Origin of the sequence: Shewanella sp. SP1S1-7 (genome assembly GCF_031932105.1) — a bacterium.
In the GTDB taxonomy this organism is placed as follows: domain Bacteria; phylum Pseudomonadota; class Gammaproteobacteria; order Enterobacterales; family Shewanellaceae; genus Shewanella; species Shewanella baltica.
On record NZ_JAUOEU010000009.1, the window covers coordinates 1 to 55530 of the forward strand.

Below are 55530 nucleotides of genomic sequence, written 5' to 3' on the forward strand. Positions count from 1 at the left end.
TTTTATTAGTGCGCATGCGCGTTTACCTCATTAGACCAGTAAAAACGCGCACTGTTAATTACTTGTAATAAAAGGAACTTATCAGCTTTTTTTCAAATACACCATCTGGAAAAACGCGCATGCGCGTTTCCCAAACCTATTATCTCAAACCATCAAAAACTAACTTATTGATAATTAATACAATATATAATTTAACATAAGTGTAAACGCGCAAAAAAATTTACACTCTTCCTTGATTTCAGCGACTTCTAAATAATACTGTACATATAAACAGTGTCACAAGGATTGCTATCATGAGTATAAAAAGCCCTTTTTTAAGCGGTGTTCAAGAAGAAATGCGCATGCGTGGTTACAGTATTAGAACAGAAAAATCCTACCTGTATTGGATCAAGGCGTTCATTAACTTTCACCACAAGCGTCACCCTGAAACGATGGGAACAGAGGAGGTCGCACAATTCTTAACCTTCCTTGCCAATCAACGGAATGTGGCTATCAACACTCAAAAAATTGCACTGAACGCGTTAGCCTATTTGTACCAGAAACATTTGCATCATGAGCTTGGAAATTTAGGTTTTTGCTATGCCACTAAACAACGTTATTTACCTACAGTGTTATCCCCTTCAGAAATCTCACTAATACTAAATGAGCTTGATGGCCGCGATAGGCTAATAATAGAACTACTCTATGGTAGTGGACTGAGAGTTTCAGAATGCCTCAGGTTACGTATCCAAGATATTGATATTGAACAAGCTTCGTTGACTGTGAGGGATGGTAAAGGTCATAAAGATAGACAAACAATCCTCAGCCATAAATGTGCCATTAAACTCGCAGCATATATTAATAAGGCAATGGAGATTCAACACAGTGACAACCAACAAGGGATCGGCCCTTCCCTACCCAATGCGTTAGAGCGTAAGTATCCTAATGCCTTTAAGCAACACGGATGGATGTTCATTTTCCCTTCAACCACAACCTGTATTAATCCTTATACAGGAACGCTTTGCAGGCATCATCTTCATCAGAGTGTTATTCGTAAAGCGCTCGGCAATGCGGTGCGTAACATCAAAATAACTAAGCGTGTTACCTGTCATACATTTAGACATAGCTTTGCAACCCATCTACTTCAATCGGGCAGTGATATCAGAAGTGTTCAGGAGCTACTTGGCCATAATGACGTTAGTACTACACAAATCTACACCCATGTGCTTGGCCAACATTACGCAGGGACAACGAGTCCATTAGATAAGTTATAAATTCTAAGTAATAAAGCACTTGGGGGTAACTGGCGTTTTGCCCAAACAAATGCATAAAGGCGTATTGTGGCAAGAGCACCAAAACGATAAATCCACAAAACAATCATTTGTAAAAGCCTAGTTTCATTGTGATCAATATAGAGCTCACACCTAAGCTCAGTGCATCATTTAATCGCGAATTACTTTGCATAGGTATCTGTGCGAACCTTTGATAAAATCCTGTCAACGGGTTAGCAGTCTTGGTGGACAACCGGCTAACCCGCCAGCCCTCGCAAGAGGGCGTTCCTTCTAATTCATCCTATCTAGCAGTGCCATTTCGGCTTTTCTTAGCCAGAAGATGTAAGACTTTTTGCTGTCAAATCCCATTAAGGCCCATTGATCTTTGCACAGGTAATGGGCGCGAATGGCGCGTTTGCAGTTAATGGATAACTGCTCAACGAGGTGGTCAAAATGGGCGACGTGGGCAGGCACGTTGAGTTCGTGCTTTAAGTTACCGCCGCCCAAGGCTTCGCCTAAACGGTCGCAGGCGCTGCGGTTCGAAAACCCCTTGCCCAATTCTTGGTGCACCCAATAACGGCCCCAGCGATAAAGCCCTAACCGCAACGCCTTTATGTTCATCCTCTGTTCGGGTTCATCGCTAAAGCCCATTGGCCACCTCATTTATCTTCTCGATGGAAAGCTTAAACACATCAAGGCATATCGATGTCACATCGTCATAGGGCGCAGTAGTACGGCCATTTTCCCAACGTTGGTAAGTGTTGCGGCTAATGCCGTAAATCTCAGCCACTTCGTCTTGGGTCATGCCCCGTAAACGGCGCCCTATTTTCAATACATCCGCGGCGCGATTAGCCATAAATCCTCCTGCGTGAAGTCCATAACCTAGCTGTTCTAATTGTCATCGTCATAACCACCCCACTAACATTGGCTCGTCCGGCTCACTCGTTTCAGTGGTCGATTGGCGCATTATCTCGGGCGCCACATCATCAAACCCCAACGTGATTAAGTGTGCGTGGTAGGCATCTAACGCCATCAACATGCCCTTATCTAAGGTGCTGTTGACGTAAGTGCGTAGCAGTAACGGCAAGGTGTGATTCAAAATCCGCTCACCCACCATGGTATCTACGCCCATGTCGGCAATAATGGTGCGGCACAGTTTTCTTAGTGCGTGGGAGGTAAATGCCTTAAACCGAATCGTTTCACTCCAATACTGCGCAGTGCGAATGCTCACCGGCCCCACTTCGCCTGGGAACAAAAACGCCCGCTTGCCCACATGCGTGTATTGCCACTGGGCGTAATGGGTTATCAGCTTCTTGGCTGTGGGCGTCATGGGTAAGCGGTGCTCTTGGCGGTTCTTGGCATTCTCGGCCGGAATAAACCAGTAATCACCGGCAAAGTGGTCCCAACGTGCTAAACGGGTTTCGCCTATGCGGGTACCGAACATCAGCATCAACACAAACAACATCGCCACCGGTCTTGCTGCATTTCGCAATGCGCTGAATAACGGCCCCACGTCCGACTCGCTTAACTGCGTGCCCACCAAAGGCGGCATCTTCAAACTCATTTGCACCCGATACCCCGCCAAGCTATTGCTGTCTAACACCCGTAAATCGGCCGCAACCGATAACGCCCGTTTCAACACTTTCACCGCCGCTTTGATGTAATTGGCCGAATAGCCTTGCGCCAACATGGGTTTGATTAAATAACTGTCCACTGCGATGAAGTTCAGCTCATTGAGTGGTAACTCAGCAAAGCAACCGCTGAGATGTTTACTCACTAACGATTTACAGTTACTGCGCCAGCTGTTGCTTAAGGTGCGGTTGCATTCCACATGGGTGACAAACCACGCCAGTAATTGCGCGACCGTGGCAAACTCGTTGCTGATTACCGCTTGGCCCATGCTGCGTTTGGCGAGCAAACTGGGTAACTCTGCTAGAAAGGTCTTCAAGCACATCACGGGCCACACGCCCTGCTTTTGCCACACGGTTTTGCCCGCTTCGTTCATCACTAAATACACCGAGGCTTGGCGTCTATCGGTCGAGGCCCGTAACCGCACCGCCGGAAACTGCGTGTCCCGAAAGTCCCGCGTTATCCCTGCCCGCAACCAACGGCGTAATACCGCATCGTTTAACTTGCCCTGCTCCACGCCTGTTGCTGTCATCACCTGCGCCATCTATCCCTCCAACCGATATTCAAAGGTGTGATGGGTACCCGAGCGTATGCGCTTCACTCGCTGGTTCATCGGCATATCCCGAAACCGCGCACTTAACGCTGTCTCGCTGTCGTGAACCCCAAAGCGGTTAAAGCTTTCTTGCTGGATTTCAAACAGGGTCCAAAACCGTTTACCTGTGATGATGCGCATCAAGCGTTCGCGCTGGGTCAGTGGTTTAGTTGCCATCGTTTGCCCCCTTAAGCCCAAAGTTTGCACGTAAATTGGCAATAATTGATTTTGCCTTTGCCGCCTCAGTCGGCCGCGTCACCGTTTCAGGCAGTGCCTTTGGCAATTCCACATCGGTCAACTCGCCACGGCTAAAGCGTCTGCATAACACTGTGTAATTACGCTCAAAGGTCATTAACACGTCCTTTTCAAGCCCGGTCGCAAACATCCAACTGCCTGTTTCACGCACCGCTAAGCGCACCACATCATGGCTCCACGTATGCTTATCAGGGTGATGGTAATGGCTGGTTGCCTCCTTAAACGCGGCCTCTAACTTGGGCAGCCCCAAATCACAGGCCGTCGGTTGGCACCAAAGCGCAAACTGGCGCGGTGTCGGCCAAAACTGCCTATCGCCCTGCTCGCGTCTAGCGCGATTCAGCCCCGCTTGCACTTGCTCGCGGCTGGCAATCCCCTGCGCCGCCAAGGTTTTAAGCCACTCGGCTTTGTGGGTCGCTTCGTCCTCAGGCCGCGGCGCACTCACAGGGAACAACACCCGCAACTTGCTAAACACGCTGTCCACAATCGCCATGTCCATCGCCGTCGGCTCAGGTTTCGTCACCCGTGAGCCCTGCCCAACCAGCGGCTGACGCATCAAGGTCTGCAGTGATTTCATGCTCGCATTTTGATTGGCCGTCATATCAAGGGGTCCTCTGGGTCATACACCGCGTAGCTCCAATCCACTTGCCCAACCGCGGTACCCATCGGTCTTGGTAGCGGCGTTAACCAGTGGCGTTCGCGGATAAACTTGGTAATGCCCAGCACAAACTGGCCGTTAGCACTAAAGCCCCAACTCGCATCGAGCGCCGCAGCTTCCTTCAACCAGCTCACCGCCAACACGCAATCGGCGTCGGTCAGCTTTTCGGCCTTCCACGCTTTCCACGCAGCCGAATCCGAACCGCCTTTGCGATGGGCGGGATAGGCTTTGAAAAACGCATTGAAAACCGACTTAGCACTCGTTGCTGGACAAGAGTCTTTTAAAGATTCATTGATAGATTCAAGATTGATAGATTCTGGGTGAACCAGATTCACTAGGGGTGGTGAACCACGTTCACTAGCTGGTGAACCATATTCACTAGGGGGTGAATTTGCTTCACTAGGGGATAGTGAACCACATTCACTAGGGTGCCAATCTGCGCCATTGGGGGATAGTGAATTTGCTTCACCCCCTAATACAGCAGCGTCTCCCTTGCATTTTGGCGCCATCGCCTCAAAACGAATGTGGAAAATATTGGTTGAGTTACCCTTCTCGCCCTTGCGATATTCCCGCCGTAAAAAGCCGTCGTCCTCCAACGTTTTTACGTGGTTCATCACACTGCGACGAGTGATCTCACACTGCTCTGCAATGTTCTGGTAACTCGGCCAGCATTCGCCTTGGTCATTGGCGTTATCAGCAAGCTTGATCAACACCAGCTTGCGCAGTGGATTGCCCACCTTGGCCTTCATCGCTTTTACCATCAATTCCATACTCATAAGTCACCCCCAAACGGAGCAACCCACAAACTCGAATTGACGCAAACCCCATGCTTCAGTAACATGATATTGCCTCACTTAGGTATTAAGCCCGCGTTCGTCGCCAAACTTCAGCGGGCTTTCTTATGTCTACAGCAACGGGTCAACTGCAATGCGCCCCGTTGCCCTCCGCTCGCTCGCCTTCACTGCCAAGCAAGTAAACCTCGTGCGCCAAGTTACTGCGCAACTGGCTAAAAAAATCACGCCGTTTAATGTGCACGTTGCGGCTTTTCGCTATTGCACTCATATCAACCGCACTCGCATCAGCCGCGCCTACATCCGCCGCCAATAGCGCAATGGAACGTTCCGCGCGTTGTTCTTCCATCAGCAGATAATTCATGATCCAATCGATGCTCACCGTCGGCAGCAACAACTGCTTTTCACTGCCCAGCAACGCCTTATCCACTATGTCGGTCGCGATAACCGCCCAACGCTCGGGGCGACTATGCTGCAATTCATCGCAGCGCCTTAACACCTCAACCATTCGGCCCACCTGCGTTCGCCTAAACAACTCCGCCGTGGTATGCCCATGAAAACAGGCAATGTCTTTGCCCATGTTCACGCCACTTAACGCTGCCCGTTCAGAGGTTGCCGCGCTAAGCTCAAAGACATTAAGTTCCTTGGCATTAAGTTCCTTGGCGTTACGCTCAGCCACATTAGGCTCAGTGCTATTAGGCATGTTCGACTTAGATTTAAGCGCCATCGCCTTAAGCATTAACTGCCTTGCTTGCATCATGAGTAACGTCACTTGCGCGGTTTCCATCTCGGTAAGCGCGGCCACGGCGGGCCTATCATCACGGCTAACTTGCCCATGCACCGAACACGCGGCGCCGCCTTCCAAACAACAAATTAAACATTCAGGATCAAACATCGTTTATCCTCCTCACTGCCACTTAGGTATCAAGCCCGCGTTCGTCGCCAAACTGTTGCGGGCATCGGGATAACGGCGTTTTTTACGCGCCCAGTTATCACTTAACTGATTTGTGAACATGTCATTCACTCCTTCTCTCGTTTCAACAAGTCATTTCAACAACTGCCACTTATGCCCATTGGCACACACGGCGCGTTTCGAGCCCGACTTGGTTTGCTTTAAAGCCAAACCGCACTGGCCACACGGCACATCAGCCACCCGCTTAAGCATCACCGCATTAATCTGTGCGCTGTGATTCGCCCGTTTGGGCCGATAACCTAACGCCCGCGCCACTTTCACATACTCTTTCGCAATCCATTTGCCATCGGGTTCTAAATGCAAACCGTCGCCGATCATGTCGCCCAAGCGGATCAACTGCTGGTGCAGCTCGGTTTTAGCTCTAGCGATAACATTGATGTTAAGGTTCGATTGCGGCATCGCGGTCACTTCTCGGCCGCGAATTGCGCCGCCTTGCCGCCGTGACTCGCTAAATACGGATACGCTAGCTCTAACGCCGCCATGCTCGCTTGCGTGGTCGCCGCCGATTCTTTTAACTCGCGGTGCGCCGCCACTAACTGCTCGCGCTTGGGCTCACAGCCCAAATGGATCACCGCCACTTGCGCCTCGGCGTTCTCTTTGGTGAGCGATGCCGCCATATCGGCCACATGCAACACATGGCCATCACTCATGCGATCAGCAATGACCGTCACCCCAGTGCAACCAAATACATCGTTGAGATACTGCACCCGCAAATGCTCAGGCAATGCCGCCACCAGTGCTTGCTCAACATGAAACAAGCGATCCGCCTGCGGATGCTGGCCCTCGTACTGGCCGAGCCAACGGAACAGCTTTTGCGCATTAATCCGCGCATCGTTGTGCACGTCTTGACTGCTCGCAAAGCTAATGCCCTCCGCCGCCAGCACCTCACTCAGCCCAAGTCGCTCAACTGCAGCAACAAAATCTATCGCCAGTGCAAAGCGCGTCATCTTGGGTAACTCCAACACCCGATGAATCGTTTTCATCAACAAATTCAAACGGCTATCTTTTTTACGTGAATTGGTTTTCATGCTAATAAGCCTCTCTCTGTTAACGTGTTAGAACGGTTCAGTATTAAGCGGCGTGCTCAGGGCTCATTAACGGCAACTCAGTCGCCTTGAGTTCACCACCAGTTAACCGTTCGATTTGATAAGCGCGGAGTTCGGGAACGTCTTCCCCCCACTGGCTAATTGCCGATTTAGTAACACTCAAAGCCTCAGCCAGTTTTAGCTTGTTTCCAAAATGCGAGATCGCATCTTTCGTTTTCATAGACAAACTCCGACAAGTAATTTTAACCGAGGTTAAGAAAACTCAACTCAAATGTCAACAAAAGAAAAGGTAACTTGACTTACGTTAAGTTAAGATAGCTTTACTATGATGAATGAACGCATTAAACAAAGACGCAAAGAGCTAGGTTTTACACAGCCAGCCATTGCAAAAAAAATAGGCTTAACTAAAGCCACAGTATCGCTTTGGGAATCAGGCTCTACCTCTCCCAAAGGCGAGAACCTGCATGCCTTAGCGAAAGCCTTAAGCTGCTCACCCGAATATCTTCTCTTTGGAAATAAAGAAACTAAACCGGAATCCAACGCTGAATGGGCTGGCGGTTTTGAGATATGGGACAGTGATACCCCATTAGGGGAAGATGAAGTTGAAATACCGTTTTACATGGAAGTGGAGCTAGCCGCAGGGGATGGCATTCTCGATTGCCGCGAATTTAAAGGGCCTAAACTGCGCTTCACTAAAAGCACCCTTAAGCGTCAAGGTGTGAATAGCGATTATGCAGCCTGTGTCAAAGTGAACGGCAACAGCATGGAGCCTATATTACCCCACGGCTCAACAGTGGGCGTCGATACCTCGGCCACCGATGTGATCGACGGCAAAATGTATGCCGTTAATCACGATGGCATGCTACGTATCAAAGTGCTGTATAATTTACCCGGTGGTGGGCTACGCCTGCGCAGTTACAATACGGACGAATATCCAGACGAACGCCTCGATGCCGAACAAGTCAAACAGGTCAAAGTGATCGGCAAAATATTTTGGTATTCAGTACTGTTATAAAAACGATTTAATCCAAAATAGCTCTTCTAATGTATTTTGGGTGTAACCTTGTTAGACATTAGCTTATTCGGATTAACCATTCTATTAGCAACTAACGCCGAAAGCACCTGCGCGTAGGTTGGCGTTTTTTTGCTGTTTTTTTGTTTTAGCAGAAACCGCGACAACAGTAATACGTCCAGTGCTTTACTTTGTCAGGCATTGCATAAATACTTGCAAGAACCGATCGCTCTGGAAAGTATACCGTAACCTTTTGCTTCGTAGATTTCAAAAACAGCACGAATAACATACTTAGGTAATCCGACACTATCTTTAAGTTGGTTACCGTCAAGCCATAAACCAACCTCACAGCGATCAACTATATCAATTATTTCACACATTTTTTTAGGGTCTTCTGCTAAATTACAAATGTACATAATAAATGATGCATCAATTAAGTTTATTCCTAGAGGTATCCTTGAAGCTAAAACACTATTTTTTGAAATTAAGCCAACAGATTCTAAAGCCGCTAATGGACGGCTGTATTTAATATAAAAATCTTCGGGGAAATCTAAAGTTGTGGAATCATTAACTTTCAGATTTTCATAGATTAATTTAGAAAGTTCAGGAATGTCATCATGAAGATAAGATATAGGGTCTTCAAATTTATTTAGTCGATTAATCATTGCAACAGAGTCAATCTCAGCTTGAATTTGAACAAGGGAAGCTGCACCAGGGAAATTAACACCTGCGATTCTTACTATTTTAAAAAACCAATCCATACGTATACCCCTTGATGACTAGCGCCTAATTATGATGTAAATAATAGCTGGTTATAATGTTTGAGGCTCGAAAAAACCAGCTGTTATTTGTCCTGCTCGAATGACTTGTTATACTTTTTTTTGCGAAAAATGTTCAATCACTTTCATACCGACAACGCTATTCCGATGTCCAAAAAAATCTAAATATTTTTTAATATCTGATGTTCCACTTTGACTAAGGATAAGCTTGTTAACCATAGAACGAATACCAAATTGATTAGAAAGTGTATTAATTGGTTGCCCCTTAAGTGCAATTTTAAGCACACCAATACCAGCAGTAAAAGTAGGAGCATTGGTATCCACAGTTCCCATTATTGAATCTACATATTGAGAAATAGAATGGAGAATTTTAGAAAACTTAGCTTTATCCTTATAACTACCATCGCTTAATGATATTTGATAACAATTTAGCCAATCTCTTAATTCTTGGTATTCTCCTCTCAACTCTAGAGCAACTTTAATCAAATCTTTTGCTGAATTTGACTCTTGTATAACTCGAATTGGTAACGGTAGCATATTCACATTTAGCGCGTATAGCTCAGAACTTGAGCTATGAAGCGAAGAAATAGAGGCTCTTTTCTCAGATACAAAATCATTTAATTTTAAAACAGAGTCTTCATTTGAAAGTAAAATCCCAGCTTCTGTAAAAAAACGCTTTCTAACAGGATGAGGTGTGTAACCTTTTTCATATACAAACCCTCTTGCTAACATACCTGCACCACCCCAGAGTGTTTGGGATAAATAGCTATGAGGAGTTGTTTTATTTTTGAGAAAACCTACTCGATTTTCTTCATGATCTTTCTTTAAATCTGATGTCAGGCTCAAACGTTCAATAAACTCATCTCGCGGTCCTTGGAGCTTTTTATAATCTACTAAAAACGGATAAGGACGTATAACACCCTGAGAACAAGCCTCTTTAAAAGGGTTACCTTCTCGATTCCATGCATTAATGAAGTTTTCTTCTACTAAGATTTGATCACGAAGGATAATGTCAGTAATCAAATCGAATAATGCTTCGGTATTGATAATTGCACTGATACTGGCTTCGTAAGAATAACTGTCTTTCTCTTTATCAATCTTGATGTAGTGAGATTTACTTTCATCAATACCTGAGTTAATTAACTCACCAATGTTTTGTAATGACCAATTATCTGCAATGACACTTTGACTCATTTAAAATCCTTTTAATTATCTTATGCACCAGACTGCTTGAAACGTATAACGCCCGCCTAAGAGACTGACAACGCATAACAACCAAACTCAAACAACAACCACTTCGGCGGAAACGCCACGTGTTGACAGTCCCTCTTGAGGCATTTTCTATGCCTTTTCTAATTTTTTCAATGACTTTTCTGACATATTGAATCGAACATTCGGACTATCTGGATTAATTTTATATTTGAAACCAGAATGAATTGCAGCAGCAATGAATACTCCATTTGTAATGTATCCAATATCTTTTTCGGCTAAATGCTTTAAACCATAGCTACTGCGGTGTGTGCTGAAGCTTTTAATTTTTTCAATTTGCTTTAACCAAGTCACGGTTTTTTCAAATGACTCTGAACTATCTAGCAGCGAAGATTGATATTTATCGAAATCAGCTTTTTTCTGTACTTTGTCCAACCCACGCCCACCATCATAAATACCTATCCCGAAATCAGTTAACTCAGGCACAAGGTCAATAACAGCTTGAATAAAATCTCTACTCATACGATATTCCTTATTTCGTTTTGAGGCATAACGCCCGATTTTGCGGCGTACCGGAGCGCAGCGTAAAGACTCCGACAACAGCCGTTTGTTATGTGCTTTTCTCTGATCACGGATTTGCCTGTATGTGCGCTCGCATATCCTCAATAGATTGATTTAGCTGGGCGTCTGTGAATCTAGAGTTGCAGGTATTTTCAGGATGGTGTATTTGATGCCGCACATACTCGGTTAAGAGTATTTGTTGTGGAGTAGTGGTTCCATCACGGTTTAACCGATTATAAGCAACTGTTGGTTTTCCCGCTTTATATGCTGCAAGTGCTCCCTGTGACTCTATATAGCCATAAAGTTCATTGTGATACTCAAAGGATGGCTCATCGAAAGCTACATAGTTGACTTCGTTCAAGCTAGGGTAAGGTAGCTCATGCTCTTGCACTTGTCGTATTGACGCTGAGTCTTGGCCCGTTATTAATAGAATATTTTCGAACTTTAACCGTTTTACGATTTCGGGACTGTGTGAAGTAAGAATGATTTGTGTGCGCGGCACCCCAGATAAAGCAACTAAAGCGTCTATCAATGCACGTTGGTGATCAGGGTGCTGAGACGTCTCAGGCTCTTCGATTGCATAGACAACACTTGGCAAACCAGCCTCACGTTGCCGCCTTTCCGCCTCAGCACGAAAGAAGCTTATTAATACTAGCCGCTTAACACCGCTTCCTCGTTTGTTAATAGGGATATCGTTATCGCCAGAAATGGAAACGCTTTTGAAAACATCACCCCACTTCAGTGCCCCTGAATCTGGTATTTGGGGGTTCAACGAAGATGCAATATCTGGATTCATTTCGCTGAGTTTAACAAGTGTTTGTCTAGCTACTTCATCAAGCCGTGTTTTGACGGTATCCGCAATCTTAGCCAAATCCGCTTGTATTCCAGGATCTCCCAAAATCTCCTTGACAGCTAAGCGCATTGGATCTTGTACCTCACTATCCCCATCGCTATTCTTCCTATCAGCTTGGAATAGCGTATAAAGAGGCATATAAGCTTTCAATTGATCCCAAATAGTTTTTGAATCAAATTTGGCTACCTCTATCTCCATTTCCTCTAACTGCAAATCAGCTTGGCCAAGCCAAATAGCTTTTCTCAACTCAGAGTTTTTGGTTTTGTCTGTGCATTCTAAAGATTGTTCGTTTAATGTCTTTTTTAGTTCAGCATTTTTCTTAAGCAAAAGGTCTCTGCATCCATCAGCATTTGGATGGTTTGCTTTGATATAAACTTTTGCTGTTCCTGCATTTGGATAGCGCTTTATTACCTGAAGCGTATTTGATGGAGTTAGTAAATACTCTTCTGATAAAGTAGTTTCATTTGTCGAATCAATAATGATCCTAGAAGGTAAGTCATCAAACTCAACAGAGATTTCTATAGTGTTATCGCCAGCCAAAAGATTAGTTTTATTGATATCCTCTTTATCTAGTTTCGCGCACCCCTTCCCATCGTTAAAAAATATATCAAGCGCTTCAAGAATAGTTGATTTTCCGATGTCATTTTTTCCAACCAATACTCGCAAATTAGGAAATTCGACATCAATTCGACTTGAATAACCACGAAATCCTTGTAGTCCAACAGACTTTATTTTCATATCTATGCTTCCTTGTTGTCTCAACTCTTTTGAACATAACGCCCAGTTAAGGGATGAAAACAGTTTGCTATAATATGCAGCGAACCGAAACAGAGCAAACTGTTTTAGGCCTTGCTTGAATCTCTTGCTACGTAACCATTTGACTTTGAATAATATTTATACGCCATGCGGAAAAATGCGCATGCGAGTTTCCCAAACTTTATTATTTAAACTAAGTTTCACATAAGCGATTAATTTTAAGAGATTTTATACATTTACAAATGAGATAGATCGCACATAAATTGACTATAAATGTTTAAAGTTGATTGCGTTTCAATACAACTTATACATATCCAGTTTTAGTCACTTGTTATGAAAGTTTGAAGAACAACTAGTTCATATGATTACGATTCACTAGCCGAGTACTGACAAGTTTTGGGGCATAACAAAGCAATTTGCTTCCACTGCAAACAAATGACGTTACCTAACATCACCATAAATCCTCTTTAGCTCAATACCTTACTTTACATAAACACTCGTACAAAAAGCCATCAAATCAAAACCAACTAAACTTTAGTCAAGTTTTTTAAACCAATTAACTTGACTCATTGGTCAAGTTATCTTAACTTTGCACTTGTGCTCAATAAACCCACTACCGAGGACAAGGAAATGATTCTAGCGAAAGTTCACACCACACCTAAGCAACGCGATGAGTTTCGTCTACTGGTTGCGATACGTTTTGCCTGCTTGATGGCGCTGGCCAAGGGCCACACCGACCCGATGGATTGCCCACGAGTGCAAGCCCGTTGCGCCGAGCTGGTCAAGCATTTTGCTTATCACCACCCTAGCCCAGCATTTTACCGCCAGTTTATTCGCCACACGGGCGAACTCGGGCTCAATTTCAGCCTGCGCTTTACTGAGCCCCAACAAGGTTTGTACGGCAAGGTGATGGTGTGGCGCAACGACCCGCAAGCCGTCACTAATGTGCATCCGCTGCACATTATGATGCCAACCGCGCCCGTCGGACGCTAACGCAGTAGAGCCGCAGAGCCGCCGCGAACATTCACGATTTAGGCTATCTAGGAATGCAGCTAAGGCAAAGCAACCAAGGGGTGATGGTCCATATCCCGATAACGATTACGGCGACAGTTTCACCTTGTTGGAGGCAATTATGTTTTTTGTTTACGGCGTGTCCATGACCTTAGCGAAAAATCAAGCGGCCAAAAAGTGCAGCACCTCAGTAGGCGCGCACCCTAACCGCCGTCAACTGAGCCCCGACGAGTACCAAGCTAAGTTGGATGATATGGCGCAGCACTTGTTTGAAACCATGAAGCCACAACGCCTGTCGCATTCGTTGTCGACGCCCGCGCTGTGCCAGCAATACATTGTTTTAGCCATGACCCAAGAAGCCCACCGCGATGTGCATATTCGCTATCACAAGCTCTCGGACAAGGTGAACCCCAAAACCAAGAAACCCATCATCAATCTGGTGGTGTTTAACGGCGAAGCCGCAGCTTAGCCCGGCTGATTCAAAAGAAGGAATAGCGCATGAACCACTTACTCCCGGGCTTTGAATCACAAGAGCGCGTTGCGTTATTGCTGTCGCTTACCCGCATTAGTTCGCCCGAGGTGATTGCCGCATTAACGCTGCATTACACCAGCGCCCTACCCGCCGAACGCGCGGCGGCTCGCCACGGTATTGAACTGTCGAACTTTATGCGCGGGCAAAAGAAGTTAGAGCAAATCGCCGCCACGGTCGAGGCCATTAAAGCCATCGACTGGGCCAAGCTGCAATTAACTCATTTGCAATCAAGCCCTTTGCAACCGAAGCAGGTGGCCTAAATGACTCAATCAGCGGCGTTTCGCCATCTGTTAAATCATTACCGCAGCCATAAGTTGAGCCTGTTACTCAAGGCCAAAACGGGCGACAGCATCAAAATCGCGCTGGCACTCGGCGCATTAGATTGCCTGTACTGGCAAGCATTGGGCAACGGCTTAACCAACCTCGCCAAGGGCATTAGCCGCACCATAGTGTATTCGTACCGATATCACCCAATGCGCCTGCCCTGCCACGCGCCTGTCAGCCAAGCAAGCGACAACCAAAACAAGGAGGCGGCATGAATGCGTTTAGCACCAAAGATGGCGTGGTCACGTTATCTAAGCCCTACTCCACCTTGATGTGCGATCAGCAACAAATCGAAGTGAAGTACACCCCAAACAACTATCACGGTTGGGGCATTTGTAAGTCTTTTAACGCCATCGAGTGCAGCGACTTCGGCCAAGCCGACGCCGAAGTATTCGCACTCAACGCAGAATCAAAACTCAGGATAAAAGGAGAAGCAGCATGAACCCGATACAAGCAGCAACTGTAGAACGTGAAGAAGGTTATTGGACCCATCCCGATTTGCCCGAGTGGGATGAAGGTGTGACCCGTGTGGAGTGTGAAGCTTGGGCAGCACGCCAAGGCGGCGAGTTTGTGGCGATTTGGTTTGAACTCGATGCGCCTGAAAACTTAATCGAGCGCTACTTTGATGAAGGCGACACCGATATCAGTGACTGGCACCCCGTTTGCGACAAGGCCGGCTCATTCTTGCTGAGTATTCACGACACCGAAGATGGCCCCGTCGCACTGTTCTTCGCACCGAAAGATAAGGTTGCGGCATGAAGCAATCTGCAGTAATCAAAGACGCTTTGCGCCAGTGGTACACCCTGCCCCGCAAACAAGCCGGCAGCTGCCAACAATTTTTAAAACGACTCGCCGAGGAATTGGCAAAGGAAGGTAAATGATGATTTCGACCCAATCGACCGTGGTTCAACAAATGCAAGAGCCGCTCTTTCTTACCACTAAGGAAGTCATGACGCGCTACCGGATTAGCTCATCAGCTACGCTTTGGAAGTGGCGGAGAAACGACGGTTTCCCTGCTCCTATCCATAATGGCCGCCATTACTTAAAAGCGTCGCTCGATAAGTGGGATGAAAAACAGCAAGTCGCGGCATGAATTGAGTTATTAAGCCTTAAGATAAAGCCCCATTTTTGGGGCTTTATTTTTGGATATTTATTAATGGACTGTTAGGCCATTAACTGATCGCCTTCGACATTACAGCCTTTACTACCGCAGTTAGTGCCTACTGCTACAGCATCAGCGATGATAGCGGCGAGTCCTGTGCCGACCAGTACTATTTGGGCAATTAACAAGACACCATCGGTTGATATCCATGCGACCACTGTCGCGATGAATGATACCGCAGCGACTATGGCTCCAAACCAGCTTAGGCCATTGACGATTCTAACAAAGCTATACATCGTCATTGATGACATAGCGTTTTAATGAGCTGAAAAACTGCTTCTAGCAGCCCGCGAATAGAAGGCTGTAGCGATCAGTTCATCGTTTTTAAGGTTAGTTCAAATGTGACTTTTAACAATGGCTGATTTGGCTGGGCGAGCAAGATCAATCGCGTGAGTGGCAAAGCGAACGGGTTAGATCACTCTGCCGATATTTTGATGTTTTACCGCCCCACTTTATCGGGCGGCAGCCGAGACGTTATGTATTCTAAACCTGCTTGATAGCCTGCGGTTTCTGTTGTGTCACCATTTTTGGCGACTAAATAAGTGGCTTTAAACATCATCAACCTACAGACGGTTAGATAATAAAAATCATCGTCTTGCTTGAATGCAAAAACCTTTTTCCACGGTGTGGTGATGGATGTACCGCTAGGGAGCGTAAACGTTAGCGTCGAGGTTGTGGCGGTTACTGTGTGGCGCCCTTCTAGGCTCGCAAGCTTCTGTAAAGTTGTGTTTTCAATCGTTGGATTCAGAGTGGTTATCTTACCTGCAAATTTGCTAGCTTGATTTTCGGCGATGTTTTTTAATACCAATTTCCACGCAATTAGGTAAGCAATTGCACATATTGCGATTGCGATATATGTCTCTGGGGTGTGAATTTCTACGAAAAAATAAAACAGTAGCAACGGGGATAATAACGGGCCCCATAGGAGTAATGCACGCACGATAAGGGCATGCATCCGCTTAGCTAGTCGCGCATGGTTTGTAATGCGTACTGAATCTATTCTTTCCGCGATTGTGATTAATTGTTCCCGCGTGATTAAAAATTGTAGTTCCATGACGTCCTTGTTTAACACCAATCTGAGCTCTAATGCACCTCCTTATAAAGGAGCGTTACTGCGGCTGGCACCACTACTGACTTACTGAATAAGTAAGTCATTTCCAATTGTCAGCGGCAAGCCTGACTATGCCCTTCTTTCTAACACGACTATTTTGCTATCACCTAGAGCGGCCAATTTCAGCTTATTTGTCCATTGTTCATAGGCGGCTGCTTGATCATCTAGCCAATCATGTTTGTTGTACACAGCCATCACCCCGCCGAGTAGATGACCTAGCATCTTCTCTGTGACATGGGGTAACACCCCTGCTTCTGACATTCTGGTCGATAATGTGCGTCTGAAATCGTGAATACGCCAGTCAGGGATTTCGAGTCTTGGTTTGATCTCGCGGACCAGCTTATTTACTGAAGCGATGTTGCCCGGGCGTTTAAGATCATTTGCTGCGGGAAAACTCCATGGCGAGTGGTAGAGGTTCCACTGTTCTTGCAATATGTCGAGTAAGGCGGGACTGATTGGCCTTCGGATTGGCAAATTAGTTTTGCTATTGTTTATTGGGACGGTCCAGATCATCGATTCAAGATCAAAATCAGCCCGTTTGGATTTTAATATTTCTGATATCCGCGCCCCCGTTAGTAAACATGCCTTGATGGCATTGGTTACGGCTTTGGTCGCGCGGCATTTATCAAGCTCACGGATGATTTTGCCACACTCTAGAATCGTGAGTACTCGCGAACCGACTTTGGGCGCGGAGCCCACATCACTGACTCGTAGTTGAAGGACATCAACAAGCGATATCATTTGCCGGCGAACGGACCAGCTAAGTACCGTCTTTAATTGTTTGAGTATCGCGCCTGCGGTGACTCGACTCTGAATTGCCTTTTTATCGAAAAAATCTATCCACTCGCCGAGTGTGATACTTTCGACTTTGCGGTCAGCAAAGGCATCATAGAGATGTGCTCTAAAGCAGGATTGGTACGTAGCAACAGTGCCCGGCTTAAGTGCTGCACTTCGCGCCGATAAAAACTGTTCACAGCAATCCCTCAGTGTTGTCTGGCCCGCAAATGTGTTGCGCTGTTTCCAAAACACACGTGGATCTATATTATTTGCCACTGAGTTACGTAGCTCAGGGATCAGTTTCCGTGCGTCAGCTAGTTTCAAATCAGGATAGCGACCAAGGGTTAAGCGCCCAGGTTGATTATCAATCCTAAATCGATACTGCCATGTTATAGTCCCTGCGGGGGTAATGCGAACGCTTAAGCCGTCGCGGTCTGCAAGCTCTGGTTTCCCTAAATATGGTTTGCCGTTTATTGCACGTAACTGCGTGTCAGATAAAGACATTTTGATTACCTTGTGTACATGTGATTTTGCCATTATGACACAGAAAGAAATATGTACACAGATATGTACTCACATCGAAGAGTAGCAAACTAAACTGATGTGAATGACAACGAATCCAATCAAAGCAGTTTAACTACTAATAACATGAAGTTAGATGCTTTAGAGAAAGAAAATAAATGAAGATGAAAGACGATAAAGCAGGGTCGATTTTTTGGCACGACTACGAAACCTTCGGGGCTAACCCGGCGAAAGACAGACCCTCGCAATTTGCCGGTATTCGCACGGATTTAGATCTCAATATCATCGGCGAGCCTGAGACATTTTATTGCAAGCAAGCCCCTGATTATTTGCCGTCACCAGAAGCGATATTGATCACAGGGATCACTCCGCAGTTAGCCAATTTAAAAGGCATCCCTGAAACTGAGTTTATGGGGCGTATTCAAGCACTGTTTAGCCAGCCAAACACCTGTGTCGCGGGCTACAACTCACTGCGTTTTGATGATGAAGTGACCCGTTATGGCTTTTATCGGAACTTTATCGATCCCTATGCCCGTGAATGGCAAAATGGTAACTCTCGTTGGGATATCATTGATTTAGTGCGCGCGTGTTACGCATTTAGACCCGAAGGGATCAATTGGCCAACCAAGGAAGATGGATCTCCTAGTTTTAAGCTAGAACATTTGACCCAAGCGAATGGTTTAAGCCATGAGAAAGCCCATGATGCCATGTCTGATGTGTATGCAACCATAGCCATGGCAAAACTCATTCGCGAGAAACAACCTAAGTTATATCAGTACTATTTTGACCTGCGCCGTAAGCAAGCGGTGAGCGATCAAATCGATGTGCTCAATATGCAGCCGTTAGTACACGTGAGCTCTAAAATTAGTGCGCGCAATGGTTGTACGACGTTAATTTCCCCCGTGGCGCACCATCCAACCAATAAAAATGCGGTTATTTGCGTTAATTTAGCCATGGATTTAACGCCACTCTTTGAGCTAGATATTGAGCAAATTAAGACGCGTATGTATACGCCAAGAGCCGATCTTGCCGAAGATGAATTGCCGATTGCGGTAAAACAAATTCATTTAAATAAGTGCCCTTTTATCACTTCGGCTAAAATCCTTAGCGATGAACATGCCACTCGTTTAGGCATAGATAAAGAATTTGCCAGAGAGCAATATAAGCGTCTAAAACGTCACCCAGAATTACGCGAAAAACTGGCGCTATTATTTGAGCACGATGACAGCAGAGCGACCACAGATCCCGATTTGATGCTCTATTCAGGTGGTTTCTTTAGCCAAGCAGATAAAGCGAAAATGGAAATCATCCGTCATACCCTACCGCAAAATTTAGCGGCGCTAGACTTGCAGTTTGATGATGCACGTATCCCTGAAATGCTGTTTCGTTACCGCGCCCGTAATTACCCTGAACTACTCGATTACGAAGAGTCACAGCGCTGGCGTGAATTCTGTCAAAATCGCTTAGCCGATCAAGACTACGTACTTAAATTAGAAAATCTGCTGCAAGATACGCAAGCGGATGAGACTAAGCAGAAGTTACTGGCTGCCCTTTGCCATTATTTGCGTGAACTTTAAGTTTAATCAATTCAAGCTTAAGTCTTTTATTTAATAGTCTTAAGCTTGTTTATATTCGTGAATAGACTCACTCTATTAGGCGCATAACTTAAATTGTTTACTATCGAACACACACATTTGCAGCGTATAAACGCGAGCTAACTCGCATTTATGCTGTAACAAAATTACTAGAATGTTCTTCCATGAACTTAACAAATAAGGAATCGGGAAATGCAAGATAGATTCATTCGTAGCATAACCCAACTGCCAACGCCGTTAGCCGATGCTCTCATTCCGATGTTGCACCAGAATTTTGCTGGGCACTTAGATGCGCAGCAACTTGCCACGCTCACAAGTGCCAGCAAGATGACCGAAGCAGAAGTGTTACTGGCACTGCTGCCGATAGCCGCTGCACTGGCGAAACCGCCTATCAGTGAGTTTTATGTCGGTGCGATTGCCAAAGGAAAAAGTGGCGATATCTACATGGGTGCCAACTTAGAATTACCCGGTGAAGCGCTGTTTCATTCTGTCCATGCAGAACAAAGCGCTATCAGCCATGCATGGCTCAGCGGTGAAAGCCAAATTGTTGATATCATAGTCAATGCCAGCCCTTGCGGCCATTGCCGTCAATTTATGAATGAGCTGGTTGAAGGAAGTAAGATCAGCATTCATCTACCCGCACAGGAAAGCCATCCACTGGCGTATTATTTACCCTATGCCTTTGGTCCAAAAGACTTAAATGTCACTTCGCCTTTAATGGCTAAGCAACAAACTGAATTTGCACTGGATAGTGCCGACCCTATGATCATCGAAGGTTTAGATCATGCTGGTTTAAGTTACGCGCCTTACACTCAGAGTTTTGCTGCCGTGGTTTTAGAAACACGCGATGGCGCAACCTATTGTGGTCGCTATGCAGAGAACGCGGCATTCAATCCTTCTATGCTGCCGATGCAGATGGCCTTGTCAAATCTTGTTCGTCATAATCGCGAATTTAGCGATATCAGCCGCGCGGTGTTAATTGAATCATCTCAAGGAAAAATCAGTTTAGTCGGCGCGACTATGGATGCACTCCATACCGTTGCCGCCATCGAACTTGAGCATATAGTCATCGATCCCGTGTAACGCCTGCTTCAAGATGCCAAGGGGCTTCAAAATGCCAACGGCGAAATACGTTAATGCGTATTTCGCCGTTGGAACACTCGATTAATGCGTCAAATTTAAGTTATCTATTTTAGGCCATTTCTTCTGGTCTAAGACTCAGCTTTGCGCTGTGCCATTCTGACAAAACAAGCTTGTCGCTCCATATCTGACATAGCGCGCCACGCTAAAATCTCATCAAGATGCCTAAAACAACCTAAGCAAATATCTTGCTGATCTAAACAACAATTGCGGATACAAGGATTGGCATTAGGATCATTCAGACCAGACGGCATATTCATTGCCACAGGGTTCAGTGAAGTGGAATCGGCGACCACCGGGAAAACTAAAGATGTCTGCCGTAATTGCGCCGCCAGCGGCCACAACAGCAGCAAGAGTCAATTCTAAGTTCTGGCTGTAGATCACAATCAGCGGGCAACCTTTTGCGAGTGTAAAATCCACCTCAGCTTGATAGAAGCCACCTGTGATCCCGACATCCATAAAACAACTGTATTCTGGGCCATAATCGACATAAGTCCAGCCAAACACCTGGCTAAAAAAGGCCTTAGAACTGGCAATATCGCGACTCGGAATTTCTAAATAATTGATGCTGTGGTGACGGTTCATAGACTTCCTTGCTATTTAATCAGGACATAAAATGCGTAAGTAAAAATGGGAGCCAAAGCTCCCATTCCATCCGCGGCTTTAACTCAGGTTAACCTTGGATTAAGGCTGCGACAAGTCCAATCAGACCGCCAAACACGCCGCCCCAAATCACTAACCAACCTAAATGCGTTTGGATCATATCTTGAACGATTTGTTTCACCATTTGCGGTGTGAGCTCGTTTAACCTTTGTTCCACTATATTGGCAATTTTAGTTTGCAGATCCGCCATCACATTTGGCTGTTCGATTTCTTGTTTCAGCAACTCGTGGAATGCATCGCTTTGCGCCATTTCGACTAGAGAAGTTTTCATCTTCACAATAAACGGTTCTTTTAGCGGTAATAACGCATCTGTGCCGCCGAACATAGATAACATACCACCAAAGGAAGATTGCGCGACTGTGCTAATTAATGCATCAAAAGAAGGCGCTAAATCAATCTTTTCAATCACGGGCGCCAAGTCTATTTTGCTCAGCCCTTCTTTTTCAGACAGGAATCGGTCGATATTTTCTGTGGTAAAAAACTGCTTCATCATCAAATGAGCAATGCCCGCCTTAAACTCTTCGAAACGAGAAGGCACGACTCCCGAGCCATAGAGTCCGGGGACTTTCTCAAACAACATATAAACTGCAACCCAGTTGGTAATCGCACCCGATAAGGCAAACAATCCGACATTCAAGACAATTGCCGACTGCATCAGGTAGCCCGCAACCACCAAAGCAGCCGCCAATAAATTTGTTACTAAACTCTTATTCAATCTCGTATCCCCTAAGGTGGCATCGATAAGATGCAAAACTGGCCTATATTAACAAGTTAACGGGAGTCAGGTCTAACACTCAAACCACAGTAAACGAACCCATTTCCAAATCTGTTTTCAGTGCTAAGTCTTGGCGCGACAAGCTGCATCCAGCTCATAGCTAAAGCCGCAACGTCACAGAGCCGCTAACGGCCGATAGTCCTATGCAAAATAAGTGAATCCCCTTGTAGAACATTAAGTTAATTTAATGCTCACCAAGCTCAAAAATGCAGAAATTTTAATTTACTGCCTGTGAATTATCAACTGGCCTCAACTACACTCAATTTGGGTTAGAAACCCGAAATAGGGTTTCTAACATACAAACTCAGAATTCAGGGCTTAAACACAAGTCTTGAATAAAGGCCTTCAACACAAGCCTTAAATACGGGCCTTAAACACAGCCACTGAACATCGGCTCAAATACAAAAGTTAACCACAATAAATTAGGGATGCGCTTATGGAATCGGCTTTTAACACTGCAGGGGCGTTAAGTTGGCATGAACTCACAACCAATAATACCGAAGAGGCCATGCGCTTCTATGCTGAAATTTTTGGCTGGCATTTTAAAACCGTTAAATTGCCCCACGGTCACTATCACATTATTGAAAACCAAGGCATCAGCATTGGCGGAATTACCGACAGTTTAATCCCCACCCTTCCCTCACATTGGACAGGCTATATTACCGTTAACGATGTGGATCAAGTGGCTATCAGTGCCAAAAAACTCGGCGGTGACATTCTGTTTGGCCCTGAAGACATTCCAGAGGTGGGCCGTTTTTGTTGGATAAAAGACCCACAGGGCGCCATTATTGCGGCCATTAGCTATTTAAAACGCTGATGTAAAAACTGACCTGAACATGATGATGAATTTCGACTCAAGGGATACGCCACAGGTTGATACAGATGTAGCTATCAATGTAGGAGATTGGTTGTCATTCAGCAACGACTGGGTTCAGAATAGGTTGTCGTCGGGTAATGCCAAGATTTCATTGATAAAATATAAATAATCTCTGGAAACATTAGCGTTAATCGCTAGAATGTTCGCACTTATGGCAGTTTTTCCCTGTCTTATGCATTGGAGCCTTGATATTAATGCTGATCCAGCTATCGCAATTCAAACACACTTTTTTTGCTCTCCCAAGGTACCTGCGTGTGCTTGTTTACCTCACCGCCGTCTACCTTAGCTATGTCTGCACATTAGGCTTAATCCTGCCCTATGCAATAACCACGCTGGCACCCGAAAAACTCTCTGCTTTACTCGGCCGTCCCGTCACCCTCGGGGATATCCGCATCAATCCCTTTAATTTCAAAGTCGAAATCGACCAACTGGCCATTAAAGAAAAAGACAAAAAACCGTTTGCAGGCTTAGCGCAAGTCCAATTCGAAGTGAACTTTTGGCAATCTGTTTTTAATCGCGCCGCCGTTATCGAAAATATACACATACAAGCGCCCTACGCACACATCATCCGCGTGGAGAAAAAAGGCAAAGCTGGATTCAACTTCGACGATATTCTGCAGACCTTGAACGAGCATTCATCCGCGAGCACAGAAACAACACCCGCAGAAGCCAGCGCCCCCGTTCGTGTCCTGCTCAGCCAATTTGTATTAGATGCAGGGCAATTTAACTTCGATGACAAAATTACCCATGCTCAAGTTAATTATCCCAATATCAATTTAAAACTCAGTCAGCTCGATACTGAATATTTGATGTCGGCATTGTCGGCCTCAGTAGCACCAGCCACAAAAGCAAATAAGACTGTAGCCAACCCGACACCAAACGCCCAATCAACCTCTGATACTGGCTCTGGCTCCCAAGTTATGCCAATTCAGCACAATCACTATGTGATACAACTCAGTGATGATCATGCTGGTGAAATCAGTTCGCAGGGGCAATTCCAACTGTTCCCATTAAAAATCGCAGGTGACGTCCACATCGCCAAACTGAAACTGACACCACTGTGGCGATTTATCGACGATCAATTTAAACCAGCACTTACCGATGGCGAGATCACTGCTAAGACTCAGTATCAAGTGGATCTTGCCGAGAATGGCGAGTTACAAGTCACCAGCAACAATGGCCAGTTTATTGTTGAAAAACTGAACTTTAACGACCAAGAGCGCTCAGTGGTCAAACTGCCAATCTTTGCCCTCGACGGTATTTCGATGGATCTAAAGCAGCAGCAAGTGCACATCAATAAGCTTCACAGTGATGGCCTCACTGTAAACGCCATTTTGAATCAAGACGGACTCGATCTCGCCAGCTTGTTCATGCCTAAATCCGCCAGTGCTTCTACAAGTCCAGCGCCGATAGATGCTAAGTCGATAGAAACTAAGCCAGCAGATGCTAAGTCACTAGAAGACAAAAATGTTGAGAGCGTACAAGTCGCGCAAGTGGAAGAAAAGCCTCAACAGCCAATCAAGCAAGCGCCAGTAACGGCGTCAACAGACACTTGGTTCGTGCAACTCGATGCGCTCAATATTGAAAACTACGATCTTAATCTGTCGGAGCAAAAGTTAACTGAGACACCGCAGCAATGGCGTGTGTATCCACTTAATTTTTCAACAAAAACTATCACCAGCACCTTGGCCGAGCCGATTGATTATGCGCTGCAACTCAGCATTAATGACAAAGGTACTTTAAGCTCCCAGGGCCAGGTCGATGTGCCAGGCGAAGCCATAGATGCCGATATTCAACTCGATAAGCTCGCGTTAATCCAATTCCAACCGTATATCGCGCCCTACGTGAATATCCAATTCAAGAGTGGTTTATTAAGCTCTGCAGGCAAGCTCACGGCTGATGCTAAGGGCAAAGCCATTTACGGCGGCAGTGTTGAGCTCGATGATTTAGCCATTCATGACAAATTGCGTAATGCCCCGCTGGTCAAATGGCAAAAGATGAATATCAATCAGCTAGATTTTGACCAACAAAAAAATCAAATCAAAATCGATCACTTAGCCTTTAGCCAACCCTACGCCAAAGTGGTGATCGCTAAAGATAGAAGCACTAATATCAGCGACCTTATCGTCGAAGCGCCTATTGCAGCAACTGCGACAAATAGTACGACAACGAACAACACGCCCCCTGCTAAGCAAACCGCAACCGAGCCGCAAATGGCGAGCAAGTCAGCAACGCCTGAGCTGAGCCTCGATATTCAAAAAATTAGCTTTAGCCAAGGCTCGGCTTACTTTGCCGATAACTCACTGACTCCGAATTTTGCTTCGGGAATTGAGCTACTTGAAGGCAATATCACTCACCTGTCGTCCACGCCAGGCACTAAGGCCTCGGTCGATATCAAAGGTAAGATAGACAAGTACGCGCCTGTAACCCTAAAAGGCGATATTAACCCTTTGTTAGACATGCCATATTTGGATCTCGATTTGGTCTTCAAGAGTGTTGAACTCACCTCAGTCAATCCTTACTCAGGCACCTATGCGGGTTACTACATAGATAAGGGACAGTTATCACTGTCACTGAACTACAAACTCGATCAGAACAAGCTCAAGGGCAATAACCATCTAGTCATAGATCAACTGAAACTCGGTAAACCCAGTAATAGTGACCTTGCCACTAGCTTACCTATCACGCTCGCCATTGCGCTGCTACAGGACCGTAACGGCGTGATTGATTTAGGCATGGAAGTCTCAGGCGATTTAGACTCACCCAGCTTTAGTGTCGGCAGCATCATAATGACGGCGATTACCAATGTGATCACTAAAGCCGTCACTGCGCCCTTCACTTTCTTAGCGGGGCTGATAGGTTCAGACGAAAGTTTAGACAAAATCAGCTTTGCCGCTGGTCAATTCAGCCTAAGTGAAGATGAGCAGAAAAGTTTAGACAAACTCGCCAGCGCCTTACTCGACAGACCTATGCTCAAGCTCAGCGTTGAAGGGGAAGTCGATGCCATCAATGACAGCCAAGCCATTGCTGAGCGCATCATGAAGCGTAAATTGGTTAAGTTAGCCAATATCGAGTTCAGTGCGTTACCTGATGATTTAAGTCCAAGCCAATTTCCGACCCAAGGGCCGCTCGCTGATGCGCTAGTGAAGCTCTATGAGCAGGAAGTTAAAGCCGATCCGGCACTAATAAAAGACACAGTTATCGCAGAGGCCAAAGACGCGCAGCTTTCCGATGACGAAATCACCACCCGCTGGCATATCGCTTTATATAATCTGTCGGTAAAAGCGCAGAATGTTAACGATGGCATGTTGGGTAATTTGGCCCAAGAAAGAGCAAAAGCCGTCAAAGCTTACCTTGTAGACGTGAAAGAGATTGCCCCAGAGCGGATCTTCTTGCTCGAAAGCCGAGTGAGTTTGACCCAGAATGTGGCCCAAGTGAGCCTTACCATAGATGCGCAATAGACGCGCAATAACTCAAGCAATGGGTTAATGTTGCTGTGTTTACGATAAAAGAAGCCCGCTAAAGCTCAGCTTTAACGGGCTTCTTTCTTATGCTAAAGAGCATGCCTAAATGTATAGCTAAGCGCATATCTAATTGTTACCGCTAAGCGAAAACGCTGTCCTTGTCGCCAAAGAATCTTCTACCTGTTAATCCACACTAAAATGTTGGCCGCGCTTTGTACCATAGGTTACACTCTGCGGCCTTTATGTAACTGGGATCGCAAGCTCGAATCGCTAAATCTCAGTTTCGTCGCACATTTGCGACGGCGCCATTGACACACGAATCACTTTTCAACACACATTATTATTGAGGTCACTGACATGTTTATCATTCGCTGGATTTTAGGCAGGATCATTCTGTTTTTAAACTTCGTATTTAGCCCTAAAAAGCGCCAACGTCCACTGGCAGAGCAACAACAGATTGATACTCAAACTCAAGCATTGGCCCTGTATCAGTATCCAGCTTGCCCATTTTGCGTAAAAGTCCGCCGTGCAATGCGCCGTCAGGGACTCAATATAGTGACTCTCGACGCTAAAAAAGCGCCACACAAAGATGAGCTCGTCGCCCAAGGTGGCAAACAGCAAGTGCCTTGTCTGCGCATTGAAGAAAACGGCCAAGTACAGTGGTTGTATGAATCTAAAGAAATCATTAACTACTTAGACCAACGCTTCGCCTAAATCGCGGTGCAACAGTCTGTGTAAATCTCCAAATAAGTGCGCCCAGTACCTTTTTAATGAACTGTTTAATCGACTTTTCAATGGACTTCCCAATGAACTTTACAATGGGTTTTCCGTTGAAATATCGAGGTTTCGGGCGCAGTTCTTTTATTAGATTGTTTTATCGCATTCTTTTATCACATCTACTTACGCCACAAATATTCTCGGTCGGAATAATCAAATAACCACTGGGGTTGATACACCACCAATAGCGTTACCGCCATACCATTAAGCAATGCCTCGGGGAACGCCAGCAAAGGGATTAGCATCAAGTAGTCATCCACTAACACATTCCAATCGTAATCCGCTGCAGACCACAACCACATCGCCCAACTCAATTGATGAAACACAGTTGAAAGACCCGCATTGATAAAACCGCCGACGAAGATAAACACGAAAATGTGTTTAGGAAATAAATGGTAACTGCGACTGTATAAAACAAAACACAGGAACAGCGGCACAGCCATAGCGAACAGACTAAAAGCCCCAAAATCAGCGGGCTGTTTTAGTACAAAAAGACTAAAAAAAGCGCTGGGCAACAGTAATGCCACAGTCGCAAGACGCCAACCGAACATCAGCATACAGGTCACTATCCCTAGAAAATGCAGATGCAACCCAGTTTGAATACTGGCATTTAACGACCACAGCGCATTGACGCCCACCAGCGTCAGTAACAAGCGTAACTGCAGGTTTTTATCCCGTCGGATCTGTGCCAACTCGTCTTTTGGCCATATTGCATAAAGCCATAACGCCAAGAGCATAAGGCATATGCCTTGAGTCAGGCTCATATCCCACTCGATTTGCGCCCATTTATTCGACCAAAACGCCAACATTAATCGCCCATCCTTAATCCATTGCGCCAATAGAGTCATACTCAGTCCATGAAGATGCCATAAATCCATGAACTTTAGGGTCATATTAAGGTATTCTGCTGTCAGTTAATAACCTAAGAGTTAAATTTGATTATGCCGCTTCGATACCTCAGCCTTGCCATCTTAAGTTGTTTCTCGCTCATCGCCTGTAGCAGTGCCCCCATCGATCCTAGTGAACTTGCCGGAAAATTACGGGATAAGTTAACCACAGATATTAAAGCCGATGGCCTTAAACTCTTCAGCTACACAGCGCGGCTGGTCGATGATAAATCTAACATGGGTGATGCAGACCGCCCTTTCCCGCACGATGCCCGCGTACGTAGCATGCAAGATCCCCGTGAACAACGTCGCGCGATGCAAGATCTACAGGACTCATTAGAAGTTTGGGGACGACAAGTCGAATTAGGTTTAACGAAAACCCTTGAAATGACAGGTTATTGCCGCGAAGGTTATATCGAATTGAGTCGGATTATCGAACCCGGGCGAGGCGAAATTCGTGGTGAATGCCAAGAAGGCGCGACCAATGCCGATAAACAGAAATTTGTGAACTATTAGCGAAGGTTTGAGTAACTCAAATTTGCGTGGCTAAGGTCTGAGCATTGAAAAAACGCAAGATTGGATAAGCACTGTTAATCGGCTAAAAATAGCGAAAACAATAATAAGAGAAGCTCCAAAAGGTAAGTATGCGCGTATTGGACAATACGCGCATTCACATCACACTAGACTGATTCAGTCAGTGGCACAGCACGATTTTCTAATAACACAGGGATACCTTCAGTGATCGGATAGGCCAGCTTATCTGCCTTACAAATCAACTGCTGCGTCGTTTTATCATACTCAAGTTTTCCCTTACACACAGGGCAAGCCACTATATCTAACAATTTTTTATCGAATGCCATGGAAGTTTCCTTGTTTAGCTGCAGCCACCTCGCGAAGACGCGCGAGCAGCTGCTCATCAAATTGTGGGGATAGCTTGGCATTGACCGCCAAATACCACCAGTTCTCTTGTGCAAAATCGCGACATTTAACCGCATCTTTTTCTGTCATCAACAGCGGCAAGTCTTGGGCTAAATCACGTAATTGGGTTTTATCGTAGGCTTGATGGTCATCAAAACCCTGGCATAGCGCCAGTTGATAACCTTGGGCGCGCAGCGATTCAAAAAAACGCGCAGGGTTACCAATACCCGCCATTGCAACCAACGGCTGAGATTTATCGAAACTGTATTGACCTGAGGTCACATCGCATTTAACGGGCTTCACTTCCGTAGGGGCCAGTTGCATTTCGAACTGCCCTTTTGCTGCTGGGCCGCCATTACTGACGATAAAATCCACGGCATCGAGACGCCACGCGCCTTCACGCAGCGGACCTGCCGGTAACAACAAGCCATTACCTAAACCGCGTTGACCATCAATCACCACCAGCTCGATATCGCGCCCCAACGCATAGTGCTGCAGCCCATCGTCGCAGATGATAACATCGACACCAAACTCAGCAATAAGCGCATTGGCCGCATCGACGCGTTTAGCGCCAACTACCATAGGCACTTGAGTGCGCGCCACTATCATAGCTGGTTCATCACCCACCTCTGCTGCACTCGCACCTAAATTAACCGTTTTAACGCCTTGAATATCAACGCCGTAACCACGACTGATCACACCGGGTGTAAACCCATGCTGGCGCAATAATTCAATCAGATAAATCACGGTTGGCGTCTTACCGCTGCCACCGACGGTAATATTACCGACAACGATGACAGGCACAGGCATTACCGTTTGTGATTTGATCCCGAGGCGAAACAAGGCGCGGCGCACATAAGTGATAACCGCGAATAGCCAAGATAAAGGTAACAAGATCCATCGCAGTGGATGGCTCTGATACCAGATTTTATTCACTAAGGCCTGCATCTAACTACCAAATTGCATTTGGTACAATTTGGCGTACATGCCATCTAATTCCAATAGCGACTGGTGCGTCCCACGCTCGACGATACGTCCCTGATCAACCACTAGAATTTGATCGGCACTCTCGATAGTCGACAACCTGTGGGCGATCACTACTGAGGTGCGGTTTTGTCTGAGGTTATCTAAGCCTTTTTGAATCGCTTTTTCCGACTCAGTATCTAATGCCGAGGTCGCTTCATCGAGGATCAACACAGGCGCATCACGCAACATAGCGCGCGCAATCGCAATCCGCTGTCTTTGGCCGCCGGACAATAACACGCCATTTTCACCCACTTGGGTATCAAGGCCTTGGTGCAGCTGATCAATAAACTCCATCGCATAGGCCAAGGTCGCCGCTTCGATAATCTGCTCACGCGTCGCTTCACCCGGATAGGCGTAGGCGATGTTGTTAGCAATCGTATCGTTGAATAAGGTCACCTGCTGCGATACCAGAGCCACTTGATTACGCAGCGATTTTAGCGAGTAATCGTAGATGCTGACATCATCGAGCAAAATGTCGCCGGATTCGAGCCCCGTATAAAAACGGGTTACTAGACTGGCAATAGTCGACTTACCAGAGCCAGAACGACCGACTAGCGCTAGGGTTTGACCCGGTTTAACTTCAAAATCGACATCTTCCAGCGCTCGACGATCTTGGCTGTCATAGCTAAAACAGACCTTATCGAAACGTAGATGACCCTTAGCGCGCTCGACGGTATAAGTGCCTGTGTCAGACTCAGGCAGCGTATCCAGTAATTCAAATACTGTGGTACAAGCTGCAATACCCCGTTGGAATTCGGCGTTCACTCGGGTTAAGTTTTTGATGGGTTGCAACATGGCCATCATAGCGCCAAGAATTGTCGCGAAGGTACCGGCGGTGAGATCGGCTTTCATGCTGTCTAAGCTTGCCGCATAAAGCACAAAGGCTAAGGCGAATGAGCCGATAATCATGATCAACGGCTGGCTAATAGCTTGAGCCACAGCTAACTTCATATTTTGATGGCGGTTTTGATCGTTCACTTTAGCAAAACGGGTAGCTTCGGTTTCTTGTCCACCAAAAGCCAATACGTTTTTATGGCCCTTAATCATTTGCTCAGTCGTAGCACTTACACCACCCATAGCGGTTTGAATTTGCTTAGAAACTTTACGGAAACGACGACTGACCACAGTAATGACCATGCCCATAATCGGCCCGATCACTAAGATACACAGGGATAACTTCCAAGAGTTATAGAACATCAGTGCCAGCATACCCAATACAGTTACACTGTCGCGGACGATAGAAATCAAAGCGCTACCCGATGCTCTGGCAATTTGCTCAGTATCGAAGGTGACTTTTGAAATCAAGTTACCGGTATTTTCCTTGTCCATGTAACTGACTGGCAGGCTCAGATAATGCTCAAACACTTGCTGACGCATGTCCATGATCAAACGTGCACTCATATATGAAATGCCGTAGGTCGAGACAAAGTTGGCAAAACCGCGCAGTGTAAACATGACGATAACCACAAGCGGCGCCATCATCAGCACATCGTTGTTCGCGTGGAAACCTTCACTGGTTGGCAATGCTATGCCGTTGGTGACCGCAGCGGGTGCGCCGCCGGAAAAACCCTTATCAATAAAGGGGCCGATGAAAGCGATAAAGGCGGCATCGACGAGACCATAAATAATTAATCCCGCAACTGAAAGCATAAACATGCCTTTCATCTGTTTTATATAGCCCAGTAATCGTTTGAAAACTGTCCACATTTCGTCTTTAGGAGATGTTGTCATTGATAACACTAAATTATGGCAAAGTAGCCATTCTACTCTGGATTAATCAAGTCACCAAATCTAAACAGAGAGTTGTACCAAAATGGCGCTAAATCACCACGATAGGTCTTTACCTCTAACTCAGGCTGCTGAAAAATCACACTAATCTGCCCTTCTGTCCCTGTGGTCAAACTCCTTATCTCTCGTCGCTGATACCGTTCAACCACAGTAGATTTAGGAAAACCATAACGATTAGCAAAACCCGCAGGGAAAAGCACTAACTTAGGGGCTACGGCATCGATAAAGGCCTCTGTCGACGAGGTTTTGCTGCCATGGTGCGGCGCCACCAGCACGTCGCTTTGTAACTCGTTTCGGTCACTTAGATCACCGTTCACACTTAGATCACCGCTCACACTCAGCTCACGGCTTATACTTAATTCACGACTTAATAGTGCCGCTTCGGTTTGTTTTTCAATGTCCCCGGTGAGTAGCAGACTTTGCAAGCCATCATCGATGCGTACCACACAGGAGCCATTATTTCCCGCCAACACTTGAGGCGGTGAGAGTAAGTTAAAGCTCAACCCTTGCCATTGAATTTGCCTTGGGCGGCAATCTTGGCCGCTAAAGCCTGCCACATCTGTGATCACCCAAGCCTTAGGATAAGCCTCAATCAAGACAGGCGCGCCGCCTGCATGATCGTTATCGCTATGGCTGATAACAATATAGTCAATCTCTTGAATACCTTTGGCTTTTAGGAAAGGTAATATCACTCGCTCCGCATAACTGAAATCATCACCAAAGGCGGCGCCCGTGTCATAGATGACTCCCCTGCCATTTTTTTCAATCACCACGGCTAAACCTTGGCCCACATCGAGTAAATGCATGGCCCATCGATGGGTTTGCACGGGAGACCACAGCGTCATACAAAAAAGTAATACGGGCATAAACAACAAACTCAATAGGCTTAGCCAAGCAATATTGTTTTTATGCTTAGGCACATAGCGCCATAACACACCACCAACGAACGTGCAGACTCCTAAGGCTAATAGGCTGTCAGAGAGTGCTAACCAATGAGCGGGTAAGTGCTGACTGATATCGAGTAACTGCGCATAGGGCGATAAACTCCAATCACTGAGGCGAAGCAGTCCCAACCAAGAGAACCCAAACGTAGTTCCAAGCCACCAGCAGACAAATCCCGCCATTGCTAAGGGGATCACTACAAAGCTAAACCAAGGAACTGCCAAGATGTTCATCCACAAACTGTGTACACTCACGCCGCCAAAGAGTGCCGCTTGCAGTAATCCAAGCCCGAGACTCAAGCGCCATTGGATTGCCCAAAACTGTATCATCCCTGTGCGTAAACGCGCCCCTCGACTCGACGCTGGGGTAAATGCCCTTGGTTGGACTTCTAAAGTGTATAAGATGATGCCTAAGGCACAAAACGACAGCCAAAATCCCGCACTTAAACAAGCGAGCGGATCAAGCAGCAATACAATGAACAGGGCAAATAACAAGCGCTCCCACGCGGTAGAAAATCGCTTTAATAAACTCAACAGCATTAACAGCAGAATCATCACCAATGCCCGCTGAGTCGAAATACCAAAGCCAGCAAGATAGGCATAAAATGCGGCGCCTATGCCCGCAGCGACTAAAGCAAGGGTGATATTACGTCGACTTTGATGTGGCACTAAGTGACTCAATCCAAACAAAAAGCATGTGTAAATCCATGCTGCGACGACTGAGAGATGCAAGCCGGAGATCGCCACTAAATGACCCGTACCCGTCTGCCGTAGTGCTTGCCAACGTGCTTTTGTGATCAACTGCTTATCACCCATAAGCAAGGCGAGTAAAATATCACCTTGCGGCAAAGAGGCTAATTCAGGCGTCAATGCGCTTATCAGCTCGTTACGCAGTGAAGGTGAAACCTCCAGTAAATGTGCCTCAATCACTCGCCCTTTACCGACAACATGTTGGCTGATTAATTGTTTCTGCTCATTGTAGCCACCTTGATTTAACACGCTAGCAATGCGCTTAGGCATCAAGGTAAACTGCCAAACCTGACCGACATCGACTTCTGGCGGATCTTTCCACGTGAGTCGCAATTTTGCATTTAGCCCTAAGATTAAATTTGGTTTAATGACCGATATATCCAAACTTAGCCAGTCGCTGTTTTGACTAACTAGTGATATGATTTCGCCCCTAACCTGTATAGGTTGTTGTAACACTGGAAGATCCTGCCTAGATAATCCTAAGCAAAAACCAGTTAGCCATGCCATTGCAAAAAGTGCACCTGCACAAACAGGGACTTTTCGGTATAAAATTAGCGCCCCAACAACAAGGTAGGGTATGTAACTGACTGGCGGCAGCGAAGGCCACAACATCGCTGATAACAAGATGGCACTAAAGCCAAACATGAATCGATTCATAGTGAATTAAGTTAAGACAGCAATTTCAGCCTATGCCAAAAAAATTAATCAAAAGATTTATGCCTAAGCCTGAAACCTTGCGTGAGCATAAACACTTACGCATGTTTGGACGCTTATTACATAATCCCAATTTGTGGGCGCTAAATCGCAAATCCGCTCCTGGCGCATTCGCAGTGGGATTATTTGTCGCCTGGATCCCTATGCCATTTCAGATGGTAGTGGCTGCGGCTTTTGCCATTCTATTTAACGTTAATATTCCCGTTTCTGTCGCATTAGTCTGGATAACCAATCCCTTAACTATGCCAGTGATGTTTTATGGCGCGTATTTACTCGGCGCTAAGATACTCGGCCATGCGCCGCAAGATTTTGCCTTCGAAGCCAGTTGGCAATGGATTGAAGCCTCCCTTGCCACCATAGGTCCGGCGTTTTTACTGGGATGCCTTGTGCTCGGGGTAATTTTTTCCGCAGTGGGTTATTTATTGATTACTAATCTGTGGAAATATTCGATTATGTTTAAGTGGCAAAAACGTAAGAATAAATAACCTCGCCTTTCCCACCGCTTATGCTGATGCAGTTTTAGCCAAAAGCTAATTAACCTTAGTAACAGTATAAGCGGTTCAATATCTTAGCTTATTCTTCATGACCTAATGTGCCCCCAAATCGCTCTTCTTCCACTCGCTTTACATCCTGTCGTTTTAACGTCTGTCGCGCGCTCACTCCTTTCACGCTAGAGATTGTCGTTTCTCATGTTGAGCGCCATCTGTGCAGACTAGATTGCGTCTTAAACAGACGCCGCACCAGGAATACTCATATTGGGATATATACATTCATTTTAATTGCAGCTTAAAATATCCGACAGATTTAGTCAGATACTCAAGAGCCAATTATGTTGAATATTGATGAGCCCGCACATTTACAACCACAAATCGCCTTATTCAGATTAGGCTTTCGGCCTTTTTTCCTGTTTGCGAGTTTATTCAGCGTATTGGCATTAGGGATCTGGGGAGGATTTCTTTCAGGGATCAATCTGTTGCCGCAATCCGTTAATCCACTTTGGTGGCACGGTCACGAAATGATTTTCGGATTTGTCTGCGCCGTCGTCGCTGGCTTTTTATTAACGGCGGTGCAAAACTGGACGGGCCAAGCTGGGATTAAAGGAGTTGGGTTGTTGGGGTTATTCAGTCTGTGGTTATTGCCACGGCTATTATTACTCATGCCGGTAGCGATTCCCTTTACGCTCATCATGTTTATCGACTTACTATTTTTGCCGCTAACGGCGTTAATACTTGCCAAAGCCGTGATCCGCGTTCGTCAATGGCGCAATTTTGTATTCATCCCCATTCTCACCTTGCTCACCCTGATGAATGCACTGAGTTACTACGGCGTACTAACAAATCAATTTGAATGGATAAACATAGGCTTATATGGTGCAGTTGCGTTAATCAGCATCATAGTCGCACTCTTAGGTGGCCGAGTGATCCCTTTTTTCACCGAGCGCGCAACACAATGGCAGCGTCAAACTGCGATTCCAGTGCTCGAATGGCTGAGCTTTATCAGTCTCTTTGGATTAGTCATTAGCTTGATCCTACAAGAGCAAATATTGCTCCGTAGTATGGCAGGGATTGCGAGTATCGTTTTACTGCTGCGCTGGCATCGCTGGGGTTGGCATGCCTGCTGGCGCGTACCTTTGCTCTGGTCGCTGCATCTTAGCTATGTGTGTATCCCAATTGGTTTAGCACTGATTAGCTTGGGTTTCCCCTTATCCGTTGGTATGCACGCGATAACGGTTGGTGGGTTAGCTGGGATGATTTTAGCTATGATGGCGCGGGTTTCGTTAGGCCATACGGGCCGAACACTGCAACCGCCAAGCATAATGAAGTATGCCTTTGGCTTAATCCTGCTTGCGGCAGTGTTTCGAGTATTAGCAGGGATAATCCCGCTATGGTCGGCATCATTACTGCTGGCCGCCATAACATCTTGGGTCATCGCCTTCGGCTGTTTCTGTATCTGCTATGGGCCTATGTTGTGCCAAGCCAGAATTGATGGTCGACCTGGTTAGGACATGTTAATACTGAATTTGGCACTTAAATGTAGATTGAACATATCTGTGAATTAAGTCACACAGCATAACTGCGCTTTTCCCTACAAGCTGATTTTTACTGTTACTATTTAAAAAAACATCAAGTAGGGAATGCCCATGCCATTTTATCACCAATATGGTTCTAAGAGCCTCAAAGCTGTAGAACACTTAGTTCTGTTTATTATTGCCATTGCCACTATCGTCGCGATAGGCCAAGAAATTGTGCATATTGTCTCTGTCCGTATGGTTGCACTAGCGGATTTACTCCTGTTATTTATTTTCCTAGAAGTCTTAGCCATGGTGGCGAACTACTATGAATCAGGTAAGTTACCCGTGCGTATGCCACTGTATATCGCAATTGTGGCCTTAGCTCGTTACCTCATTTTAGATATGAAGAGTATGGAAGATTGGCGTATTGCCGCGATATCACTGTCGACGTTAATTTTAGCGGCAACTGTGATCGTCATTCGTTGGGGTCAATTAAAAATGCCCTATCCGAAAAACCAAGAATACGACAATTAATCAAGCACCTGAGTTGGTGCTATTGAAGACGAATTCAATAGCACCTGCTGTCCTCCTTTTAAAACTATTATCAAAGACCTAGCTTTCACATTGGTATTCTGCCAAAAAGCAATTATGCTAGTTTTACTGAGATCAATAATTTACGGGGCAATTGAGTTATGGGTGACCATACTACTGGTTTTGAAGAAAAACGCACATCACTGCGAGTGGACATGGAAGCGGAGCGTGTCGTCTTACATTGGATTGATGCACAAGGCATAAAGCAAACCGATGAAGGCGTGTGTATCGACTTAGCCAGACGCGGTATTTTATTCGATTATAAACGTCCCTTTGCACTGGGCGAACTCATCGAAGTGACCTTTAATCCCGATTCCACCCAGCAAAATACCGTCAAAGGACAAGTCTGCCGCTGCGCAAAATGCCACGACCAAAGCTATCACATTGCCATGCAACTGCTTTAATTTAACTTAAATTTCGCAGGTTTAATGGGTCTGTTCTACACTCAATGAATTGAACGATTCATGAAGGGGCGTCACTATGATCTTGCTGGTAGGTGGTGAAAAAGGTGGTAGCGGAAAAAGTTGCCTCGCTCAAAATCTTGCCGTTTATATCAAGCAAAAATTTCAAGCAAACGTCCTTATGGTCGATTGTGATCCCCAGCGCACCACTTCAGATTGGATCCAAGCGAGAAATAATGATCCTAGTCTGCCCAGCATTAATTGCATTCAGCTTTATGGCAAAATTCGCAATGATTTACTCAGCCTCAATGAGCGTTTTGATTACGTGATTGTAGACTGTGGTGGTCAGGATAACTTGGCTATGCGCGCAGCCATGTCGGTAGCCACTTATGTTGTGATCCCCCTCAGACCCAAAAGACGCGATCTTAAAACATTACCCCACATGGAAGACATGCTCAGCACTTGTAAGATGGTGAATCCTAAAATGATCGCCACCATAGTGCTAACCCAATGCCCTGCGCTTCCTACACAATTTAAGCGTATTTTAGAGGCTAAAGATGTGGTGCAATCCTTTGGATTAAGAGTGTTGAACTCCGTCACCTTTTGTCGAAATATTTATGATGACAGTGAAGAAAAAGGCTCCTCTGTGGTCGAAATCGAACCCGATGGAAAAGCCGCCGATGAGATCCGCGCTATAGCGGATGAATTATTTGCTATGCCACCAGAAAATAGCTATGAGCTTAACTGATCTTAAACGTAAGAAACCTAAGCAAATCATCAAGCCGGTTTCTGTCGATGATTTCATTGAAGATGCCAATAACTACGCCTTAGGTAAGGCGAGTTTATTAGCCGCGGCTCAGACTCAAGCGACAGTTAAGGGCTTAGATAAAAAGTCGACTAAGATGTATCGCCACGCGACTTTTACCCTGACAGAAAAGAGTATTGCCCAGCTCGATGACTTATCGAAATCCACCAGCATTGCAAAATCTCGCTTGCTGCGTATTTTAATCCATGAGTTTAGCCAACTCACACCCGCGCAGCAGAACCAAATTGCCAATAAACGCCACGACGAAACCTAAACTTCTAAGCCGATAAAGCCAAACGGTAATATTCGGTCACGCTCAATGTCTTTCTATGAGCAAACGTCTCCACACTCTAATGATTTTGTATTACGCATCTGTTCTCTTAAACAGTTACGCGATTGCCAAAATATGTATAGCCACAATCTATTAATGCTCACACTTTCTCCCCGCGGCCAGTTCAATGCCTTGGGGCGTTTCATGGAACTTACCTTTCGCTACGAGTAACTGAATTAATGCTTCAGCGCTAAGATCGGCGGCACTACAGGTGTGGTATCGAGCCGCAAAGCCAAACTTTTGTCCCATTAGGGATAATAATTCAGGCTTTATAATAGCGGTACCTTGCGCTACCATCAGCGCCATAACATCATGACCGTGAACAGAATTGGACATATGTCCTCCTAAAGATGCAATATTATTGTTCTTTATATCCTAACGGTTAAATTTGAACCCTGATCTCGCGCACAGACTTTCTAATTGATACCACTGCGCTGACATCTGTGACGATAATGTGAGCCATTATGTCCTTGATCCTATTATTGACCCAACAGATGTCGCTGTACTTAGTGATCGTTTACTTAGTCAGTAAAACGCCGCTGTTTAAACTGTTTGCCGAAACCTCCCCTCGTCTGCCGCATAAGATTTTTATGTATCTGATTTTTTCGAGTTTCTGCATCATGGCCACCTATTTTGGTGAGCAAACATCAGGCGCTATTGCCAACACCCGTGCTATGGGCGCTGTATTAGGTGGATTATTAGGCGGCCCAGTTACTGGTTTTCTGGTAGGACTAACCGGTGGCCTTCACCGCTACAGTATGGGCGGCTTTACGGAAATAGCCTGCGCCATTTCCACCACCTTAGAAGGCTTATCCGCAGGGATGATAAGCTTCTACTTAAGACGTGCGGGTAAAAGTGAGCTTATCTACAATCCATTACTCGTTTGCCTAGTGACTTTTTATGCCGAAATGATGCAAATGAGCATCATCTTACTGGTCGCCCGCCCCTTCGATGATGCGTGGGAATTAGTGCGTCAAATCGCGCCGCCCATGTTGTTAGTCAATTCCGTAGGAGCGGCACTCTTTATGAGCATGATCCGCGACCAAAAAACCATGTTCGATAAACTTTCCTCCAGTTTTTCAACTAAAGCATTAAAGATAGCCGAACGCAGTGTCGGACTCCTATCCAAAGGATTTAACGAAGAAAGCAGCAGCCGTGTCGCCAAAATCGTCATAGAAGAAACCAATGTGGGCGCAGTGGCCATAACTGATAGAGAAAAACTGTTAGCTTTTATTGGTATAGGTGCCGATCATCATCTGCCTGGCACGCCAATTTCTTCCAAGATCACCTTAGAGGCGATTAATCAAAATAAAGTCATGTTCGCCGATGGCGTTGAAATGCCCTACTCATGTTCTATTTCAAGCAACTGCCGCTTAGGGTCGAGTCTGGTGATCCCACTGCGCAGTGATACCGAAGTCATTGGCACCATCAAACTCTATGAGCCAAAGAATAAGCTTTTTTTGAATATTAACCGCACCTTAGGTGAAGGTATTGCCCGTCTGTTATCGAACCAAATTCTTTATGGCCGATTTGAGCAGCAGCAAAATCTGCTGACTCAAGCCGAATTGAAATTACTGCAAGCGCAGGTTAATCCGCACTTTCTGTTCAATGCACTCAATACCATTAGCGCGATAATCAAGCGCGATCCCGATATGTCTAAGCAGTTGCTGCAGCAGTTATCGCAGTTTTTACGGATTAATTTAAAACGAACGACAGGTTTAGTGACGCTCGGGGATGAGCTAGATCACATCGCGTCCTATCTCACCATTGAAAAAGCGCGTTTTATTGATAAATTACAAGTCAGTATCGCGATACCTGAATCACTCTACCACTGCAAAGTACCGGCCTTTACCCTGCAGCCGATTATTGAGAATGCGGTAAAGCACGGTACTTCGCACATGATAGAGCAAGGGCAGATTAAAGTGACGGGCAAGCTCGAAAATGATGTGTTGGAATTAGAAATCACAGACAATGCCGGATTATATCAACCCGTTGAGGGCTCTGAAGGCCTAGGGATGAACTTAGTGCATAAACGCATTCAAAATATTTTTGGCGAGCAATATGGTGTCACTGTGGAATGCGAAGCCGATGAATTGACTCGTGTCACCATAAGATTACCCATAGAAAACCCTGAGATATCCAATATGGACACCCGCACGTGATCACTTGTTTAATTGTTGATGATGAACTGTTTGCTCGTGAAGAATTAGCCGATCTTTTGGGGCAAGAACACGACATTGAAATTGTTGGTCAATGCGCTAATGCCATTGAGGCGTTGCAAAGCATAGCAAAAGACAAACCTCAGTTAATTTTTCTCGATATCCAAATGCCGCGCATTTCCGGCATGGAACTTATCGCTATGCTCGACCCCGATAACATGCCAAAAATTGTGTTTGTTACCGCTTACGACGAATTTGCCGTCAAGGCCTTCGATAACCATGCCTTCGATTATTTGCTTAAACCGATAGATGCCGAGAGACTCAGTAAAACCCTCACTCGGGTGCGTAAAAATCTGACGCCTCAAATCATGGATCCCATTACCCCAAAGCGTCTGGAACATATTCCCTGTTACAGCGGCAATAAACTCAAGGTGATTGCCATCCAAGATGTGGAATATGTGTTCAGTGATTTAAGCGGCATCCATGTGGCCAGTACGAAAGGCAAAGTCCATACCCAATTGACCTTAAAAGTGTTTGAAGAAAAAACCCTACTGGTGCGCTGCCATCGGCAGTATTTGATTTCACCTAAGGCGATTGCCGAAATTGAGCTGTTAGACACGGGCGCCGAAGTCACCACCCACTCAGGGGATAAAGTGCCCGTCTCACGGCGTTATCTTAAGAGCCTTAAACAGTTGTTCGGCTTCCAATAACTCAAGCAAAAAGCCATCTTAGCGGGTATTTTTAGTCACAAGATGACCAACAACACCCGCCGTTAACATACGATTGCAACCACTCAAGCCCACCTATTACCGCTCACCCTGCATTTTCGACCACTCATTGAGATTGCGAAGTTTTATATCAACAACTTGTTTACACTCGCCAGAACTCAAATGGGGAGATAACAAAAATGATGTGGTTCCTACTCTGTGTCGGTCTGCTGATCGGCGGCTACTTTATCTATGGCGCCTTTGTCGAGAAAGTCTTCGGCATTAACGCTAATCGTCAAACACCTGCTTTCGCTCAAACTGATGGCGTCGACTTTGTGCCTATGTCTAAGGGTAAAGTCTATTTAATTCAATTATTAAACATCGCAGGCGTAGGCCCAATCTTTGGTCCTATCTTAGGTGCGCTCTATGGTCCTGCAGCTATGTTGTGGATTGTGGTTGGTTGTATCTTTGCGGGTGCCGTGCATGACTACTTTTCTGGCATGTTGTCAGTACGTAACGGTGGCCAATCTGTGCCAAACCTTGCGGGTAAATATTTAGGAAAGAGTGCCAAACACTTTATGAACGTGTTTGCTATCGTGCTGCTACTGCTGGTTGGTGTGGTCTTTATCTCAGCACCTGCAGGTTTACTGGGCAAGCTTACCGGTTGGGACGTGAGCATTTTCGTAGGCATTATCTTCGTCTACTACCTGATCGCAACTGTGGTACCAGTCGATAAGATTATCGGTCGTTTATACCCCTTCTTCGGCGCTTTATTATTTTTCATGTCGTTCGGTCTGGCTTTCGCGATTATCCTATCAAGCGAGCACACCTTACTGCCGAACGTACAAGCGGGCGATTTCTTCCAAAACTTAAACCCAAATGACATGCCACTTTGGCCTGCGTTATTTATCACCATCGCCTGTGGCGCGGTATCGGGTTTCCATGCAACTCAATCACCATTAATGGCACGCTGCGTTGAAAACGAAACCAATGGTCGCTTCGTCTTCTTTGGTGCCATGATTGGCGAAGGCATTATTGCGCTGCTTTGGTGTGCGATTGCATTATCTTACTTCGGCGGTGTGGAAGGCTTAAGTGCGGGCATGTCAGGTAACCCTGCCAACGTCGTCTATGAGGCTTCGACTGGACTGTTAGGCGCTGTCGGTGGCTTTATGGCTATCCTAGGTGTAATTATCCTGCCGATTACTTCAGGTGATACGGCTTTCCGCTCTGCGCGTTTGATTCTGGCTGAATTTTTCAACATGCCACAAATCTCACTGCCAAAACGCTTAGTGTTAGCCCTCCCACTGTTTGTTATCGGCGGTATGTTGACTCAAGTGGATTTTGGTGTCATTTGGCGCTACTTCGGTGTAGCAAACCAAACTACTGCGGTATTAATGCTGTGGACGGCTTCGGCTTACCTGTTACGCCATAACAAACTGCATTGGATTGCGACTATTCCTGCGATGTTTATGACCACAGTGGTCATCACCTTCCTGCTGAACTCGTCAACCTTAGGTGCAGGCTTACCGATGACGGTATCAACCATAGCGGGCGTGGTCACCACCTTAGTGATTACAGCGCTGTTGATTGTTAAAACCAAAGGTAAAGGTGAGATTGATTTACCGGTAGAAACTGAGCTTAAAGAAACAGTCAAAGACTCATAAAACAGTCCGAATGACCAAGCTAAAACAGGCGCTTTATTGCGCCTGTTTTGATCATACAGCTACATCAATAATAGCTATCGCAGGTTTACGCTAGCAAGGTATTCAGGCTTGACTCGATACCATTGCACACTGTATCAGGCATACAAAACTGCTATACTCCCGCCATAGCACACTGCAACATGCATAATATGAATCAATCGAATAACCCGCTCCACGGCATTAAACTGGAAACGATCATCACTTACTTAGTCGAGAAATACGGCTGGGAAGAATTAGGTGAGAGAATTAATATCCGCTGTTTTACCCACGATCCCAGTATCAAATCCAGTTTACGTTTTTTAAGAAAAACAGAGTGGGCGCGGGATAAAGTCGAATATCTTTATTTAAGAGCCAACAAATTACCGTTACCGCCACCTAAAGCAGAAGCGAGTCAAGCCGCTAAGAAGCCTGCGGCAAAAATCGCGACTAAAAAGCCTACTCAAACCGCTCCCGAAAAGCCGGCTAAAAGTGATAAACCCAGCTCAGATGGCACAGTAAACAGTCATATTTGGGGCAATAATTAATCCTCGCCTCTGCTGCCATAAAACGTAAACAGCCCTAGAATAAGGGCTGTATTGTCGTGATGAATCTATTACTAATCGATTTTCACGGATCTATTTGCGGCGAATAGCGCTCACTTATCGATTTTGAACCAATAGCTTGCACACTTTTTAGCTGAACAACCCAAAATTGCTTCAGTTTTCAAATCTATGGCCGATACCGACTGTTATAGTGACTTGAGTATCAACGCAGTTTGCATCAATGGAGTGTTAAATGAACATTAATGGAATAAACAGTAGCGCAACTGGCTCAGCTTTCACCGCCATATCAAGCGCATATATCGCAGCGACACCAGCCGCAACACAAACAGCGAATAGTGAGTCCGCTGACTCACAAGATAGCCAAGACACTGTCTCCATTTCTAATGCGGGCCGCGCAGCTTTATCCGCAGATGTGGGCGCAACCTTAAGAGACAAAGCCTCAGCCAAAAAGAATGAAGTCGACAATGCCTCATCAGAAGAACCCATGACGTTAATTGATCAGCAGATCCAAAAAATAAAAGAGCAAATCAAGGCACTCCAAGAAATGTTGGCCAAGCTTGAAAATGATGACTCAGAGACCGCAGATCAGCAACGTAAGATGATCCAAGAACAAATAATGCAGCTGAGTAGTCAGATAGCAACCTTGACTGAGAAGAAGATGCGCGAAGCCCAAAAAAAGGAATCGGCTTAAATTAAGCGGTGATAATCCTGTGCTAAGTTAACCCATGTTCACAACATCGACATGTTCAAGCGGTTTATATATTCAAGCCGTCTAGTTGACCCTACTTAGATAGGAAAACTGAACATCAAACGCCAAATGTTCAAGCCATCGCCACGGCGATAGCTGAATCCAATACGATCAACACCCAGCAATTCGCCCCCAAGGGGCTTAGAAAAAGCGAGGGAAAAACCAGCCTCATAACTGCCTGAAACTATGGTATCTTGCTCTATCTCGCTGATAAATCTGAGCTCATTGAAATACCAATAACCCACAGCAAAGATCCTTGGTTGCACCTGCAGATCCCACCATTGCCAGCGCGGCGCTAATCCTAAATCCACGCCAGTTTGTAACACCGCAAATTGATCGGCAAACTTGCCATAGTGCTCACTGTACCCGGCGAAACGTAATCTCGACACCCACACCGCATCTTGCCCAGCAAGGGTGAAATCATACAAGCTACTGATCCCTGAGGCGATAATGGCAACATTATCGTTTTTATCGAAGTTAGTACCAAAACCGATATCTAAATACCCTTCCATTCGAGTGTTTTCGCTCGCCTGCCAGTGGTGCTCAAAACCTGGGGTAATGGTCATAGTGCCTATCGACGACGGTAACTCGCCTTCAGTGATATCTTTGGCTAAATAATCAAAAAAGCCAAAGGAGATAGGTAAACGTAACCAAGTCTGGCTTCCGCTATCTTTCTTTAAATCAAAACTTAACGGAATGCTGACCACGGTCGCATTTTGGTTGGCGGCGCGGTAAACCCCTGTGCCGAGATAACTACCAAAGGCATAAACAGAATTGGGATTACTACTCGACTCAATCGGATTGCTGCCATTGGCGTTACTGCTAGGCACATGACTGATAGAAACATGATCGATAGGCACGCCAGCATCATTTGCTTGAGACGCCGATGTAAGTGTCGCAGATGTGAACGTATTGGCGGGGGATACACTATTGGCGAAAACGGCAGGAACTATGCTCAGAAATACTAAGCAAGTTAACGACAAACATAATGGCAACCGACTGAAAAAATGGCTCAATTGACTTAAACCTTACTCATTTCTGACTCAATCGGTCGACCCATCATAAATACAAAGCTACTTATTTTCATCCATAAAATGATATTCAGACATCATGTGTCCAAGCTCAGTGGATTTGGTTTTTAAGTAGGCTTCGTTGTAACGATTCTTACCAACTTGCAGCGGTACGCGCTCAACCACTTCGATGCCAAATTCCTTCATCGCTTTCACTTTACGAGGGTTATTGGTCATCAAACGCACATGCTTCACGCCTATCTGTTCCAGCATAGGTTTGATCATGTCGTATTTACGCATATCGGCTTCGAAGCCCAGTTGCTCGTTGGCTTCAACTGTGTTGGCACCTTTATCTTGCAGCTCATAGGCGCGGATTTTATTCAATAAACCAATGCCACGGCCTTCTTGGCGCAAATAGAGGATAAAGCCACTGCCCGTTTCCGCAATATTTTGCATCGCCGCTTGTAACTGAAAACCACAGTCACAACGCAAGCTAAATAATGCATCGCCAGTTAAACACTCGGAATGAATTCGACCCAACACAGGTTCATCCGCACTGAGCGTACCGAATGTGAGCGCAACATGCTCTTTGCCTGATTCTGTATCTTCAAAACCATGCATGGCAAACACGCCCCAAGGAGTGGGTAACTTTGACGTCGCGACATATTTTATCGACATACTTAACCTTAACGACAACTCTCATTCCATGAGACGAATAAGATCCCTAGAAACAAACGAGGATTAGGCACTTAGCCAACTAAGCGCACTATTCTAAAGTGTTTTTGAACAATCAAGAAATACTTTAGTGTTTTAATCAACTAAACCAAACATGAATGTCATTTTCGATGGGCAGCACGAAGGAATGGATTAAAACGAAGCTGTGCTTAAAGTACTAGGCGCACCAACACGCGATCGACACTCGATCCCGTGTCAGTGACAGCCTAACCCACATTAAAATTTTGCGGGCGCGTATCCAGTGACTTCCTTTAGCCCCATTTCACGGCCGATAGCTGTCATAGGGTGGATCACCACAAGACCTTTGACAGACTTTTTCAGTTTGCCCATGTCCGCTTGTTCTTCTTTAGTCAAAGCGCGATGGAAAGGCAAACCTTTGATATCTGAACCTTGCTTATTCAATAAGCGGGTTTGTTGGCCTTTCACACTGCCAATTTGCTTAGTGACTGCAGCGATTTCGCGCTTGAACTGGGCAATAATGACGTCATCGCCTCTTTGTTCAGCCGCAGCAAGTTTACGACGAAATTTATCTAATTTATCGTTAAGCTGCTGCAGTTCTTGCTTTAAATTCATTCTGTTACCTTAAATTACCTAAGTTAGCCACAGTAAAATCTTAGCCTGATTATGCTAGCGTCTGTGTCAAGGCCTGAGATTATAGCAGCAAGTTACAGATCCTCGTTACCGCTTTTATAACAAACGAATGATCTGATTGCTGCTACCGCGAAATACGAGACTTGGATCGGCAAGACTTTGTTCAAATTTGCCATCCACCAGTACATCAATATAGGCCAACACGGCGCGCTGTTCATCACTCAACTCATTAAGCACATAACCCGTCCAGAGCCAAATATCCTTCCCCTTACACTCAGCCTTGACTCGTTTGACGAGCGCCAAAATGGCACTAAGATTGACAGGCAATAAAGGATCGCCCCCCGAGAGAGATAAACCACGGCGCACAATCCGCTTATCATTGAGATCGGCAATCATCCTATCTTCCATCGTCCTATCAAACACATGCCCAGAACGGGGATCCCAAGTACTTTGATTGTAACAACCACGGCACTGGTGCTCGCAGCCAGAGACAAACAAGGTCGCACGGGTACCAGGGCCATTGACCACATCGATAGGGAAATATTGATGGTAATTCATTGATAGTACTTCATAGTGCATTTCATCTTTTAACATTGGGGCATATCCCATGGCACTATTTGATTTGATGCCACGGAATAAGTCTAACAAGCAGAATAAAATAATAGTGTTACAAGTGTTTGATCCTACGTTTTACTTCTTCCTGTTTACCATAATTGAAGGGCCGCGCATCTGGGCTGCCTAAATAACCGCACACTCGGCGCGTCACTGACACCCGACTTGGCTCATGGTTGCCGCACTTAGGGCAAGTGAACCCTTTACTGGTACAACTAAATTCGCCAGTAAAGCCACAGTCATAGCATTCGTCGATTGGCGTGTTCGTGCCATAGTAAGGCACGCGGCTATAACTATAATCCCACACGTTTTCCAGCGCTTCGAGGTTATGCTGCATGTTGGGATATTCGCCATAACAAATAAAGCCGCCGTTCGCAATTGCGGGATATGGCTGTTCAAAATCAATTTTATCGTAGGGGTTAACGCTTTTTTCCACATCAAGGTGGAAACTATTAGTGTAATAGCCCTTGTCTGTCACGCCTGTGACTAGGCCAAATTGCTTCGCATCCAGTTTACAAAAACGGCTGCAGAGACTCTCACTTGGCGTGCTATACAGACTAAAGCCATAACCTGTTTCAGCCTTCCACGCATCCGTGGCGGCTTTAAGATAGGCAACAATAGCGACGGCTTTGTCCCTTAATTGTGCATCGTCAAATACATGGGTTTGGGTGCCATAGAGTGCATTCATGGTTTCATGCAGGCCAATGTAACCGAGTGAAATCGACGCGCGACCATTTTTAAAGATTTGAGAAACATCATCATCGGCGCGTAAACGCACACCACAGGCCCCTTCCATATAGAGGATAGGTGCCACACGGGCTTTAACGCCATTGAGTCGCTCAATGCGAGTATCTAACGCTTTACGGGCTAAGACTAATCTGTCATCTAAAAGATGATAAAATTCCGCTTCATCACCCTTAGCTTCCAAGGCAATCCGCGGTAGGTTTAAGCTCACTACCCCGAGATTATTGCGTCCTTCATGCACGAGCTCGCCATTTTCCTCATAGGTGCCTAAAAAGCTGCGGCAACCCATTGGGGTTTTAAATGAACCTGTGACTTTCTCGACTTGCTCGTAATTGAGAATATCGGGATACATGCGCATAGTCGCGCACTTGAGCGCCATCTGTTTGACATCGTAATTGCAATCGCCAGCTTTGTGATTAATGCCATCACGAATCGCAAACACTAACTTAGGAAAAACTGCCGTCTTACGATTTTTACCCAATCCCGCCATCCGTACTTTCAGCATAGATTGCTGAATTAAGCGGGATTCCCACGAGGTGCCTAACCCAAAGCCAAAGGTCACGAATGGTGTTTGGCCGTTGGCGGTATGCAAGGTATTAACCTCATACTCCAAAGACTGAAATGCATCGTGACATTCTTTTTCAGTTTGCGCCGTGGCAAAAGCTTTGGCGTCGGTGATCTTCCAATTCAAGGCGATTTGGTAGTGCTTGTCGTAGCTCTTAGCGACAAATGGCGCCAACACTTCGTCGATACGATTAATGGTCGTGCCGCCATAAATATGGCTCGCCACTTGGGCAATGATCTGCGCGGTGACGGCTGTCGCCGTTGATATAGACTTAGGGGTTTCAATTTCGGCATTTCCCATTTTAAAGCCATGGGTCAACATACCAGCCAAATCAATCAGCATGCAGTTAAACATCGGGAAAAAAGGCGAGTAATCTAAGTCGTGGTAGTGGATCTCCCCCGCTTCATGGGCAGCAACCACGTCCTTTGGCAAGATATGACTCTTGGCATAATGTTTGGCGACTATGCCCGCGAGCAAATCCCGCTGAGTTGGGATAACTTTCGAATCTTTATTGGCATTTTCATTGAGTAACGCCGCATTACTTTGCTCGACTAAACCACGGATTTCGAGGTTTAATTTACTGGTCGCTTCACGGCACACATCTCGGTCGTGACGGTATTCGATATAAACTCGCGCCAAGGACTTATACGGCCCTTCCATCAGTAAATTCTCAACCGCATCCTGTAGATGATGGATATCAACTTCGGTTAAGGTCGCAACGCTTTGACTGATACACGCTGCCACTGTCGCTGCATAGTCGCCATCCTCTATCCCAACTGAGTTTGCAGCGGCATTCACTGCATCCCGTATCCTTGTTTCATCAAAAGGTGTGCGGCAACCATCACGCTTAATTACGACTGGCATTGTTCAGTTCCTCTCCATCTCGCCTAAAAACTAACACTACATCTAGTGATTTTAAAAGCATAAAACACAATATGTAGAGCATTAGGCTACAACGACGATGAAGCGTCCATGATCCAGATCATAGTTTTTAGGATGAAATAAAAGAACAAACCAGAACTGCAGCTAGGCCCAATTATCTGAAAATTGCGCCTTGACCTGCTGATTAAACCCAGCTAGTTGATGCCTGAAATCAGTGATGATCAGGCTCCATAACTCAAGATTAACGCTTAGCGAGTGCAAGATAACTACTGAGTTGGCCTGATGCCGACTGATGCGAGCCCATAGACGAAGCGAGTTGCATCATAGATTTAAGCCCCTGCCATTGCTGTTTTTGGGCATCCGTTAGCGGTGGCTCAGAATTTAAATAATCCGTTAATTGACCAAGGACTTTGGTGGCTTTTTGGGCGAGCACCGGCGACTGAGCATCATCCATATTGGTCAAAACGTTTTTCGCATCGACCAAGGTATTGATCAGGGGGTCATTCGGTGATTTTTTGGCTAATGCTTTGAGCTCATCATCTAAGAAATCTTGCAGCGACTGCTTACTCGGCGTGGTTGTGCTCGGAACTGTAATACCGTTTTTCGATAAACGGTCGAGTTGCACGTCCGATAAAATGCCGTCTTTTTGTAAACGTGACACTAATGCGGGAATATCGGCGACACCAAATTTGCCATCAGCAAAAAAATCCTTCGCCATCGACTGAATTTTCTGTGCACGTTGCGCCCGTGGCGACAGCGCTATCTCATCGGCTTTACCCGCGTCGGGTTTAGCGGCATCCGTCTGAGTTTTCTTGGTCTCAGTGGTCGCATCGGTTTTGGCCGTACTCGTTTTTTGGCTATTGGCACCATAGGCATCGGCGATACTGCTACTGCTGCGATTAAGATTGAAGGCATTTAAAATAGAATTCATCGTCAAAAATTCGGCGTCTAAGACTCAATGACAGTTTTAAAGCAAAAACTAAGCCAATCAAGTATTAATCTATGCAGAGCCTGAATTCTCGGGTAGCGAACAGCACCAGTAGCTTTATCTCTAGGACTGTAAATCTTCAATAAGGGCAAGACATTGCCGCCTCAACAAATCGAGTGCCTCTGCATCCATTTGTACTTTATTCAGCAAGGTTTGTTTCAAGGCTAGGGCTTCATGCTTAATCGCCTCTCCCTGAGCCGTCAGAGTGATCAATTTTTTCCGCTCATCTTCAACGCAGGCCAAACGCGTGATCAAGCCTTTTACCTCTAACCGCTTAACGATAGGCGTTAGCGTCCCCATATCGAGCTTAGTCGCCGCCGATAGCTGGGTTTGACTACAGCCATTTTGACGCCACAGGGTTTGCATCACCAGATATTGAGGAAAAGTTAACTCGTATGCCTCGAGTAAAGGCCGATAAGCGCGCACTAAGGCATTGCTCGCAGAATATAACGCGAAGCACACATTATCAGATAAACACAGTGCATCCCTTGGCTCGAGGTTCTGTACCTCTGTGTTATGTGGGTCTGGGTTTTGACTCTGCTCTGTAAATTCGAGCTCTGGGTGAGATAAACAATTTTGCACGTTCAAGCGCCTGTCATTCAAACATAGCGCTATCTTATCCGATCCGCCCCATCGCATCTAGTTTGCGCGCAAAGTATTTGCATTGTGTCATGAAGCCACGTAAAGTTGACGCAGTTAGTTTGCGCACAAACAAAAGGTTAATTTTCTATGAATAGCACTATTACCGAAACCCGTGAAATCCATTTAGCCAGTCGCCCTGAAGGCATGCCTACGGCTGAGAATTTTGCTTTAGTAAATCAATCCTTAGCACCGCTCGCCGATGGCCAAGTGTTGATTAAAAACCTATGGATGTCGGTCGACCCTTATATGCGTGGCCGCATGGTAGATCGTAAGAGTTATGTTCCGCCCTTCGCCTTGAATCAAGTCTTAGAAGGCGGCGCGATTGGTGAAGTTATCGCGTCTAAAAACAGTGATTTCCCAGTAGGCACTAAAGTCAGCAGCATGTTAGGTTGGCGCGAGCACGCTGTCACCGACACGGCTGGACTGACCGCTCTGCCGCAAACCGAATTAGACAGTTCACATTTCCTCGGCGTGCTGGGTATGCCGGGCATGACTGCGTGGACGGGACTGACTCGCATCGCAGATTTAAAAGCGGGTGAAACCCTGTTTGTTTCAGCCGCATCAGGCGCCGTCGGCAGTGTTGCTTGCCAGATTGGTAAACTGATGGGTGCTCGCGTAATCGCCTCAGTGGGTTCAGACGAAAAAGCGGAATTGCTGCGAAGCTATGGTGTTGATGCCATCATAAATTACAAAACCTGTGGCAATCTCACCCAAGCGCTCACAAAAGCCGCGCCAGAAGGGATTGATGTGTACTTTGAAAACGTCGGTGGTGAGCATTTAGCCGCAGCGCTGAGCAATATGAAAGATCATGGTCGTATCGCCGTTTGCGGTATGATTTCGCAGTACAACGACACTGCGCCAACACCTGGTCCAGATAACTTGGCCCTGATAGTGATGCGTAAACTTAAGTTAGAAGGTTTTATCGTATCCGAACATTGGGCGCATTATCCTGAGTTTGCCGTAAAAATGGCTCAATGGTTAGCTGAAGGTAAAGTCAAAGCTGAACAAACCATTTATCAAGGGCTTGAACAAGCACCTGATGCCTTTATCGGTCTGTTTGAAGGTAAGAATCGCGGTAAAATGTTGGTGAAATTAGCGTAACTCGCCATCAAAGCGACATAAATGCTCAGTTTTAGATAGCAAAAAGTCGGTATAATGCGAGTTGTACCGACTTTTTCTATTTGATAGTCAACTGTTTATCTTTTAACGGATTAGCCCTTCCACATCGCAGCTTCAATCAAGTGAGCCACCTTCTCCACAGCAGCTTCACCAGCGGCAATCGCCTCATCAGCACGGTGAAACTCCATAGTGCCGATATTGCCAACCTCAGGCACAATACAAATATCTGGCGGATCGCCCATCAAGCGCGCCCGTTTATGTCTTTGCTCTAAAATGCCCATTGATTGCGACATTACAGCAATCATGCCAGGATTCGATTTAGTGCCAAGTGAAAACTTATCGGTCAGATTGCTGACATAATCTCGGCCACGGGCAAACAAATCCATAAATCCAGTATCTTGTCGCGCAGGCATATCCATTTCAGCTTCAACGTTTTTTTGGCTCGTCATGCTCACCGGCAATACTTGGATGCGACCAGAATGATAACCATATAAATCCACGGCTATCACCACATCAACGCCCATGGCACGGCTGACAGAAACAGGCACTGGATTCACCACAGCACCATCGACAAGCCAGCGGTCACCTTGTCTCACGGGCGCCAAAATCCCCGGCATAGAGCAAGAAGCGCGCACCGCTTGACGTAGATCCCCTTCTGTAAACCAAATCTCCTGCCCGGAGTACAAGTCGGTCGCAACCGCAGCAAAGGGACGATTGAGGTTCTCAATATTCACATCCCCGATTCGAGCCTGTAGTACATCAAATACCTTATCACCGCCGATAAGACCGCCTTTACGCCATCGAATGTCCATCAAGCCAAGTACGTCCCAGCTCGAGAAACTCCGAACCCATTCTTCTAATTCAGGTAAATGGTCATGGGCGTACGCGGCGCCCACTAAAGCGCCCACCGAACATCCCGCAACTTTATCGGGTTTGATCCCCATGGCGGCAAGACCATTCAACACGCCAATGTGCGCCCAACCTTTCGCAGCGCCACTGCCCAAGGCAATACCAACCGAAGGGGTTGTTCCGTTAGCCATAAATCATTCTCCTGTTACTCAATCCACTACACGATAACGTAAAATCCTTTCATATCCACTGTCAATTGGTGAAGCCAAGGCAATTAAGTACTTGTAACATGGATGTAAACAAATGCCGGCAACTAAGTGTAAATGACACACTTTCGCGATAAATCCATGCGTGAAGCAGAGATAATCATCGATGTGGATAGCTGAGTTAGGGCGATTAAGGCTATAATCTGCCCTTACTAAGATTTAGGGGATATACCTTTGCAATTTACCGATTTTTCTCTGGACCAGCGTCTGCTTCAAAGCATAAAACATATGGGGATCACAGAACCCACCGCCATCCAGGAACAAGCACTGCCTATCGCATTGGCAGGTAAAGATTTAATGGCGTCATCAAAAACGGGCTCAGGTAAAACCTTAGCGTTTTTGTTACCCGCATTGCAAAGAGTCATTTCTACCCGCTCACTATCAAAACGCGATCCTAGAGTATTGATTTTATTACCGACCCGCGAACTAGCACATCAAGTGTATAGTCAGCTTCGCCTGCTGGTCGCCAACACCCAATACAAGGCCATCAGCGTTCTGGGCGGTGAAAACTTTAACGACCAAGCGAAAGCCCTAGCGAAAGAACCGCATTTTATTGTCGCGACGCCAGGCCGTATCGCCGATCATTTAGAGCAAAAACATCTATTTCTGAATGGGTTAGAGTTACTCGTGCTCGATGAAGCCGACCGCATGTTAGATTTAGGCTTTGCCCCGCAGTTAAAAGCCATCAACGATGCTGCCGATCATAAACGTCGTCAAACGCTGATGTTTTCTGCCACATTAGATCATGACGAAATCAATGATATCGCGGCAACGCTGTTAAAAAATCCAGCGCACGTGGCGATTGGCGCGGCTCACTCTGAGCATAACGACATTCACCAACGCATCTTCTTATGTGACCACTTAGACCATAAAGAAGCGTTATTAGCCCGTTTACTTAAAGATGAAACACACAAGCAAGTGATCATCTTTACTGCGACGCGCCCAGATACAGAACGCTTAGCTGCTAAATTAATTGAGCAAGGTTTTGCAACCGCCGCACTGAGCGGTGATTTAAAGCAAGCCGCACGAAACCAAATCATGGACCAATTTGCCCGTGGCCAACAACAAGTCCTAGTGACAACCGATGTTGCCTCTCGTGGTCTGGATTTGCTCAATGTGTCCTTAGTTGTTAACTTCGACATGCCTAAATTTGCCGAGGAATACGTGCATCGTATCGGTCGTACTGGCCGTGCTGGTGCGAAAGGTGATGCGATATCGCTCGTCGGGCCTAAAGATTGGGACAACTTTAAGAAAGTCCAAGTCTTCCTTAGAAAGACCTTTGAGATCAGTACGATTCCAGGTCTAGAAGCTAAATTTAGTGGTCTAAAAAGCAAAGCCAAACAGACACCAGCAAAACGTGTTGCTAAAGCCGAGCTTGCTAAAGGTAAGAGCAAAAGAACTAAAGCAGCCACACCGGCGCCTTCACGGGATAAGCGTTTTATCACGGGCGTGGACATTGGCGATGCACCAATGCGTAAAAAGCCTGCTGCGGCGAAATTACTGCAAGACAATGATACAGAAGAAGTTTAGAACAAATTAAAGCATACATGCCGGTGGATTTAACATCAGATTTTATTTCTGATACCCAACACATTGGCTGATCGAATACTGGGAATTGACGCACTAAGCGTATCAGTCTGTCGCCAAGCGAATCAAAAGCGCAGGGTAAACACTGATCCTCACGTCATTTCCAGCTACAATAGCGCTATTATCGATATTTTGAAGGTGTAACATGAGAGTTTGTGGTGTTGAATTAAAAGGTGGCGAAGCCATTATCAGTTTATTGAGCTATGAAGGTGAAACCTTCAATGTGCCAGAATGCCGTAAGGTGTCTTTCACCGTTTCCCAATCTGCTACCACAGAAGCTATTCGTGAGTTTCACTTCGCTTTTCATAAGCTTATGCAAGATTATCGCGTTGATGAAGTTGTCATCATTGAACGTGAACAAAAAGGTAAGTTGGCGGGCTCAGCCACAAGTTTTAAACTTGAAGCAGCGATTCAATTAGGTGAATTACCAGTCAGCTTACTGTCTCCTGTCACTATCAAAGAGCAAAAAAAGCGCAATCCACCACAGGTTGATTTTGATAGTTTAGATCTTAAAAAAGTGCAGCAGTTAGCTTTTGAAGCCGCTTACGCCCAGCAAAATCGCCGTATTTTCGGCAAAGTTTAAGTAATGCGATGACTCAGGCTCCGAAGTCATTCGGAGCCAAATTCCCTATGAATCCATTAAAATACTTAAGCGGTTACAGCCCAGATATCCAACAACAGGTACAGCAACATCTTGATGCTGGCACATTACCCAAGCTACTGTTGAAACGTCATCCTGTCATACATAGCGTTCGCAGCGATAAAGCGCTGTACGACTACACCCAAGCGATTAAAAACCAATTTTTACGCCAGTCGTCCCCACTCTC

Annotated in this window: 65 protein-coding genes (1 of these 65 only partly in view); 31 read left to right on the forward strand and 34 right to left on the reverse strand. The window is 45.8% G+C overall.

What is annotated here, in order from left to right; all coding sequences use genetic code 11:
• Nucleotides 1-293: 293 nt before the first annotated feature.
• Nucleotides 294-1253, forward strand: a complete 960-nt coding sequence (locus Q4Q49_RS09135) for an integron integrase (RefSeq protein WP_263223233.1) — start codon at nt 294-296, stop codon at nt 1251-1253.
• A gap of 288 nt (nt 1254-1541) precedes the next feature.
• Here the strand turns inward: Q4Q49_RS09135 and Q4Q49_RS09140 are convergent, their stop codons facing one another.
• From Q4Q49_RS09140 to Q4Q49_RS09185, 10 genes are all read right to left on the reverse strand, one after another.
• Complete coding sequence (locus Q4Q49_RS09140; RefSeq protein ID WP_311999192.1) at nt 1542-1901, reverse strand: hypothetical protein; 360 nt, start codon at nt 1899-1901, stop codon at nt 1542-1544.
• Nucleotides 1891-2106, reverse strand: coding sequence for a helix-turn-helix transcriptional regulator (locus Q4Q49_RS09145; protein WP_220592831.1), 216 nt, complete (start codon nt 2104-2106; stop codon nt 1891-1893). The genes Q4Q49_RS09140 and Q4Q49_RS09145 overlap by 11 nt, the downstream gene beginning before the upstream one ends.
• A gap of 48 nt (nt 2107-2154) precedes the next feature.
• Nucleotides 2155-3423 (reverse strand): tyrosine-type recombinase/integrase, encoded by a 1269-nt coding sequence (locus Q4Q49_RS09150; RefSeq protein ID WP_311999193.1) that lies wholly within the window; start codon nt 3421-3423, stop codon nt 2155-2157.
• Nucleotides 3424-3648 (reverse strand): hypothetical protein, encoded by a 225-nt coding sequence (locus tag Q4Q49_RS09155; protein ID WP_006082025.1) that lies wholly within the window; start codon nt 3646-3648, stop codon nt 3424-3426. It lies immediately after the preceding gene.
• Entirely contained in the window at nt 3638-4324 is a 687-nt protein-coding gene (locus Q4Q49_RS09160; RefSeq protein ID WP_311999194.1) for a replication protein P, read from the reverse strand. Before Q4Q49_RS09160 ends, Q4Q49_RS09155 begins: the two co-directional genes overlap by 11 nt.
• Nucleotides 4321-5157 (reverse strand): helix-turn-helix domain-containing protein, encoded by an 837-nt coding sequence (locus Q4Q49_RS09165; protein ID WP_311999195.1) that lies wholly within the window; start codon nt 5155-5157, stop codon nt 4321-4323. Before Q4Q49_RS09165 ends, Q4Q49_RS09160 begins: the two co-directional genes overlap by 4 nt.
• A gap of 142 nt (nt 5158-5299) precedes the next feature.
• On the reverse strand, nt 5300-6067 hold the full coding sequence (locus Q4Q49_RS09170; protein ID WP_311999196.1) for a hypothetical protein: 768 nt from the start codon (nt 6065-6067) through the stop codon (nt 5300-5302).
• A 150-nt stretch (nt 6068-6217) separates the two neighbouring features.
• Entirely contained in the window at nt 6218-6544 is a 327-nt protein-coding gene (locus Q4Q49_RS09175) for a hypothetical protein (protein WP_259559687.1), read from the reverse strand.
• 5 nt (nt 6545-6549) lie between these two features.
• Nucleotides 6550-7173, reverse strand: a complete 624-nt coding sequence (locus Q4Q49_RS09180; protein WP_311999197.1) for a hypothetical protein — start codon at nt 7171-7173, stop codon at nt 6550-6552.
• 43 nt (nt 7174-7216) lie between these two features.
• Entirely contained in the window at nt 7217-7411 is a 195-nt protein-coding gene (locus Q4Q49_RS09185) for a Cro/CI family transcriptional regulator (protein ID WP_012089987.1), read from the reverse strand.
• A gap of 105 nt (nt 7412-7516) precedes the next feature.
• Here Q4Q49_RS09185 and Q4Q49_RS09190 point away from each other — a divergent pair, with 105 nt between their 5' ends.
• Nucleotides 7517-8206, forward strand: coding sequence for a helix-turn-helix transcriptional regulator (locus Q4Q49_RS09190; RefSeq protein ID WP_311999198.1), 690 nt, complete (start codon nt 7517-7519; stop codon nt 8204-8206).
• 191 nt (nt 8207-8397) lie between these two features.
• Here Q4Q49_RS09190 and Q4Q49_RS09195 read toward each other — a convergent pair whose 3' ends face one another.
• The 4 genes from Q4Q49_RS09195 to Q4Q49_RS09210 form a co-directional block, all read right to left on the reverse strand.
• Entirely contained in the window at nt 8398-8964 is a 567-nt protein-coding gene (locus tag Q4Q49_RS09195; RefSeq protein WP_311999199.1) for a hypothetical protein, read from the reverse strand.
• A gap of 108 nt (nt 8965-9072) precedes the next feature.
• Complete coding sequence (locus Q4Q49_RS09200; protein ID WP_311999200.1) at nt 9073-10176, reverse strand: hypothetical protein; 1104 nt, start codon at nt 10174-10176, stop codon at nt 9073-9075.
• Nucleotides 10177-10323: 147 nt separating this feature from the next.
• A complete protein-coding gene (locus tag Q4Q49_RS09205; RefSeq protein ID WP_311999201.1) occupies nt 10324-10713 on the reverse strand; it encodes a hypothetical protein in 390 nt (129 codons plus the stop codon).
• Nucleotides 10714-10819: 106 nt separating this feature from the next.
• On the reverse strand, nt 10820-12343 hold the full coding sequence (locus Q4Q49_RS09210) for an ATP-binding protein (protein WP_311999202.1): 1524 nt from the start codon (nt 12341-12343) through the stop codon (nt 10820-10822).
• 648 nt (nt 12344-12991) lie between these two features.
• Between Q4Q49_RS09210 and Q4Q49_RS09215 the strand changes: the two genes are divergently transcribed.
• The 8 genes from Q4Q49_RS09215 to Q4Q49_RS09250 all read left to right on the forward strand — a co-directional run bounded on the left by Q4Q49_RS09215 (nt 12992) and on the right by Q4Q49_RS09250 (nt 15321).
• The gene (locus Q4Q49_RS09215) at nt 12992-13354 is read left to right on the forward strand and encodes a hypothetical protein (RefSeq protein WP_311999203.1); all 363 of its coding nucleotides are present in this window, start codon (nt 12992-12994) and stop codon (nt 13352-13354) included.
• 139 nt (nt 13355-13493) lie between these two features.
• Nucleotides 13494-13841, forward strand: coding sequence for a hypothetical protein (locus Q4Q49_RS09220; protein WP_006082041.1), 348 nt, complete (start codon nt 13494-13496; stop codon nt 13839-13841).
• 29 nt (nt 13842-13870) lie between these two features.
• Complete coding sequence (locus tag Q4Q49_RS09225) at nt 13871-14164, forward strand: hypothetical protein (protein WP_012089044.1); 294 nt, start codon at nt 13871-13873, stop codon at nt 14162-14164.
• Nucleotides 14165-14443, forward strand: coding sequence for a hypothetical protein (locus tag Q4Q49_RS09230; protein WP_311999204.1), 279 nt, complete (start codon nt 14165-14167; stop codon nt 14441-14443). It abuts the gene before it with no gap.
• A complete protein-coding gene (locus Q4Q49_RS09235) occupies nt 14440-14670 on the forward strand; it encodes a hypothetical protein (protein ID WP_263179681.1) in 231 nt (76 codons plus the stop codon). The genes Q4Q49_RS09230 and Q4Q49_RS09235 overlap by 4 nt, the downstream gene beginning before the upstream one ends.
• Nucleotides 14667-14987, forward strand: a complete 321-nt coding sequence (locus Q4Q49_RS09240; protein WP_311999205.1) for a hypothetical protein — start codon at nt 14667-14669, stop codon at nt 14985-14987. Before Q4Q49_RS09235 ends, Q4Q49_RS09240 begins: the two co-directional genes overlap by 4 nt.
• A complete protein-coding gene (locus Q4Q49_RS09245) occupies nt 14984-15109 on the forward strand; it encodes a hypothetical protein (RefSeq protein ID WP_012089916.1) in 126 nt (41 codons plus the stop codon). Before Q4Q49_RS09240 ends, Q4Q49_RS09245 begins: the two co-directional genes overlap by 4 nt.
• On the forward strand, nt 15106-15321 hold the full coding sequence (locus Q4Q49_RS09250) for a helix-turn-helix domain-containing protein (protein WP_311900251.1): 216 nt from the start codon (nt 15106-15108) through the stop codon (nt 15319-15321). The genes Q4Q49_RS09245 and Q4Q49_RS09250 overlap by 4 nt, the downstream gene beginning before the upstream one ends.
• A gap of 71 nt (nt 15322-15392) precedes the next feature.
• Here Q4Q49_RS09250 and Q4Q49_RS09255 read toward each other — a convergent pair whose 3' ends face one another.
• The 3 genes from Q4Q49_RS09255 to Q4Q49_RS09265 form a co-directional block, all read right to left on the reverse strand.
• Complete coding sequence (locus Q4Q49_RS09255) at nt 15393-15641, reverse strand: hypothetical protein (protein WP_311900249.1); 249 nt, start codon at nt 15639-15641, stop codon at nt 15393-15395.
• A 188-nt stretch (nt 15642-15829) separates the two neighbouring features.
• Nucleotides 15830-16444, reverse strand: coding sequence for a hypothetical protein (locus tag Q4Q49_RS09260; RefSeq protein ID WP_311999206.1), 615 nt, complete (start codon nt 16442-16444; stop codon nt 15830-15832).
• A gap of 126 nt (nt 16445-16570) precedes the next feature.
• Nucleotides 16571-17782 carry a site-specific integrase gene (locus tag Q4Q49_RS09265; RefSeq protein WP_311900245.1) on the reverse strand — a complete coding sequence of 404 codons (1212 nt, stop codon included), beginning with the start codon at nt 17780-17782 and terminating at the stop codon, nt 16571-16573.
• Nucleotides 17783-17958: 176 nt separating this feature from the next.
• On the opposite strand from Q4Q49_RS09265, the gene sbcB reads away from it, so the two are divergent.
• Together sbcB and cdd are read left to right on the forward strand one after the other, a co-directional pair.
• Nucleotides 17959-19377, forward strand: a complete 1419-nt coding sequence (sbcB, locus tag Q4Q49_RS09270) for an exodeoxyribonuclease I (RefSeq protein WP_311999207.1) — start codon at nt 17959-17961, stop codon at nt 19375-19377.
• A gap of 210 nt (nt 19378-19587) precedes the next feature.
• On the forward strand, nt 19588-20478 hold the full coding sequence (cdd, locus tag Q4Q49_RS09275; protein ID WP_006087443.1) for a cytidine deaminase: 891 nt from the start codon (nt 19588-19590) through the stop codon (nt 20476-20478).
• A gap of 128 nt (nt 20479-20606) precedes the next feature.
• On the opposite strand, the gene Q4Q49_RS09280 is transcribed toward cdd, so the two are convergent.
• The 3 genes from Q4Q49_RS09280 to Q4Q49_RS09290 form a co-directional block, all read right to left on the reverse strand.
• Nucleotides 20607-20795: a DUF1289 domain-containing protein gene (locus Q4Q49_RS09280; RefSeq protein WP_311999208.1), complete on the reverse strand. Its 189-nt coding sequence runs from the start codon at nt 20793-20795 to the stop codon at nt 20607-20609.
• Nucleotides 20770-21120: a VOC family protein gene (locus Q4Q49_RS09285; protein ID WP_106650204.1), complete on the reverse strand. Its 351-nt coding sequence runs from the start codon at nt 21118-21120 to the stop codon at nt 20770-20772. Before Q4Q49_RS09285 ends, Q4Q49_RS09280 begins: the two co-directional genes overlap by 26 nt.
• A gap of 88 nt (nt 21121-21208) precedes the next feature.
• Nucleotides 21209-21913, reverse strand: a complete 705-nt coding sequence (locus tag Q4Q49_RS09290; protein WP_106650203.1) for a DUF445 domain-containing protein — start codon at nt 21911-21913, stop codon at nt 21209-21211.
• A 496-nt stretch (nt 21914-22409) separates the two neighbouring features.
• On the opposite strand from Q4Q49_RS09290, the gene Q4Q49_RS09295 reads away from it, so the two are divergent.
• From Q4Q49_RS09295 to Q4Q49_RS09305, 3 genes are all read left to right on the forward strand, one after another.
• The gene (locus tag Q4Q49_RS09295) at nt 22410-22790 is read left to right on the forward strand and encodes a VOC family protein (protein ID WP_115334985.1); all 381 of its coding nucleotides are present in this window, start codon (nt 22410-22412) and stop codon (nt 22788-22790) included.
• 254 nt (nt 22791-23044) lie between these two features.
• Nucleotides 23045-26311 carry a DUF748 domain-containing protein gene (locus Q4Q49_RS09300; protein WP_311999209.1) on the forward strand — a complete coding sequence of 1089 codons (3267 nt, stop codon included), beginning with the start codon at nt 23045-23047 and terminating at the stop codon, nt 26309-26311.
• A gap of 360 nt (nt 26312-26671) precedes the next feature.
• Nucleotides 26672-27028, forward strand: coding sequence for a glutaredoxin family protein (locus Q4Q49_RS09305; protein WP_107947090.1), 357 nt, complete (start codon nt 26672-26674; stop codon nt 27026-27028).
• Between the two features lie 182 nt (nt 27029-27210).
• On the opposite strand, the gene Q4Q49_RS09310 is transcribed toward Q4Q49_RS09305, so the two are convergent.
• The gene (locus Q4Q49_RS09310; protein WP_107404795.1) at nt 27211-27900 is read right to left on the reverse strand and encodes an energy-coupling factor ABC transporter permease; all 690 of its coding nucleotides are present in this window, start codon (nt 27898-27900) and stop codon (nt 27211-27213) included.
• Nucleotides 27901-28032: 132 nt separating this feature from the next.
• Between Q4Q49_RS09310 and Q4Q49_RS09315 the strand changes: the two genes are divergently transcribed.
• On the forward strand, nt 28033-28494 hold the full coding sequence (locus Q4Q49_RS09315; RefSeq protein WP_011846514.1) for a hypothetical protein: 462 nt from the start codon (nt 28033-28035) through the stop codon (nt 28492-28494).
• Between the two features lie 164 nt (nt 28495-28658).
• Here the strand turns inward: Q4Q49_RS09315 and Q4Q49_RS09320 are convergent, their stop codons facing one another.
• The 4 genes from Q4Q49_RS09320 to Q4Q49_RS09335 are packed head-to-tail and all read right to left on the reverse strand — an operon-like array spanning nt 28659 to nt 34058.
• The gene (locus tag Q4Q49_RS09320) at nt 28659-28838 is read right to left on the reverse strand and encodes a Trm112 family protein (RefSeq protein ID WP_006081200.1); all 180 of its coding nucleotides are present in this window, start codon (nt 28836-28838) and stop codon (nt 28659-28661) included.
• A complete protein-coding gene (gene lpxK / locus Q4Q49_RS09325; protein ID WP_311999210.1) occupies nt 28825-29844 on the reverse strand; it encodes a tetraacyldisaccharide 4'-kinase in 1020 nt (339 codons plus the stop codon). Before lpxK ends, Q4Q49_RS09320 begins: the two co-directional genes overlap by 14 nt.
• Nucleotides 29845-31653, reverse strand: a complete 1809-nt coding sequence (gene msbA / locus Q4Q49_RS09330) for a lipid A export permease/ATP-binding protein MsbA (protein ID WP_311999211.1) — start codon at nt 31651-31653, stop codon at nt 29845-29847.
• A gap of 32 nt (nt 31654-31685) precedes the next feature.
• Nucleotides 31686-34058 carry a DNA internalization-related competence protein ComEC/Rec2 gene (locus Q4Q49_RS09335; protein WP_311999212.1) on the reverse strand — a complete coding sequence of 791 codons (2373 nt, stop codon included), beginning with the start codon at nt 34056-34058 and terminating at the stop codon, nt 31686-31688.
• Nucleotides 34059-34090: 32 nt separating this feature from the next.
• Here Q4Q49_RS09335 and Q4Q49_RS09340 point away from each other — a divergent pair, with 32 nt between their 5' ends.
• The 6 genes from Q4Q49_RS09340 (at nt 34091) to Q4Q49_RS09365 (ending at nt 38197) form a co-directional block, all read left to right on the forward strand.
• The gene (locus Q4Q49_RS09340) at nt 34091-34600 is read left to right on the forward strand and encodes a DUF2062 domain-containing protein (RefSeq protein WP_311989420.1); all 510 of its coding nucleotides are present in this window, start codon (nt 34091-34093) and stop codon (nt 34598-34600) included.
• Between the two features lie 344 nt (nt 34601-34944).
• On the forward strand, nt 34945-36117 hold the full coding sequence (locus Q4Q49_RS09345; RefSeq protein WP_261272660.1) for an NnrS family protein: 1173 nt from the start codon (nt 34945-34947) through the stop codon (nt 36115-36117).
• Between the two features lie 138 nt (nt 36118-36255).
• Complete coding sequence (locus Q4Q49_RS09350; protein WP_106650194.1) at nt 36256-36660, forward strand: phosphate-starvation-inducible protein PsiE; 405 nt, start codon at nt 36256-36258, stop codon at nt 36658-36660.
• Nucleotides 36661-36818: 158 nt separating this feature from the next.
• Nucleotides 36819-37121 carry a PilZ domain-containing protein gene (locus Q4Q49_RS09355; protein ID WP_106650193.1) on the forward strand — a complete coding sequence of 101 codons (303 nt, stop codon included), beginning with the start codon at nt 36819-36821 and terminating at the stop codon, nt 37119-37121.
• A gap of 76 nt (nt 37122-37197) precedes the next feature.
• Nucleotides 37198-37866 (forward strand): AAA family ATPase, encoded by a 669-nt coding sequence (locus Q4Q49_RS09360; RefSeq protein WP_106650192.1) that lies wholly within the window; start codon nt 37198-37200, stop codon nt 37864-37866.
• Nucleotides 37853-38197 carry a ribbon-helix-helix domain-containing protein gene (locus Q4Q49_RS09365; protein WP_106650191.1) on the forward strand — a complete coding sequence of 115 codons (345 nt, stop codon included), beginning with the start codon at nt 37853-37855 and terminating at the stop codon, nt 38195-38197. The genes Q4Q49_RS09360 and Q4Q49_RS09365 overlap by 14 nt, the downstream gene beginning before the upstream one ends.
• Nucleotides 38198-38347: 150 nt before the next feature.
• Here Q4Q49_RS09365 and Q4Q49_RS09370 read toward each other — a convergent pair whose 3' ends face one another.
• Nucleotides 38348-38590, reverse strand: coding sequence for a YecH family metal-binding protein (locus tag Q4Q49_RS09370; RefSeq protein WP_106650190.1), 243 nt, complete (start codon nt 38588-38590; stop codon nt 38348-38350).
• Between the two features lie 128 nt (nt 38591-38718).
• Between Q4Q49_RS09370 and Q4Q49_RS09375 the strand changes: the two genes are divergently transcribed.
• The 5 genes from Q4Q49_RS09375 to Q4Q49_RS09395 all read left to right on the forward strand — a co-directional run bounded on the left by Q4Q49_RS09375 (nt 38719) and on the right by Q4Q49_RS09395 (nt 44056).
• Nucleotides 38719-40416, forward strand: a complete 1698-nt coding sequence (locus tag Q4Q49_RS09375; protein WP_311999213.1) for a sensor histidine kinase — start codon at nt 38719-38721, stop codon at nt 40414-40416.
• Nucleotides 40413-41123 carry a two-component system response regulator BtsR gene (gene btsR / locus Q4Q49_RS09380; protein ID WP_259511579.1) on the forward strand — a complete coding sequence of 237 codons (711 nt, stop codon included), beginning with the start codon at nt 40413-40415 and terminating at the stop codon, nt 41121-41123. The genes Q4Q49_RS09375 and btsR overlap by 4 nt, the downstream gene beginning before the upstream one ends.
• A 197-nt stretch (nt 41124-41320) precedes the next feature.
• Nucleotides 41321-42784 carry a carbon starvation protein A gene (locus Q4Q49_RS09385; RefSeq protein ID WP_006087427.1) on the forward strand — a complete coding sequence of 488 codons (1464 nt, stop codon included), beginning with the start codon at nt 41321-41323 and terminating at the stop codon, nt 42782-42784.
• A 179-nt stretch (nt 42785-42963) separates the two neighbouring features.
• The gene (locus tag Q4Q49_RS09390) at nt 42964-43347 is read left to right on the forward strand and encodes a VF530 family DNA-binding protein (RefSeq protein WP_011846505.1); all 384 of its coding nucleotides are present in this window, start codon (nt 42964-42966) and stop codon (nt 43345-43347) included.
• A gap of 250 nt (nt 43348-43597) precedes the next feature.
• Nucleotides 43598-44056 (forward strand): FlxA-like family protein, encoded by a 459-nt coding sequence (locus Q4Q49_RS09395; RefSeq protein WP_006087425.1) that lies wholly within the window; start codon nt 43598-43600, stop codon nt 44054-44056.
• Between the two features lie 95 nt (nt 44057-44151).
• On the opposite strand, the gene Q4Q49_RS09400 is transcribed toward Q4Q49_RS09395, so the two are convergent.
• The 7 genes from Q4Q49_RS09400 to Q4Q49_RS09430 all read right to left on the reverse strand — a co-directional run bounded on the left by Q4Q49_RS09400 (nt 44152) and on the right by Q4Q49_RS09430 (nt 50822).
• Nucleotides 44152-45129 carry a hypothetical protein gene (locus tag Q4Q49_RS09400; protein WP_107404804.1) on the reverse strand — a complete coding sequence of 326 codons (978 nt, stop codon included), beginning with the start codon at nt 45127-45129 and terminating at the stop codon, nt 44152-44154.
• Between the two features lie 57 nt (nt 45130-45186).
• On the reverse strand, nt 45187-45801 hold the full coding sequence (gene ribA / locus Q4Q49_RS09405) for a GTP cyclohydrolase II (RefSeq protein ID WP_006087423.1): 615 nt from the start codon (nt 45799-45801) through the stop codon (nt 45187-45189).
• Nucleotides 45802-46074: 273 nt separating this feature from the next.
• Nucleotides 46075-46431, reverse strand: a complete 357-nt coding sequence (locus Q4Q49_RS09410; protein WP_107947079.1) for a YibL family ribosome-associated protein — start codon at nt 46429-46431, stop codon at nt 46075-46077.
• Between the two features lie 114 nt (nt 46432-46545).
• A complete protein-coding gene (gene nrdG, locus Q4Q49_RS09415; protein ID WP_041409116.1) occupies nt 46546-47007 on the reverse strand; it encodes an anaerobic ribonucleoside-triphosphate reductase-activating protein in 462 nt (153 codons plus the stop codon).
• A 109-nt stretch (nt 47008-47116) separates the two neighbouring features.
• On the reverse strand, nt 47117-49234 hold the full coding sequence (gene nrdD, locus Q4Q49_RS09420) for an anaerobic ribonucleoside-triphosphate reductase (protein WP_259521933.1): 2118 nt from the start codon (nt 49232-49234) through the stop codon (nt 47117-47119).
• A gap of 259 nt (nt 49235-49493) precedes the next feature.
• Nucleotides 49494-50183, reverse strand: coding sequence for a hypothetical protein (locus tag Q4Q49_RS09425; RefSeq protein WP_311999214.1), 690 nt, complete (start codon nt 50181-50183; stop codon nt 49494-49496).
• 120 nt (nt 50184-50303) lie between these two features.
• On the reverse strand, nt 50304-50822 hold the full coding sequence (locus tag Q4Q49_RS09430; RefSeq protein WP_311999215.1) for a MarR family transcriptional regulator: 519 nt from the start codon (nt 50820-50822) through the stop codon (nt 50304-50306).
• Nucleotides 50823-50969: 147 nt separating this feature from the next.
• Between Q4Q49_RS09430 and Q4Q49_RS09435 the strand changes: the two genes are divergently transcribed.
• A complete protein-coding gene (locus Q4Q49_RS09435) occupies nt 50970-51983 on the forward strand; it encodes an NADP-dependent oxidoreductase (RefSeq protein ID WP_115335001.1) in 1014 nt (337 codons plus the stop codon).
• Nucleotides 51984-52093: 110 nt separating this feature from the next.
• Here Q4Q49_RS09435 and rssA read toward each other — a convergent pair whose 3' ends face one another.
• Nucleotides 52094-53041, reverse strand: coding sequence for a patatin-like phospholipase RssA (gene rssA / locus Q4Q49_RS09440; RefSeq protein ID WP_311999216.1), 948 nt, complete (start codon nt 53039-53041; stop codon nt 52094-52096).
• A gap of 249 nt (nt 53042-53290) precedes the next feature.
• Between rssA and Q4Q49_RS09445 the strand changes: the two genes are divergently transcribed.
• From Q4Q49_RS09445 to Q4Q49_RS09455, 3 genes are all read left to right on the forward strand, one after another.
• A complete protein-coding gene (locus tag Q4Q49_RS09445; protein ID WP_006081175.1) occupies nt 53291-54646 on the forward strand; it encodes a DEAD/DEAH box helicase in 1356 nt (451 codons plus the stop codon).
• A 202-nt stretch (nt 54647-54848) separates the two neighbouring features.
• Complete coding sequence (locus Q4Q49_RS09450) at nt 54849-55286, forward strand: DUF3010 family protein (protein WP_311999217.1); 438 nt, start codon at nt 54849-54851, stop codon at nt 55284-55286.
• Nucleotides 55287-55333: 47 nt separating this feature from the next.
• A protein-coding gene (locus Q4Q49_RS09455) for a M48 family metallopeptidase (RefSeq protein ID WP_006081173.1) crosses the window boundary here: on the forward strand, nt 55334-55530 show its 5' end (the start). Its footprint extends 328 nt past the window's final position; only the first 197 of its 525 coding nucleotides appear in the window; it begins with the start codon at nt 55334-55336; its stop codon lies off the right edge, out of view.

What these genes read in the sequence shown, in the direction of transcription:
- Q4Q49_RS09135 (WP_263223233.1), top strand. Translation starts at nt 294, where the DNA reads ATGAGTATAAAAAGCCCTTTTTTAAGCGGTGTTCAAGAAGAAATGCGC.
- Q4Q49_RS09140 (WP_311999192.1), bottom strand. Translation starts at nt 1,901, where the DNA reads ATGGGCTTTAGCGATGAACCCGAACAGAGGATGAACATAAAGGCGTTG.
- Q4Q49_RS09145 (WP_220592831.1), bottom strand. Translation starts at nt 2,106, where the DNA reads ATGGCTAATCGCGCCGCGGATGTATTGAAAATAGGGCGCCGTTTACGG.
- Q4Q49_RS09150 (WP_311999193.1), bottom strand. Translation starts at nt 3,423, where the DNA reads ATGGCGCAGGTGATGACAGCAACAGGCGTGGAGCAGGGCAAGTTAAAC.
- Q4Q49_RS09155 (WP_006082025.1), bottom strand. Translation starts at nt 3,648, where the DNA reads ATGGCAACTAAACCACTGACCCAGCGCGAACGCTTGATGCGCATCATC.
- Q4Q49_RS09160 (WP_311999194.1), bottom strand. Translation starts at nt 4,324, where the DNA reads ATGACGGCCAATCAAAATGCGAGCATGAAATCACTGCAGACCTTGATG.
- Q4Q49_RS09165 (WP_311999195.1), bottom strand. Translation starts at nt 5,157, where the DNA reads ATGAGTATGGAATTGATGGTAAAAGCGATGAAGGCCAAGGTGGGCAAT.
- Q4Q49_RS09170 (WP_311999196.1), bottom strand. Translation starts at nt 6,067, where the DNA reads ATGTTTGATCCTGAATGTTTAATTTGTTGTTTGGAAGGCGGCGCCGCG.
- Q4Q49_RS09175 (WP_259559687.1), bottom strand. Translation starts at nt 6,544, where the DNA reads ATGCCGCAATCGAACCTTAACATCAATGTTATCGCTAGAGCTAAAACC.
- Q4Q49_RS09180 (WP_311999197.1), bottom strand. Translation starts at nt 7,173, where the DNA reads ATGAAAACCAATTCACGTAAAAAAGATAGCCGTTTGAATTTGTTGATG.
- Q4Q49_RS09185 (WP_012089987.1), bottom strand. Translation starts at nt 7,411, where the DNA reads ATGAAAACGAAAGATGCGATCTCGCATTTTGGAAACAAGCTAAAACTG.
- Q4Q49_RS09190 (WP_311999198.1), top strand. Translation starts at nt 7,517, where the DNA reads ATGATGAATGAACGCATTAAACAAAGACGCAAAGAGCTAGGTTTTACA.
- Q4Q49_RS09195 (WP_311999199.1), bottom strand. Translation starts at nt 8,964, where the DNA reads ATGGATTGGTTTTTTAAAATAGTAAGAATCGCAGGTGTTAATTTCCCT.
- Q4Q49_RS09200 (WP_311999200.1), bottom strand. Translation starts at nt 10,176, where the DNA reads ATGAGTCAAAGTGTCATTGCAGATAATTGGTCATTACAAAACATTGGT.
- Q4Q49_RS09205 (WP_311999201.1), bottom strand. Translation starts at nt 10,713, where the DNA reads ATGAGTAGAGATTTTATTCAAGCTGTTATTGACCTTGTGCCTGAGTTA.
- Q4Q49_RS09210 (WP_311999202.1), bottom strand. Translation starts at nt 12,343, where the DNA reads ATGAAAATAAAGTCTGTTGGACTACAAGGATTTCGTGGTTATTCAAGT.
- Q4Q49_RS09215 (WP_311999203.1), top strand. Translation starts at nt 12,992, where the DNA reads ATGATTCTAGCGAAAGTTCACACCACACCTAAGCAACGCGATGAGTTT.
- Q4Q49_RS09220 (WP_006082041.1), top strand. Translation starts at nt 13,494, where the DNA reads ATGTTTTTTGTTTACGGCGTGTCCATGACCTTAGCGAAAAATCAAGCG.
- Q4Q49_RS09225 (WP_012089044.1), top strand. Translation starts at nt 13,871, where the DNA reads ATGAACCACTTACTCCCGGGCTTTGAATCACAAGAGCGCGTTGCGTTA.
- Q4Q49_RS09230 (WP_311999204.1), top strand. Translation starts at nt 14,165, where the DNA reads ATGACTCAATCAGCGGCGTTTCGCCATCTGTTAAATCATTACCGCAGC.
- Q4Q49_RS09235 (WP_263179681.1), top strand. Translation starts at nt 14,440, where the DNA reads ATGAATGCGTTTAGCACCAAAGATGGCGTGGTCACGTTATCTAAGCCC.
- Q4Q49_RS09240 (WP_311999205.1), top strand. Translation starts at nt 14,667, where the DNA reads ATGAACCCGATACAAGCAGCAACTGTAGAACGTGAAGAAGGTTATTGG.
- Q4Q49_RS09245 (WP_012089916.1), top strand. Translation starts at nt 14,984, where the DNA reads ATGAAGCAATCTGCAGTAATCAAAGACGCTTTGCGCCAGTGGTACACC.
- Q4Q49_RS09250 (WP_311900251.1), top strand. Translation starts at nt 15,106, where the DNA reads ATGATGATTTCGACCCAATCGACCGTGGTTCAACAAATGCAAGAGCCG.
- Q4Q49_RS09255 (WP_311900249.1), bottom strand. Translation starts at nt 15,641, where the DNA reads ATGTCATCAATGACGATGTATAGCTTTGTTAGAATCGTCAATGGCCTA.
- Q4Q49_RS09260 (WP_311999206.1), bottom strand. Translation starts at nt 16,444, where the DNA reads ATGGAACTACAATTTTTAATCACGCGGGAACAATTAATCACAATCGCG.
- Q4Q49_RS09265 (WP_311900245.1), bottom strand. Translation starts at nt 17,782, where the DNA reads ATGTCTTTATCTGACACGCAGTTACGTGCAATAAACGGCAAACCATAT.
- sbcB (WP_311999207.1), top strand. Translation starts at nt 17,959, where the DNA reads ATGAAGATGAAAGACGATAAAGCAGGGTCGATTTTTTGGCACGACTAC.
- cdd (WP_006087443.1), top strand. Translation starts at nt 19,588, where the DNA reads ATGCAAGATAGATTCATTCGTAGCATAACCCAACTGCCAACGCCGTTA.
- Q4Q49_RS09280 (WP_311999208.1), bottom strand. Translation starts at nt 20,795, where the DNA reads ATGAATATGCCGTCTGGTCTGAATGATCCTAATGCCAATCCTTGTATC.
- Q4Q49_RS09285 (WP_106650204.1), bottom strand. Translation starts at nt 21,120, where the DNA reads ATGAACCGTCACCACAGCATCAATTATTTAGAAATTCCGAGTCGCGAT.
- Q4Q49_RS09295 (WP_115334985.1), top strand. Translation starts at nt 22,410, where the DNA reads ATGGAATCGGCTTTTAACACTGCAGGGGCGTTAAGTTGGCATGAACTC.
- Q4Q49_RS09300 (WP_311999209.1), top strand. Translation starts at nt 23,045, where the DNA reads ATGCTGATCCAGCTATCGCAATTCAAACACACTTTTTTTGCTCTCCCA.
- Q4Q49_RS09305 (WP_107947090.1), top strand. Translation starts at nt 26,672, where the DNA reads ATGTTTATCATTCGCTGGATTTTAGGCAGGATCATTCTGTTTTTAAAC.
- Q4Q49_RS09310 (WP_107404795.1), bottom strand. Translation starts at nt 27,900, where the DNA reads ATGTTGGCGTTTTGGTCGAATAAATGGGCGCAAATCGAGTGGGATATG.
- Q4Q49_RS09315 (WP_011846514.1), top strand. Translation starts at nt 28,033, where the DNA reads ATGCCGCTTCGATACCTCAGCCTTGCCATCTTAAGTTGTTTCTCGCTC.
- Q4Q49_RS09320 (WP_006081200.1), bottom strand. Translation starts at nt 28,838, where the DNA reads ATGGCATTCGATAAAAAATTGTTAGATATAGTGGCTTGCCCTGTGTGT.
- lpxK (WP_311999210.1), bottom strand. Translation starts at nt 29,844, where the DNA reads ATGCAGGCCTTAGTGAATAAAATCTGGTATCAGAGCCATCCACTGCGA.
- msbA (WP_311999211.1), bottom strand. Translation starts at nt 31,653, where the DNA reads ATGACAACATCTCCTAAAGACGAAATGTGGACAGTTTTCAAACGATTA.
- Q4Q49_RS09335 (WP_311999212.1), bottom strand. Translation starts at nt 34,058, where the DNA reads ATGAATCGATTCATGTTTGGCTTTAGTGCCATCTTGTTATCAGCGATG.
- Q4Q49_RS09340 (WP_311989420.1), top strand. Translation starts at nt 34,091, where the DNA reads ATGCCAAAAAAATTAATCAAAAGATTTATGCCTAAGCCTGAAACCTTG.
- Q4Q49_RS09345 (WP_261272660.1), top strand. Translation starts at nt 34,945, where the DNA reads ATGTTGAATATTGATGAGCCCGCACATTTACAACCACAAATCGCCTTA.
- Q4Q49_RS09350 (WP_106650194.1), top strand. Translation starts at nt 36,256, where the DNA reads ATGCCATTTTATCACCAATATGGTTCTAAGAGCCTCAAAGCTGTAGAA.
- Q4Q49_RS09355 (WP_106650193.1), top strand. Translation starts at nt 36,819, where the DNA reads ATGGGTGACCATACTACTGGTTTTGAAGAAAAACGCACATCACTGCGA.
- Q4Q49_RS09360 (WP_106650192.1), top strand. Translation starts at nt 37,198, where the DNA reads ATGATCTTGCTGGTAGGTGGTGAAAAAGGTGGTAGCGGAAAAAGTTGC.
- Q4Q49_RS09365 (WP_106650191.1), top strand. Translation starts at nt 37,853, where the DNA reads ATGAGCTTAACTGATCTTAAACGTAAGAAACCTAAGCAAATCATCAAG.
- Q4Q49_RS09370 (WP_106650190.1), bottom strand. Translation starts at nt 38,590, where the DNA reads ATGTCCAATTCTGTTCACGGTCATGATGTTATGGCGCTGATGGTAGCG.
- Q4Q49_RS09375 (WP_311999213.1), top strand. Translation starts at nt 38,719, where the DNA reads ATGTCCTTGATCCTATTATTGACCCAACAGATGTCGCTGTACTTAGTG.
- Q4Q49_RS09385 (WP_006087427.1), top strand. Translation starts at nt 41,321, where the DNA reads ATGATGTGGTTCCTACTCTGTGTCGGTCTGCTGATCGGCGGCTACTTT.
- Q4Q49_RS09390 (WP_011846505.1), top strand. Translation starts at nt 42,964, where the DNA reads ATGCATAATATGAATCAATCGAATAACCCGCTCCACGGCATTAAACTG.
- Q4Q49_RS09395 (WP_006087425.1), top strand. Translation starts at nt 43,598, where the DNA reads ATGAACATTAATGGAATAAACAGTAGCGCAACTGGCTCAGCTTTCACC.
- ribA (WP_006087423.1), bottom strand. Translation starts at nt 45,801, where the DNA reads ATGTCGATAAAATATGTCGCGACGTCAAAGTTACCCACTCCTTGGGGC.
- Q4Q49_RS09410 (WP_107947079.1), bottom strand. Translation starts at nt 46,431, where the DNA reads ATGAATTTAAAGCAAGAACTGCAGCAGCTTAACGATAAATTAGATAAA.
- nrdG (WP_041409116.1), bottom strand. Translation starts at nt 47,007, where the DNA reads ATGAATTACCATCAATATTTCCCTATCGATGTGGTCAATGGCCCTGGT.
- nrdD (WP_259521933.1), bottom strand. Translation starts at nt 49,234, where the DNA reads ATGCCAGTCGTAATTAAGCGTGATGGTTGCCGCACACCTTTTGATGAA.
- Q4Q49_RS09425 (WP_311999214.1), bottom strand. Translation starts at nt 50,183, where the DNA reads ATGAATTCTATTTTAAATGCCTTCAATCTTAATCGCAGCAGTAGCAGT.
- Q4Q49_RS09435 (WP_115335001.1), top strand. Translation starts at nt 50,970, where the DNA reads ATGAATAGCACTATTACCGAAACCCGTGAAATCCATTTAGCCAGTCGC.
- rssA (WP_311999216.1), bottom strand. Translation starts at nt 53,041, where the DNA reads ATGGCTAACGGAACAACCCCTTCGGTTGGTATTGCCTTGGGCAGTGGC.
- Q4Q49_RS09450 (WP_311999217.1), top strand. Translation starts at nt 54,849, where the DNA reads ATGAGAGTTTGTGGTGTTGAATTAAAAGGTGGCGAAGCCATTATCAGT.